This window comes from Gelidibacter algens (assembly GCF_001678675.1).
Taxonomy (GTDB): domain Bacteria; phylum Bacteroidota; class Bacteroidia; order Flavobacteriales; family Flavobacteriaceae; genus Gelidibacter; species Gelidibacter algens.
In genome coordinates, this window is the sequence record NZ_LZRN01000036.1 from 1 (window position 1) to 44,170 (window position 44,170).

Genomic DNA, 44,170 nt, shown 5'->3' on the forward strand with positions numbered 1-44,170 from the left:
AAATCATTAATGTCCGATAAAAATTAAACCGGCTTGATTTTATTTTTTATCTATATGATTTTCAGTGCTTTGATTTATATCTTTCGTTTTTTTTGAAAAACAGGTCACAGATTAAATACTAGTTGTTCTGATTCAGCTTTGTCAATTATCCAATCCTTTTCGGGGTTTTCCAGAAATCTCATCAAATTGATGTAATTGAAAAGGTGGATTTTGCAGAAGCTGACCAAATTTGAAAATGCCCAACTGCGCTTCAATCTCTTTTTAACCACTGCCAATAGCAGATTGACTATCAGAACACAATAAATTTGTATTTTAATTGCATTTTCATTATCTCCCAAGAAATATTTCAATGGAAAATTCTGTTTCAGCTGTTTAAACAGTATTTCTATTTGCCATCTTATTTTGTACAGGGCAGCAATTAAATCGGCGCGCAAGTCAAACAAATTAGTTAAAAATTCAAATTCTCGTTTGTTTACGCGGTCATAAAACGTCACTTTCCTCAATCTTAATTTCGATATTTCCTTGCCTTTTTTTACATCAACTTCAATAATTTCATCTTCTAAAACTCCGTTATGGATCCGTTCCCCAATATCTAATTTTTCGATACTTAGATACGATGCGTTGTCTTTTATGCGAGTTACAAATCCTGTTTTATGGGCTGTAAAATGCTCAAAAGCCTTGTAATCATTATATGCCTTATCAAAAACATAAATGGTGTTCTCATCGCATTTTAGCTTTTCTAAAAATTTATGATCGTGTGTTTTGGCTTCACTGAACCAGACCAAGCTCGGTACGATTTCATCTGCGTTGATAACAGAATGTACTTTTATTCCCCCTTTTCTTTTTCCGCTTTTTGGATTTCTGCCAACGCAACCCATAATGTCCCTAAAAAGGCTAATTGTTGAACTGTCGAAAATTTTGACCTGCTTTATTATGACATCTTTAATGCGGCTGTCCGATAAGAAACCACCATACTGTTTGAGCAATTGATGATAGATATTTTCAAAGACCAAAACATCCCTTTTCTTGTTTGCATCAGATAAAGTACTCCTTTTGGGAATATGGTTTAGCTGAAAACTACTCGTTTTTCCCGATAGACCCAGCATTGCTCCAGATATTTCACGCAATGACGTGCACTTTGAGAACGAACAGAAAAGCATACTTATCAAATGGTCCTTTGTGGTAAATCGCTTGGTGTAACGGTCTGAATCACATTTCTTGACCTCTCTTCTTATCAAAGAATCATCTATTAAAGAAATCAGCTGTCCGAAAACAGATTTACTGGAAAAATAATTACTTTTACTCATCGTATTTTAGTTTTTTGCAACTCCAAATTACGATTTTTTAAGAAGCCATTCATTTGGCTTCTTTTTTTATCGGACAACAATGAAAATGAATGATTAATCAAATAATGACTAGTTATTCAGGTCTACCTCCATTTCATCGAAAATTGTGTTGACCCTTGTACGAATCATTTCTCTATCTTGTGGGTTTTCAACTTCTTTCAAAGCTTCTCGGAAATTTTCTAAAGCATCTTCAATATTTATTGCAACATCTCCGATTTCATCAGAAGCATCTTCCAAATCGTCTGAACGGTCTTCAAGAGTTTCTTCCAGATTGTCGAGTTTCGTTTCTTCCTTGCACGAGTATATACTCGTCGATAAAAGAATGGCAAATGCTAAACTTAAAATTGATTTTCTCATGATAGTGTTTGTTAAATTAAATTAGAATCTTAGTAATGTAATCACTTTTGGATTGTATATTCTTGATCTAAACAGAATTACTCTAATAATTTGTTCAGATTATTAGCGTATATATTTCACATTTCGTGACAGTTGTGGCCCTTCGTAGTAGATAGAATGACATCATAACAGCATTCATGACTACTATTGCTTTTTGGTGTCACTAAGCAACCGTTTCAATCTTATTCCTGAACATCGTTAGGAAGCATGGGATCATCCTTAATATTTTCTTCGGGAATCATATTCATAAATTCATGAATGGCGTTATCAGCATTGGCACCATAGTTTGCCAACATTGTTCCCTTACTGCCATCGACCGTTTCAATAACATACAATAATGACGTGTCTGAAGGGTTGCTCATCCCTTCGTAACGGTGTTCTTTTAAAATACTAACATCTTTGGGATGATATCTATTTTTTGTGTCGAGGTTTTCCAATTGATCCTTAACTATTCTATATTGATCGGTAAAACCAAGCGCTTCATAACGTCTAATATAGTTCAACTCGTGCTTAGCAAATTCATTGTCCATCATAACTTTATATTTTAACATTAATGTAGTGTACGCTAATATTTTAAGAATTACAAAGGTTTTACTAAAATATTGAGGAGATTGACTCAATCGGTATATTTTTTGACTAGATGTTCATCTCAGGGGTGTTAAAATTCAAGTAACTTATGGAATATAAAAAGAGGAACATCAGCCGATACAAAAATTTCTAATATTTTTGAAGAATATATTACACAAAGCAAAATCAATACAACACTCAAATATGAAATGATTTATGCGATGTGATCAGTCCAGAAGAGAAGTTTTGTAAATTGCAAAAAAAATAAAAGCCTACTATTTATGGAGAATGAAAAATTTATTTTCTGCCTCGAAGCTATTCCAGATATAGATAGTAGCAACACCACCGAAGTTGTTAAAGTTTTAGAGGATATGGCAGTGCGACAAGGTATTGCAAGTATCTACAAAGCATGCGACACTATTGAAAGTTTGGAGGAGAGCTTGAACATATTACTGTATGAAGATCATAACTTTAAGGATTATGAGATTATTTACCTCATTATGCCAGGAGAGGCAAACACTATCCTCCTAAACGACTATTATTATAGCATTGAGGAAATAGCAGAGCTTTTTGAGGGGAAGATGAAGGGAAAAGTGATACATTTTGGCAACAAAAAAATCTTGGACCTAACCGATGAAGAGTCGCAGTACTTTTTAGATGTTACAGGGGCGCGGGCCATTTCAGGTTACGGCTCTAAACTTAGCGAAATTTCGAGTACAAGTACTATTGACAGAATTTTTTTTAGTCTATACCAAGAAAATGATGATCTTACCGAAGTTGTTGAAATGATGTTTCAAAAACATTTTAGTCTCTGTAAATTACTTGACTTTAGATTGTATTATTAACATGCTTTTGCATTGTAATTTATCTAATAATTCAGCGGTGTATAAACCAAAAAAAAAGACTATCTTTTCAAATAGTCTCTAGATTTTCAATACAAATTTTACTAGTTAGACATTACAACCGTATCAATGGCGTGAATGACACCATTTGAAGCAGCAACATCAGCGATTACCACTGTAGATGTTCCTTTGTTTGCATCGGTTAAAATCACTTTTCCATCTTTCAGACTTAAATCAATTTTACCACCTTGAACTGTGTCTACTGTGAACTTTCCATCATGTTTTTCAATTGCATCCATTACGGCTGCTGCCTCAAATTTTCCAGCAACTACATGGTAGGTGAGTACCGCTGTTAATTTGTCTTTACTTTCAGGCTTCAATAAACTTTCTACAGTACCATTTGGCAATTTATCAAAAGCATCATTTGTAGGAGCAAATACTGTAAATGGTCCTTGGCCACTTAATGTGTCCACTAATCCTGCAGCTTTTACCGCCGCTACCAACGTTGTAAAAGCGTCGTTACCTGCAGCTACACCTACAATGTTTGGAGTGTCTTGTTCTGTTTTTGTTTGGTTTGTGTTTTCCATAATATTTTTTTTATAATTTATTTATATCCAAAGGTAACACAATACAAAGTTTGTTTAACTTATTTAACAAAACATTAAACAGAAAATAATATATACTTTGGTCTGGCCATAGTTACAACTCTAGTTGTATTTAAAGAGGATCTCATTATTAAGGATTCTGCTTATCTTTTCTGCTATTGCGTTTTGTTGTGTGCTACTACAAGGACGTGTTCAGCACAAGGTCATATGAACCACATATTCTTTGAGGCTGACAGATGCCAAGACGGAAAAGTCAATGATACTACGAAAGCATTGTCAGAATTTAAATGTAGCTTCTTGTATCACGCCTCAATTCTATGTTTCAATTTGTTTAGTCTTGACAGCTATAAAAATGAAATTCGTCATTCAACAATTATCTAAAATGTTGAACGGCATCATTTTAAAGCGCAATTGCAATGACGTTATATGAATATTGATTTGCGTTATAAAGATCAGCATTGATGGGATAGATTTAAGTCAATTACCTAACAATTTTAAATCAACATCAACGTAATGGTGATTATTATTTTCTTAATGGATGGAATAATAAAAAACCTATGAATAGCCAGACTATTGAGTGGCGCTTCATTTTTAATTATTCAAGATAATATAACCATCGACTTTCCAAAAGAGTTGTATTTTGAAGTTGTTAAAGAAGCTACAGTTGGAGAAAAGCCTGGGTGAAATTTAATGCTTTACATGCACAAATCCGGGATGTATAAGTCAATTAAGAATATAATGCCTTGAAAGAGAAGGGGTAAGGTCTTACAAGATTAACTCCTTTTTAGAACACCAACTGTGCATACTTTACAGGATCACAAATTTCAGCAACATTCCCCAAATACGCCTTACCTCTCAATTTTGAGACCGTGTGCGCTTCCAATTCCTCTTCCGGATATTCCTTAATCAGTGCCTCTATAAATTTTTGATCTTTATCGCCCTCTAATTTGGCCAGCCATTTATCGGCTAATTCTTCGTGCAGAATCACGGGCATTCGGGCCTCTTTAAGTTTCGGGTTATTATGGATTTTAGATAATAGCGCATTTCCTGTGGTGGTTACAATGGAAAACGTGAGTAATTTTCCGTGGGTTTCAGGATTGATCCATTCATTGAAAAGTCCAGCTAAAATAATCGGTGAGTGATCTTTTTTGTAAATGTAAAAGGGGTAGGTGTTTTTCTCAAAATGATGGTGTTCATAAAACCCATCAATATAAACCAGACATCTGCTTTCATTGGCCGCCTTTCTAAATGAATTTAATTTAAAGATGGTTTCACCTCGAGCATTTAAAGTGTTGTTCCAGCTTTTCTTAATATCAGCTTCATTCTTTACCCAATGCGGCACTAGGCCCCAAGTGGCAACTTCTGGGTAATCTGGGGAGCGATCAGTATAGATCAATACCTCAGGGTGTGAGAATCCCGAACTATGATGAAGTGGTAAATCGGTCAGCGGAATTAAGGCGTCCATGATGTCATCAACGGCTTGTGAGTCACCTTTTCTCTGAGCTCTTTTTAATTGCGTTTCTATAGTGGCCTTTATATCGTAACACATGCGTTTTTATTTTGAAGTTACCACTATTGCGCATTCTCTGCAACCATTTATATGAAGCGCCTCAGGACTTTGTTTACTGAAGAAAACAGTTAGCGATATCTAAATATGTATCTCGCTTACAATTAAAAGCATTCTGAAACCAATGTGTTCCAATGTTTTCTACTACGCTTGTTGGCGTAAGTTTCTAGAAACTAGTATTGGAATAGTAAAGTGCAACTTAGCGAATTTAAATTTAGGCTCAATCCTTATGGTTCACTTTGATACAAGAAAATTACTAGTGAACCTTCAGATATAGCTTTTAGGATTGTTGATGAGACCTATTATACAATTTGAGATTTGAATTTTTTAATATACTCGTTTGGTGAGGTTTCATATTTTTCCTTAAATATTTTGGAAAAATAACTTCTACTGGTGAGTCCAATAGAATATACAATTTGAGAAACATTCAATTCTGTATTTCTCATTAATTCCTCAGCCATCTGAAGTCGGAAGTCTTTAATAAATGATGTCACCGTATTGCCATAAAGTTCTCTCACACCTATTTGAAGTTTCCGGGGAGATAAAGCAACTGTTGTGCATAACATGTCAAGATCAAGTTGTTGTGCATAATTTTCTTTGATATAGTTGATGCACTCATGGATACGTTTAATCTCGTCATTTCTCAAATCGACTTGTTTCTTTGGTGCGTTGATATCATGTTCATACTCCAATAGTTTTGACCCAATAATAAGATTGGTGTAACCTAAGAGCAAGTGGGGGTTGCTTAATAGGGCACTCTCAATGCTCATAAGATCGTAAATAAAGTTGGACAGCTTTATGTTTGTATATCCCGTAAACCAGCAATGGCTGTTGTTTTGGGATTGAATATTCTCCAATGAAAAATCATTTTCAAAGCCTAAAGTTTCAAATTGAGCCACTGTAATAACACAAAGATGATAGCTGGCGTCTTCTGGAAATTCAAGGTCAATATATTCAGAGTCACTATTTGCAACCATGATACTCTGGAAACTTGCTAAATGAAATTCTGCTCCGTTTTCCATGGAAAGGCAATTGATCCCATCCTTAAAATTAAATACGAATAACATCCCCTTTTCAGGACACTTTAGTCGTTTTTGCTGTGGTGAAACGGTTTGAAATTTCAATTCAGAAATCATGATTGGTTGTTTTGCATCGTCAGGTGCGCCGGGATCTTGCATTAACGGTTCCATGGTATTCCATGTGCGTACTGACTGTGGCTTACTGTTGTTGTTATGATTGTTCAATTGAGATTTCTTAAACATATTTGGATGGATCTATAGTTTTACATGGTTGCTGCTCATGTTTCACACTTTTCAGATGTTTTGGAAGGCATTAATTTTTTTAATTGACCTTCATTTCCTTATGCAGGGGTGTCAATATTTGAAGCACTTTAACAAAGACCAAGGTATACCACATAGAGAATTATACCTTTATAAAGTAGATGGAAAAAGTTACATATTTCACAGTTTCAGGGGGTCGTTCAATCGGCTTTCTACACTTTCTAAACAGTCAGCCTCTAATTGCTCAATGAATGACTGTTTAAAAGTTTTGACTAAGCTGATCATTAAATCACACGTTCAATTATATCATCTTGCAACATAATTATATGTATTGCAGATTGTAATACTTCAGAAAAGCACGATAGTTACTACTGGATAGATACTAAAATGATCGATTGTGTAATTCCTGCATATTAAAAACGACTTACCTTTGCATTAAAAACTTAATTCATTAAATTAAATAAAATGGGAAAAGACCACTCCATAAGCAAAGTTCTAAAAAATCAATATGTCCCTACTGCCGAATTTTTCAGCCAGATAATAAATAGCTTACAGGATTATTCAATTTTTACCCTTGATGTAGATTTTAATATTAACAGTTGGAGCGCCGGCGCCGTCACAATATTTGGTTATGAAACTGAAGAAGTCATTGGGCAACCTTTTGATATAATTTTTACAGAAGAAGATAAAAATGAAGGCGTTCCTAAAAAAGAAATTGACACCGCAATAAAAGAGGGAAGAGCAGTAGATAACAGGTGGCACATTTGCAAAGATGGAAGCAAGTTCTTCGCTTACGGCTTGGTTTTTCCGCTTACCGGAGTAGATGGAACCCTGTTAGGCTATGTCAAAATCCTGCGGGACTTAACTGATAGGAGGAAGTCAGAAGAAGATATAAAGAACTATATAAGAGAGCTTGAAGAACTGAACACTCATAAAGAGAGCATCCTTGCCATACTTTCGCATGATTTAAGAAGCCCATTGGCAGCTATTATTCAGGCGGCAGAGTACCTGAAATCAAATATTGAGACCATACCACCTAATGAAGCAAAAGAATTGCTAGAACTTCTGCATAAAGAATCTACCGAAGAGCTAAATATGTTAGACTATTTGTTGGAATGGGCAAGAATCAAATACGCATCAGATACGTTTACCCCAACAAAAATTGAGCTTTCTGAATATGTCAACAAAGTCTTTGATACTTTACAGGAGACCGCTTCTATAAATACCATAAACCTTCATCAGGAAATTGAAGAAAACACCAATGTGTTTGCTGATGGAAAAATGGTAATCTCTGTACTCCAAAACATCGTGTCAAATGCCATAAAACATACCCACAAAGGCGGGAAGATTACGGTGACTGCGAAAAAAAGCGAGGATAAAATGATTGTGGAAATTAAGGACACCGGCGTTGGTATGTCCAAAGACATCCAGCACAAACTCTTTACCCCGCAAATGAATGCGCTTGCAACAGCAAGAAAAGAAAATAAAGGCGCAGGTATAGGATTGCTGTTAGTCAAGGGCTTTTTAGAAAAAAATGGCGGCGAAATATGGGTAGAAAGTATTGAGGGCGAGGGATCTTCATTTTATTTTACATTACCTCTTAAACAACCTACAGATAAAAAAGTAAGTGGAGACACGATAGTGTTTGATGAAAGTGCTTAGGCCCTGCTAAAAAAATTAGCATGCAAACAAGTTTTTCATTCTCGGAGAATGACAATGGACATCAAAAACAACCCTGCCAACAGCCGCTAAAACTCAGGGTTGGTTTTTTTGGTCATCGTTCGTTTATTTTTCAGAGTATCATTTCTCCTGGCCGTGAGAATTCGGCTTCGATCTACACCACGAAGTTCTAGTGGCAAAACGTTATGTGAAACTCTTTAGGATACTACAAACTTGAAATCTACTACAAAAGAAATCTTATATTTGTTCATTATATTTTAAGCAACATAAAATGAATAAGAACGGAGCAATTATTATCGTTGAAGATGACATTGATGACCAAGAGATGTTTACTGAAGTCTTTAAAGAACTCGATTATAAAAATAAAATACATTTTTTTTAATGACGGACAAGAAGCACTTGCCTATTTGACCGCAAAAACCAGTGAGCCTTTCATTGTTTTTTCTGACATCAATATGCCAAAGCTCAGTGGAGTAGAGCTAAGAAAGCAAATCCATGAAAATGAGGACATACGATTAAAAACTATTCCTTACTTATTCTTTACAACAAGCGCTGCACAAGACGCCGTCATTGACGCGTATTCAAAATCCATTCAAGGATTTTTTATCAAGCCTTCGAGTTTTCAAGATTTAAAAAGTACAATGAAGACCATAGTTGAGTATTGGCAAAAGTGTGAATCTCCTAACTATGTTCAATAAACGACTGCTGAACTAACCAATTACAATGCACAAGCTGCATATGTGAATCATGTAACTTTTTTAAAAAAAATGTAACAAATCTCATGCTTTAAATTTTAATTTAGCAACATACGTTTTAACTAAAAATTTATGGCACATAAAAAGAACGAACCGTCAGGCAATAAGATTTTGATGATTGTGGACGATGACATAGACGACCGTTTTTTTTCCGCAATGCCATTCGTAAATACAATCCATCTTATAAATGTGTCGAGGCAGAAAATGGTGATGATGCACTCAAAAGATTGCGAAAGGTAGAAGCGTTGCCCGATTTTATTTTTCTTGATCTCAACATGCCAAAGATGGATGGACGGGAATGTTTAATAGAATTGAAAAAAGATGAACTCTTAAAAAATATTCCGGTCATTATTTACAGCTCCTCAGAAAATATAATGGATAAAGAAATGACCAATGCACTTGGCGCCGATTATTTTCTTACCAAATTGTCCCATATTTATTCGTTGCCTGAAGAATTAATAAATGCCATGAACCAAGTAGGAGAAAAAACTAAATTTGCGTCACCTTAATACGTACTTGCCCTCCTAAAACGCTTAAGTTGTATCTTGATGCTGTTTTACGTTGGTCCATTACCCTTCGATTCAACTTTTATTTAAAGCCCAAGCACAAGCTGAAAGTGTAAATCATGTACTTATTTCCAAAAATGTAATACATCTCAAGCTTAAATGGCTAATTTTACAAAAAATCATATAAAACTAAATTCTTATGATACCTAAAAAGAACGAAACTGCTGAAAAAAAAATTTTAATGATTGTGGATGATGATAAAGACGACCGCTTTTTTTTCCGTAGTGCCATACGCAAATACAATCCATCTTTTGAATGTATAGAAGCAGAGAATGGTGATGATGCTCTTAAACAATTGCGAAAGTCAGAACAGTTGCCCGATTTTATTTTTCTTGATTTAAACATGCCAAAGATGGATGGACGGGAGTGTTTGGAAGAGTTGAAAAAAGATAACACCTTAAAAAATATCCCGGTCATTATTTACAGCACCTCAGAATATAAATTAGATAAAGAAGTTACCAAAGACCTTGGCGCTGACTATTTTTTGACCAAACTATCCGATATCTATCCGTTGCCCGAAGAATTAATAAAAGCTATGAATGAAGTAGCAGAAAAACCCTAAAGATGCGTCACCTTGTCGCGCACTTCCCAATCTTATCCATTTTCTGCAAGATCTAATAGACATAGTAAACAGTAAACACGTTGAAGCGGTTTTGGATATCCCTTACAAAAAAGAGAAGCGTCACTGTTATTGTTTTTGAATTTGGTCCCGATGTATCGGGATTTTGCTTTTGCCTCCCAAGCCCCTTCATATAGAGTGACACCGTAATTTGAGCACCAGAAAAAAGAAACTTCTATAATACTAATGGAACTGTCATTTTTAGTCTCGTTTTCGTATCTTCCGTCGACGAAATATAAAATTAAGGACTTACAAAATTTTAGTGCTAGTGCAGATGGATCAGAACACCTGCCTTATTTCAGCAATGGAAAAAGCAGAGGCAAAAAACATCGCCAATAATTAATCAAACATAAAATGAAAACGCCAAAATTTATTATCGTAGTAGGCACTTCGGCAGGCGGAATGAATGCACTTATTGAATTTGTTTCACAGTTGGAAGTAGAAATGGATGCCGCTGTTTTTATTGTGATGCACTTGTCAAAAACAAGCATCAGCGATTTTCTGGTTCATCGCCTTCAACCGCATACGGCCTTGCCATGTGAAGTAGCTAAAGAAAATACAGCAATACAAAAGGGTCACATTTACGTTGGTGCACCCAATGCGCATCTGCTGGTCAAAAAAGATAAAATAATTTTGGGTCATGGTCCTGAGGAAAACCGCTGGCGGCCTTCCATTGATGTCTTGTTCCGTTCAGCCGCCGCCGCTTACAGCACAAGGGTTGTTGGTGTGGTATTGACCGGCTCCCTTGATGATGGTACCACAGGCATGTTGGCCATTAAAAGAAGTGGCGGAACCTGCATCGTGCAAGACCCAAATGAAGCAGAATATCCTGACATGCCGCTATCTGTTCTCAATAACATGGAAGTGGATCACTGCGTGTCACTAAGCCAAATGGGAGACTTGATTTTTAAAGTGACACAATCCTCACCCGATGAAATACCTGCCCCGAAGGATATTTTAATTGAATCTGAAATTGCTGAAAGGGTAGTGGTGGATTACGAAAGTGTCAAACAAATTGCCGAGAAAGATATTTACGCCTGTCCTGATTGCGGTGGCGGATTGTGGAGCATTGCCGAGGAGAAAGGCATCACAAACCGTTACCGATGCCACATCGGGCATTCCTATTCCGAAAGTGATTTGGTGATCAAACAGGGTGAAATATTAGAGTCCACTTTGTGGGTAGCCTTGCGCATTATGGAAGAGCGTAGAAATCTTCTGAAAAAAATGGAAAGCGACAACACTAAAAAAGGATATTCGAAAATGGCGACGAGCTATGGTGAAAAAGCTGAAGACATACAGCAGCATGTTGACAAGATGAAAGAGGTGTTGTATGCATCGCAAAAAATAACTTATATCGCGCCGCTAGTATGATGATGGATAGTAAATATCAGGCGGCAGTCGGCAGTCGGCAGTCATCAGTCGGCAGTCGGCAGTCGGCAGTCTTCAGTCGGCAGTCGGCAGTCGGCAGTCATCAGTCGGCAGTCTTCAGTCGGCAGTCGGCAGTCATCGGTCATCCGTCATCCATCACCCGTCACCCGTCACCCGTCATATTAGCAAACCCACAAAAAACAATTTAAGAATCGTTTACATACATGGCAAAAGAGAAAAAAAATAAAACCCAGCCACCTGCCACCAAGCAGAATTTTCCCATCGTAGGCATTGGGGCGAGCGCAGGAGGGCTTGATGCATTCAAAAAATTGCTCCCAGCCATACCCGAAAGTTCAGGAATGGCCTATGTATTGGTACAGCATTTGGACCCATCGCACGAAAGTATGTTGCCGGAAATTTTACAAAGGGTAACAAAAGTTCCTGTGCATGAAATTACCGAAGATATCCATTTGGCACCCGACCATATTTACATCATTCCATCCAACAAAATTTTAACCTCAACTGATGGCGTGCTTCAGTTGGCCCCTCGCGACAAAAACAAAGTCAATCTCTCCATCGATATATTTTTTACCTCGCTTGCCGAAGTTCATAAAGAATGTGCCGTGGGTGTGGTACTTTCAGGCACAGGCAGTGACGGCACGCTCGGATTAAAAGCCATAAAGGAACATGGTGGTATCGGCATTGCCCAAGATCTAAAATCGGCAGCTTACATTAGTATGCCACAAAGTGCGGTGAAGGCAGGTGTTGTCGATTTTGTGTTAGCCCCCGAAGATATTCCAGCACAGCTGTTGCAAATCAACAGCTCATACAAAGCAAATAATGTCTTTGAAGACAGTGAACAAGTTATAGAAGACGACAACGAAGAAACCTTTGAAAAAATCCTTCTTTTGCTTCACCAACGCAGTGGTGTTGATTTCACGTTCTATAAGCGGCCCACGTTTCACAGGCGCATTGCACGGCGGATAGCAATTGTCGACAAAAATAATATTTCTGAATACTTAAGCTTTTTGCGTGCCAATGATGATGAACAAGACGCGCTCTTTCAGGATGTGCTCATTCCTGTCACTTCTTTTTTTCGCGACCCAAAAACGTTTAAAAATTTGAGGGATACCGTTTTTCCTGACTTGTTCCAAAATAAATCTACAGGTGATACCATTCGCGTTTGGAGTGCAGGATGCTCCACAGGTCAGGAAGCATTTTCTCTCGCTATTTGCATTGCAGAATTTTTGGGCGATAAATCAACGGAATTAAAAATCCAAATCTTTGCAAGTGATATTTCGGAAAAAGCAATCAAGAAAGCACGTTCAGCAATATACACCAAAGCCGAGGTAGAAAAACTTTCTGAATCCTATCTCAATAAATATTTCACTAAAAATAATGGTGGTTATGAAGTGAACAAACGTATTCGTCAAATGTGCGTGTTTGCGCCGCATAATTTCTTAAAAGATCCACCATTTGCAAAAATGGATCTGATAAGTTGTCGCAATGTGCTCATTTACATGGATGCATTTTTACAAAAAAAGGCCTTTACCACATTCCATTATGCACTTAAAGCAAATGGGGTGCTCCTGCTGGGGAAATCCGAAACGGTTGGTGCGTCTTCAGATTTGTTTTCACCCCTTGTGAAAAATGATAAGATTTACTCACGCAAGCCCGTGCCAGGCAGGTTCATGCATGTGGCCACGGAGCGCAGGGAAGAATCTATGGTGACAAAAGACAAGACCGCAACCAAAAAAGTAGCCAATCTAACCGATTTCAGAAAAAGTGCCGAGGCCATTATGATTTCCAATTCGCCTGCCAGTGTGGTAGTGAATGAGCAAATGGACATCGTTCACATTCACGGCGACATTACGCCTTTTCTTCAGTCACCTCAAGGCAAGCCCACTCATAATGTTTTACAGATGGCGCGCGAAGGGTTGGCGTTTGAATTGCGCAACGCCATTCACAAAGCAAAAACAAGCGAAGAAACGGTCATCAAAGAAAACATTCCCGTTAATACAAACGCCCGCCGGTCAGCAAGAGCCGGTACAGAGAGTAATAACGACGTCGGACAGGGAAAACAAGCGTTGGTGACTATTGAAATTACGCCGCTCACAAACACGGTGGATATTCATTATTTAATTCAGTTTCAGGAAAAAATAATTCCTAGTGTTCAGGACAACAAAAAATCGTCAACAGGAAAAGCTAGTGCGGCTCAAAAACAAAACGAGAATCTTGAAAAAGAGCTTTCCCAAACGCGAGAAGACATGCGTTCCATTACTGAAGATATGGAAGCCTACAATGAAGAACTGCAAAGCGCCAATGAAGAATTGCAAAGCAGCAATGAAGAGATGCAAAGTTTAAATGAAGAACTTGAAACCTCGCGAGAAGAACTACAATCAACCAATGAAGAATTGATCATCATCAATCAGGAGTTGGTTGACAAGCAGGACCAACTCCATGCAGCCCGTTTGTATTCCGATAGCATTGTGAGCACCATCCGCCATCCACTCATTGTTCTCGATAAAGACCTTTGCGTAAAAACCGCCAATGCTGCCTTTTACAAAAAATTTGATGTGGATGAAAAGAACACAGAAAAAAAATGGTTTTATGAGATACAGCATCATCAGTTTGATGATGCTAGACTTCGCTCGTTACTCGTCAAAGTGCTTTCTCAAAAGAACAGTATTGATGATTTTGAAATCAAACTTAAACTTCCCAAAGTCGGAGAGCGTAACCTGTTGATGAATGCGCGGCAGATTAAAAACGAACGGACACAAGAGCAATTAATTCTTTTGGCCATAGAAGATAAAACCGAAGAGGCAGCAGCCCAAAAAATTATTGATGACAATAAAAAGCGTGCAGAAAAAGAACGCAAATTATTGCACGATTTCTTTACACAAGCGCCTGCTGTGCTTGCCATTCTCAAAGGTCCTGAACATGTATTTGAATTTGCCAATGCTGCTTATATGGAGCTTGTTGGCCAACGGGATCTTAAAAATAAATCGGTACTTGAAGCACTCCCTGAAACAGAATCGCAGGGCTTTATTGAACTGCTTGACAAGGTTTATAAGACAGGCGAAACTTATATTGGGAAAGAATTGTCACTCAAGTTGGATAAGAAAAATGAAGAATCACAACTGTTATACATGAATTTCGTTTATCAGGCATTTAAAAATAACAACGGTGACACAGAAGGGATATTGGTGTATGCACATGATGTGACCGAACAGGTCATGTCGCGCAAACAAATTGAAGCAAGCGAAAAGCGTTTCAGTAATATCCTTGAACAATCCATTATGGCAATAGGGATTTTGAAAGGAACGGATATGGTCATAAGCTTTGCCAATGCACCACTTTTAGATACCTGGGGAAAAGGGGATGATGTCTTTGGCAAGCCGTTCTTTGAAGTGCTACCTGAAATAAAGGACCAGGGATTTCCAGAATTATTGCAACAGGTGTATACCACAGGTGTGCCTCATTATGGACACGAAACAAAAGTGACCCATTTCCGCTGGGAAAAAGAAGAAACCCGATATTACAATTTTGTATATCAACCCTATACTGAAGTTGATAATAGCATTACTGGCATTACGATACTTGCCACCGACGTAACCGATCAGGTTCTGGCAAAAAAGCAAATTGAAGAAAGTGAAAACGAGCAATTGATGCTGGCACGACTTTTAAAATTGGCAACGGATTCTGCTGCGGTTGGTATTTGGTCTTTAGATGTGGTGTCATCAAAGTTGAAATGGTCAAACCTTCATAAAAAATTATGGGGCTATGACGAGCATCGTGAAGATTTGACATACGAAGACTGGCATAACCTGATTGTGCCTGAGGATAAAAAAATGGCTTTGCAAAAAATAGAAGAATTCAAGGTGAATCATGGCATTTATGAAGTTGATTATCGCATAAAACGGGCAAATGATGGGGCGGTGATATGGATAAGGTCTACCGGGCAGTATCATTATGACGACATTGGCGAAGCGCATACGCTTTCAGGTATCAGCCTTGATATTACTGAACATAAAAGTTTTACTGAAGAACTGGAAATAAAGGTTAAAGAGCGAACCGCTGAACTCAAAAAATCAAACGAAGCACTAAAGAAGACCAACACGCAGCTAGACCAGTTTGCCCATATAGCCAGCCACGATTTACAAGAGCCATTGCGGAAAATTTTAACCTTTTCCATGCGCTTACAAGACAATCACAAAGCCGAGTTGAGCAACGAAGTACAATCGTATCTCGACAAAATTGAAGGAGCCTCTTCCCGCATGTCAACGCTTATCCGCGACTTGCTCAATTATTCGCGCTTGCTTGAGCACGAAAAATTAGTTGAGAAAACCAATTTGAATGACACCCTAAAAAATATATTAAATGATTTTGAATTACTGGTTGATGAAAAGAAAGCCGAAATAAAAAGCGATGAACTCCCTACCATTGAGGCCATCCCTTTGCAGATGAACCAGCTTTTTTACAACCTCATCAGCAACGCCCTTAAATTTTCGAGGGAAGAGGTGCCACCAGTGATCACCATCACATCGCGCACGCTTTCAGAAAAACAAATTAAAAAATATCCCATCTTAAATCCGTTACGATCATATGTTGAAATTATTTTTAAAGACAACGGCATCGGTTTTGAGCAACAATATTCTGAAAAAATATTCACCATCTTCCAGCGTCTGCACAACAGAGATACGTTTATTGGCACAGGCATTGGCTTAGCACTCACAAAAAAAATTACTGAAAATCACAATGGCCTAACGTTTGCAGATGGACAAGAAAATGTAGGGGCATCATTTCACGTTATACTTCCTTTTGAACAACCACGGTAACTCACCCAGCCACAGACTATGGAGACAACAAATTTTATGATTATAGACGATGATGCAGATGATAGATTCTTCTTCAAAGCTGCAGTAAGAAAAATGCAAAGTTCCGTAAAATTTATGGAGGCAAATGGCTGTGAAGAAGCAATTATACTTTTGAGAACGGCAGAACATTTGCCACATTTTATTTTTCTTGACATCAACATGCCCCGCATGGATGGCTCTGAATGTTTGAAGCAATTAAAAAGAGAGGCGAAACTCGAACATATTCCCGTCATTATGTATTCCACTTCTTTTTCTGAAGAAAGTATCAATGAATTTCATACACTCGGAGCCTCAACCTATCTCAAAAAACCAACGGACATGAATTTACTTCCCGAGCAAATTCTTGAAGTGATCAAAGACTTATAAAGACATTTTTATCAGGTATAGAAAGATTTATTTTAAATTTGCGAGTATTAAAGTAAAATATAGATAATGGCAAAAGAAAGTGGACAACAAGGTAATAAAGCCAAGCTAACCGCAAGCGCACATTATTTCCACATTGTATTAATAGGAGCCTCTGCAGGAGAATATATCAATGGAGGATCAGTGTAACCATTAACTTTTATATGTTACAAGTCAGCCCTCACAAATGAAAGAACTTTCAAAAAACACGTCCACTTTATTATTTATACTGCTTACAGGCGTATTGGTTGTGATTGCATTTACTTCTTATAACAAGATAAGGCAGTTTAATAAATCTGTTGATTTGGTGATGGACACCCAAATTGTCAAGGCTAATATTATTGAATTGCGTTCCATTGTAACAGATGCAGAGTCCGGGCAGCGTGGTTTTCTAATTACTAATGATTCTGTTTTTCTGCAGTCCGTTGTCGGTGCAGAACAACGCAGCAACCTTGTATTTTCTAAGCTTGAATCACTCATTAGCGACAATGTCGGGCAGAAAGAAAATTTAAAAAAGCTCAAAACACTTCTTGCTGAACGATATTTACTGCTGAACAAGACCTTGGAGTCTTTCAAAAATAGCCCATCCGCAAATTTGCCCACAGATAGCCTTTTGCTTGAAAGCAAAAATAAAATGGACGAAGTGAGTAATAAAATTGCGCTCATGTTGCAAACAGAAGATGTATTATTGGAGCAGCGCATACAGGTTAAAGACCGTAAAGCCACCCTCACACCCATCTTTTTATTGTTGCTTTCGTTATTTTCGATTGTTGCGCTTACGCTTTTCTTTTTCCGTTTACGAAAAGAAACAAACTCGCGTGTATCAGCAACAAAGTTAGTTGAAGTAGAAGCAGAGGCCCGCAAACAAATTGAAGCAAGCGAACTCTTTAACCGCACCGTTTTAGAAAGCAGCCCTGATTGTTTAAAAGTATTAGACAATGAAGGTCGCATACAGTATATGAACTTCAACGGGCTTTGCCAGATGGAAATAGATGATTTTTCAACATTTAAAAATAAAAATTGGTGGACCATCTGGGGCAGTGAAAACGAAGCATTGGTAAAAGCATCATTAGATAAAGCAATAACTGGAAAAATAGCACAGTTCATAGCGTATTGCCCTACTGCTAAAGGCACACCCAAATGGTGGGATGTATTGGTATCGCCTGTAGGTAAAGCCGGTGAACCCGTGCAACAAATCATTTCTGTTTCAAGAGATATTACCGAACAAAAAAAATCGGAAGAAGCTATTGAAAAAATAGCAGCGCATTTAACGCTTGCCACCGATTCCGCCAATGTAGGCACTTGGTCATTTAACGTACAAAAACAGGAATTAGAATGGAGTGCCGTACATAAAAAAATGTGGGGATATGATGCCCATCGTACAGACCTTACCTATGAAGACTGGCATAAACTTATTTTACCCGAGGATAAAGAAAAGACTTTTGAAAAAATTGATGAAGCAAAAAACATCCATAATTCTTACGATGTAGAATACTGCATTAACAGGGCAAATGATGACGCTGTCCGCTGTATTCGTTCCGTTGGAAAATATTATTATAATGAAAAGGGCGAAGCTGAAACACTCACAGGGATTAGCGTAGACATAACCCAGCAGAAAGAATCGGAATTAAAATTAAAAGCAAGCGAAGAAAAATACCGTGGCATTTTTGAAGCCATGGACCAAGGCTTTAGTATTATCGAAATGATTTTTGATAGCGATAACAAGCCAGTGGATTGTGTTTATATAGAAACTAATCCCGTATTTGAAAAGCAAACAGGTTTGAAAAATGTTACTGGTAAAACTGTAAGAGAGCTGATTCCCAATCTCGAAGAAGAGTGGTTTCAAATCTATGGTAAAGTGGCTTTAACCGGAGAACCAAACCGATTTATTGAAGGCAGTGAAGCATTGGGCCGCTGGTTTGAAACGTATGCTTTCAGGTTAGGCGATCAGGGCAGTAAAAAAGTAGCCGTTCTTTTTACAGATATTACGGAGCGAAAACAAAATGAAGAAACGCTTCAATATCGGAAAGCCTTGCTAGAGGCACACAATGAAGCCAATAGAGATGGTCTGTTGCTTGTAGATGCCAAAGGAAAGATTATTAGCTACAACCAGAGTTTTATTGATGTATGGCGTATGCCTAAAGAGATTGTCGATGCCAAAGACGATGAGCTTGCACTTGCTTTTGCTATGGCCCAATTGGTAAACCCACAACAGTTTATTGACAAAGTAAAATGGCTGTACGAGCATCCTTCTGAGACAAGTATTGACGAACTGGAATACCTTGATGGCAGAATCATAGAACGTCACGGCTATTCAGTAGTGGGAGAGGATGGAACCTACTATGCCTGGTCTTGGACGTTCAGAGACATTACGGAGCAAAAAGCAGCAGCAGAAGCAATAAAGGAAAGCGAAACGAGATTCCGAACCATGGCAGAGGCTACTGAAGTGTTGATCGGAGTCGCAGATGAAGCGAGCAATGTGACCTATTTTAATAAAGCTTGGGTGGATCTTACCGGAAGACCGATGGAGGATTTACTGAAGTTAGGATGGGCGGACTTATTACATCCGGAAGACAAGGATCGCGTTGTTGATACTTACCTTTCAGCTTTTGCAAATCAAGAAGGTTATGAGTTGGAGTTCAGGATTTTGAATAAAAATGGAGAATATAGTTGGTTATTGGCCAAAATACCAGCCAGATTTCACCCAGATGGGACTTTTGCAGGATATATCAGTGCTAGCATTGACATTACAGATCGTAAAGAAGCAGAAGAAAAAATTAAAGACGCCCGTGAACTTCTTGAAACCACTTTCCAGAATGTACCTTCGGCCATCTATAATTTTGATAAAACAGGGAAGATTCTTTACCTGAATGAAATTGGAGCAAATCAGATAGGATATGCAACGACAGAAGAGGTGCTTGCCGAAAAAGATGCATTACAGTTGAGAAAAAGGGCGTATGAAACTTTCACTGTATTGAATGAACAAGGCCAACCAATGCCTGTTGATCAACATTCAACAGCGCTTACTTTTAAAACCGGTAAGTCTTCAGAAGTTGTTTCCCAATTAATCAATAAAAAAACAGGCGCATCTTTATGGCTTTTATCCAGAGCTTCTCCAATTTATGATGCCAGTGACCAGCTGGTTAAAGTGCTTTCCACTTCTACAGATATTACCCTGCAAAAAGTAGCGGCAGAAGCAATAAAAGAAAGTGAAGTAAAATTTAGGGTGTTGTCAGAAAACGTTCCTCATATGATTTGGACAGCCACGGCTGATGGAAAAAGAAATTTTTTCAATAAACACACGCTTGATTATACCGGCCTAACCCACGCAGAGTTAGAAGACGATGGGTGGCAGCAACCTATTTTTCATGAAGATATAGAAAATGACGTCAGTAAATGGCATCATGCCGTTGCAACCGGAGAAGACTTAAGAGCTGAAAAACGCCTTAGGCGCCACGATGGATCTTTCCGCTGGCATTTGTGCCATAGCATAGCACAAAAAGGCAGCAATGGTAGTATAAAAGGATGGATAGGAACGTGTACTGATATTACAGAGCATAAAGCTTTTACAGAAGAATTGGAAATAAAGGTCAACCAGCGCACCACTGAACTCAAAAAAACAAATGAAGAACTGAAGCATACCAACACACAGCTAGGCCAGTTTGCACATATAACAAGCCACGATCTGCAAGAGCCATTGCGGAAAATTATAACCTTTTCCAAACGGTTACAGGACGAATATCAAGAGGAGTTGACCACAGGCGCAAAAACCTATCTCGATAAAATTGAAGCTGCATCTGACCGCATGAGAAACCTGATTCAAGACCTGCTCAATTATTCACGCCTGCTGGAGCACGAAAAATCAGTTGAGAACACCAATTTAAATGAGACCCTAAAAAATATATTAACTGATTTTGAACTACTGGTTGATGAAAAGAAAGCCGAAATAAAAAGCGATGCACTCCCTACCATTGAGGCCATCCCTTTGCAAATGAACCAGCTTTTTTACAACCTCATCGGCAACGCCCTTAAATTTTCGAGGGAAGAGGTGCCACCAGTGATTACCATCACATCACGCACACTTTCAGAAAAAGACGTTAAAAAATATCCCACTTTAAATCCGTCAAGTTCATATGTTGAAATTATTTTCAAAGACAACGGCATCGGTTTTGAGCAACAATATTCTGAAAAAATATTTACCATCTTTCAGCGTCTGCACAACAGAGATACGTTTGTTGGCACAGGCATTGGCTTAGCACTCACAAAAAAAATTACTGAAAACCACAATGGGCTCACGTTTGCAGCTGGACAAGAACATATAGGGGCATCGTTTCATGTCATACTTCCTTTTACACAACCACAATAACGGACCCAACCACAGACTATGGAGACAACAAATTTTATGATCATAGACGATGATGCAGATGATAGATTCTTCTTCAAAGCTGCAGTAAGAAAAATTCACAGTTCCGTTAAATTTATGGAGGCAAATGGCTGTGAAGCGGCCATTGCGCTATTGAGAACGGCAGAAGACTTACCACATTTTATTTTTCTTGACATCAACATGCCCCGCTTGGATGGGCGCGATTGTTTAAAGCAATTAAAAGCAGATGCGAAACTCCAACATATTCCTGTCATCATGTATTCCACTTCTTTTTCCGAAGAAAGTATCAATGAGTTTCACACACTCGGCGCTTCAACGTATCTCAATAAGCCAACCGATTTAAATGCACTACCTGAGCAAATTCTTGAAGCAATAAAAGACCTATAAACATTTTCAAAGATTTTATTGCTAAGTCTAACACGTTGTAAGCCAATTGTATAAAGCTTTTAAGCTCAGGCCGAATTGGTGTGTTTTGTTTTTCCGTACCGCATTCATTTATAAACTTAAATGTTTAATTACAATAACGACTGTAAATTATAATAACTATCTTACCGCGCAACATAATAAAATACTCAAGGATAATTTAAAGGATAATTTAAAAAACTTCATTAAATAAGTCGCACAGTTTCACAACGTAATTTAACATCATTAATCCATTGGAGACCCTGTCCAATTCTTAATCAAAAAGAATTAATCAACAAACAAAATGGATAACAAAGAAAAAACAATAGAACTCATCATTGCCAACAAAAAACTCGCTTTTCAAAACCAAGAAAAAGAGAAACGAGCACATGAACTCGTCAGTGCCAATAAAGAACTCGCATTTCAAAAGAAGGAAAAAGATAAACGCGCAGCTGAACTTCTCTTGGCCAACAAAGAACTTGCATATCAAAACGAACAAAAAGATAAACGCGCAGCTGAACTCGTTTTAGCCAACGAAGAACTCGCTTATCAAAACGAACAAAAAGATAAGCGCGCGGCAGAACTCATTCTAGCAAACGAAGAACTCGCTTATCAAAAAGAGCTAAAGAAAAAAAGAGCTTCTGAATTAAGCAATTCTAACAAAGAAGTTGACGATTTGGAAAAGCGGGTGAAAGAGCGCACCGAAGATTTAGAATCCTTTTCATATTCCGTATCACACGATTTGCGCACCCCGCTTCGTGCCATAAACGGATATGCAAAAATGCTGGAAGAAGATTATGGCACTGTGCTTGATGCGGAAGGTTTAAGATTTTTGGGTGAAGTGAGAAGCAACGCCAATAAAATGGGTGTGCTAATAGACGACCTTCTTACCTTTTCTAGATTGGGGAGAAAAGGCATTACAAAGTCAACTGTAGATATGAACATGTTACTTGAAACTGTTCTTTCAGCACTCAATCAAAGTATGACACATAATGCTGAAATAAAATTTAGTAATCTACTTCTTGCAGTTGCAGATTATAATTTATTGCAGCACGTTTTGACTAATCTTCTGTTAAATGCCATTAAATATTCTTCTAAAAAAGAAAAGCCGATGATAGAAATAAAGTCGGAACAAAAAAACGGGGAAATTATATATTCTATTAGCGACAATGGCGTAGGCTTTGATATGCAATATGGCAATAAATTATTTGGCGTGTTTCAACGGCTTCATGACGATGAAGAATTTTCGGGTAATGGTGTAGGGCTTGCGATTGTGAAGCGCATTATTGATAAGCACGACGGGAACGTATGGGCAGTAGGTAAAGAGGGACAAGGAGCAACCTTCTATTTTAGCTTACCTGATAATGATAAATAGTAGAAAACGAATAGTTTAAAGCAACTAAATTATGGAAAATAACAACGTCGAAATCCTGCTCATAGAAGATAATAAGAACGATGCAGAACTGGCCATTCGCGCATTTCGAAAAGCCAATCTCAACAACCATCTCATCCATCTTAAAAACGGGGTTGAAGCCCTTGAGTTTCTTTTTGGAACAGGGAAGTTTGACGTTAGGGATATTAGCAAAAAGCCAAAAGTAATTCTGCTCGATTTAAAAATGCCAAAGTTGAACGGGCTTGAAGTATTGGCGCAAATAAAGGCCAACGAACAGACAAAAGCAATCCCTGTGGTGGTACTTACATCTTCTAAAGAGCATCCGGATATTAAACGCGCCTACGCACTAGGTGCCAACAGCTACATTGTAAAGCCAGTTGAGTTTGATGACTTTTCGAAAGTAGTAACAGATCTTGGGTTTTATTGGCTGCTCAAAAATCAACCTCACGTTTAATCACATAAAAATTTCCCAGATTGAAAACAAAATTAAAAATACTCCACCTCGAAGACACGCCTACTGATGCTGAATTGGTAGAAAGAGAATTGAAAAAAGGAAACATTCAATTTGAGACCTTTGTAGTTGCCAATAAAACAGCTTTTGAAAAGGCACTCAAAGCATTTGCTCCTGACATCATCATTTCCGACCACACGCTGCCTTCCTTTGATTCATTAGAAGCCATAAAAATGATCAAACGTCAAGGATTGAAGATTCCTATCATACTGGTTACAGCTACTGTTTCTGATGAACATGCTGTAGAAATAATGAAGGCCGGCGCTGATGATTATATCCTGAAAGATCGCTTGCATCGCTTACCGCAAGCAGTACTGAATGCGATGGAGAAATTTAGCCTGGAACAAGAGCGTGAGCGCATCATTTATGACCATGCACATCTTGCTGCTATTGTAAATGCTTCTAATGATGGCATCATAAGCAAAACATTGGATGGCACAATTACCAGTTGGAATACTGGCGCTGAAGAGCTTTTGGGGTATTCAGCGGCAGAAACCATTGGCAAAAACATTGCTATAATTATTCCGCCGGACTGTTTGCAGGAAGAATTGGGATTTATGGAAAGCCTAAAAAGAGGAGAATCTGTACAGCATTTTGAAACCGTAAGGCTTACAAAAAATGGAAAAAGAGTGGACGTTTCGCTTACAATCTCTCCGATTAAAGACAGCAACGGAGAAGTAATTGGAGCAGCCAAGATAATCTATGATATAACCGATAGAAAAAAGGCAGAACAAAACTTACACGACAGCGAGGAGAAATACCATTCACTTTTTGAGAACAGTTTGGATGCCATACTTCTTACCGTAACTGATGGAAAAATACTCGCGGCAAATCCTGCTGCCTGTACTATGTTTGGCATGAGTGAGAAAGAAATTTGCGAAGCAGGTAGATTTGGTTTAGTGGATACCAAAGACCCTAGGTTGGCTGCCGCTCTTGAAGAACGCCAGCGTACAGGTAAGGTGAAAGCTGAGGTTACAACAATTCGTAAAAATGGGGAGACATTTCCAGGGGAGTTTACTTCTGTAGTTTATAAAAATGCTAATGGCGAAGAAAGGACTTCAATGATTGTTCGTGATTTAAGTGAAAGAAAACATGCAGAACACCTTATAAAAGAAAGTGAACAATTTAATAGAGGAATCCTTGCATCTCTCCAATCGCATATTGCGGTTATAGATCATACGGGAACTATTATAACAGTTAATAGGGCATGGGACGATTTTGCCAAAACCAACGGTGTTGACCCATTGAAAGGAGTTTCTACCGGAAGCAACTATATTGAAGTTTGCCAAAAATCAATGGCTGCGGGAGATAGTATCGCAGGGCAAACATTAAAGGGCATTCAATCGGTATTCAATAAGGAAGTAAAAACCTTTGAACTCGAATACCCATGCCATTCTGCAACTGAGCAACGATGGTTTAATCTCTCCATCATGAACTTTGGTGAAGATGATTCTAAAGTAGTGATCTCACACCAAAATATTACCAAAAGAAAGATTGCTGAAAACAACCTGAGTGATACTTCGGTCGAGTTGCAAAAAACACTTTCAGAACTTCATAAAATACTCGATTCTTCCTTAGATGTTATATGTACCATAAATGCTGATGGGGAGTTTGTAAATGTCAGCGCTGCATCACAACACGTTTGGGGTTATTCACCTGAAGCGCTTATTGGCAGTAAATTTATGAATCTTGTGTATGAAGAAGATGTTGATAGGACTTCCAAGGCCGCTGAAAAAATGTATAATGGTATCAAGGTTCCCTTATTTGAAAACAGGTACGTGCATAAAAGCGGAAGGGTTGTTCCATTATTATGGTCGGTTAATTGGGATGAAAAGCTCCAGTTAGTGTTTTGCATCGCCAAAGATGTCACCGAGAAAAAAATACTGGAAAAAGCAGTGGAAACTGAAAGAGATCAGTTTTTTGAAATGTTCTTAAAAGCACCATCGGCTATTGGGATGTTGAAAGGCCCCAATCATGTTTTTGAGATGGCCAATCCCCTCTATTTGCAATCGATAGGTAAAAAAGATATTGTCGGAAAAACCGTGGCAGAAGTGCTCCCGGAAGTTATTGAACAAGGGTTCGTAGGCATGTTAGATCATGTGTACCAGACCGGCGAATCGTATACTGGCAATGAGATGTTGGTCAAGGTTGATACAGAAGGAAACGGTGTAATGACAGATTTCTATATCGACTTCGTCTACCAGGCCTATAAAAATGGCAAGGGAGACATAGAAGGCGTTTTCTTTTTTATCAATGACATCACTGAACAAATACTATCCCGTAAAGAAATAGAAAAAAGCGAGAAACAATACCGGCAGATTGTTGAAACCGCACAGGAAGGCATTTGGCTGATTGATGAACACAGCAGGACAACGTTTGTGAATAAAAAGATGTGCGAGATCCTTGAATACACTGAGGAGGAATTGATAGGCAAAGAGCATTCCTTTTATATGGATGCCGATGGAAAGGACAAAGCGGTGGTTGCTTTGGAGCGAAGAAAAAGGGGAATATCAGAAAATCTAGAATTCAACTTTATTTCTAAACATGGCAAACACGTGCTCACAAAGGTATCAGCCAATCCTATTTTTGATGATCTGGGGAATTTTAAAGGGTCATTGGGAATGGTTTCAGATATTACCGAGAAGAAACATTTAGAAGACCTTTTAGAAAAATCGAATAGGCTTGCGGCAGTTGGCAGCTGGGAAATTGATGTTGTAACGGAAACTGTTTATTGGTCAGACATTACTAAGGAAATACGTGAAGTAGATAAAGATTATGTGCCGCTCTTAGGTGAGGGCATCAGTTATTTTAAGGAAGGTATTCATAGAGCTACCATTGAGCAAAAAGTAAAGGACTGTATAAAACATGGCACGCCATGGGATGAAGAGTTACAGATCATTACTTTTAAAGGAAACGAGAAATGGGTACGTACAATTGGCCATGGAGATTTTTTAGATGGGAAATGCATTAAGATACATGGTAGTTTTCAGGACATTACGGAACGTAAAAATGCCGGGTTAAAAGTTAGAGAAAGCGAGTTCAGGTACCGTCAGATTGTAGAAACCGCGCAGGAGGGCATATGGATGTTAGATGAACACAGTGAAACCACTTTTGTGAATCAGAAAATGTGTGAGATTATTGGCTATCCATGTGATGAAATGTTGGGCAAAACAAATTTCTTTTTTAAAGACGAAGCTGATTTACAGACCGCCAACGTTGCTCTTAAAAGAAGAAAACAAGGCATTAGTGAAACCTATAAAGCATCATTTTTAACAAAAGATGGCAGGCTTATCTGGACCCAAATATCCTCCAATCCTATTTTTGATGATGCCAATATTTACAAGGGCTCGTTATGGATGGTCTCAGATATTACAGAGAAACTGATGGCTGATAAGATGCTTATGGAAAGTGAGCAGAAGCACCGTAAACTTGCTTCTGAATTAGAGATAGAACGCATACGTCTGGTTACAGCACAGTCAGTAGCTAAAGTAGGTAGTTGGGAAACAAACTTGCAGACCTTTCAAGTAAATTGGTCCAATGAAACGCATCGGATCTTTGGATCCAATCCTGAAAAGTTTGAAGCGTCCCATTCAGCTTTCCTCAATTTTATTCATCCTGAAGACAGGGAGAAAGTAGATGCAGCCTTTGCTGATTCACTCCACAAAAGCGGGTCTAGTACAATAGAACATCGGATTATTACCTTGAAAGGCAAAGAAAAATGGGTGGAAGAAATTTGGTCTGTTTCCAGAGACGAAAAGGGCTCTCCTAAGATTGCAACTGGTACGTGCCAAGATATCACGGCAAGTAAAAAAGCTGCAGATAAAGTCATAAGGAGCGAAGCGAAATTGAATGTAGCGCAGTATATTGCCCATGTGGGTAGTTATGAAGTAGATATGGTAACCAATGAACAAAGTTGGTCTGATGAATTTTATAGGATTTTAGGGATAAACTCAGGAGTAATGCCCTCTCGTGAAGCCTTCCTGTCATTTGTCCACCCCGATGACAGGCCCAAGGTTGTTAGCAGTATGGATGAGGCTTACTCTTTGTACGAAGATTCATTGATTCAGTTTAGATTTATAAGAAAAAATGGTGCCAAAGGATACGCATCATCCGAATGGAAGTTTGAGTTTGACGATCAGGGCAATCCGCTTTACTTATACGGTATCTTAAGAGATTTGACGAAAGAAAAGAAAGCAGAGCGCGAACGCGTTAAAATGATTTCTGATATTGTTCAGCGCAATAGTGATCTGGAGCAGTTTTCTTATATGGTATCACACAACCTTCGTGCCCCAACGGCCAACATTATAGGTTTCGCAGAAATTTTACAGGATGACATGCTCACGCCACAAGAGCAAAAAGAACTTCTCCAAGGACTTTCAGCATCCGTTGCAGGCCTCGATACCATCATTAAGGATATCAATGTCATCTTGCAAATTGAACGCGAAGTCCACGAGAAAAAAGAAGTTATCGTCTTTTCAAAACTTGTAAATGATATCATGCTAAGTGTAGGCAATCTCATACACAAACATCGTGTGTTTATCAAACGCGACTTTTCAGCAGTGGATGAAATCTATTCACTAAAAGTTTACATCTACAGTATCTTCTATAACCTTATAAGCAATAGTATTAAATACAGCAAACCAAACGAGCAACCACGCATAGAAATAAAAAGTAAAAAGGAAAACGGAAAAATAATCCTTATATTTAAAGACAACGGTTTGGGTATTGACATGAAAACCAAAGGCGATAAAATTTTCGGGTTGTACAATCGCTTCCATTCTCATGTTGAAGGCAAGGGCATGGGACTGTTCATGGTAAAAACGCAAGTAGAATCACTAGGAGGAAAAATAACTGTTGCCAGCAAACCCAATAAAGGAACAGAATTTACAATTGAGTTCGAAATTTAATTCTGAAAAGAAATGACAAAACTAACAAAACGGTTCCTCCTCATTGACGATGACCCACTAAACAATACGCTTACAAAAATGATTCTGAAAAAATCATTTGAGGTTGTGCACGTTAACGCTTTCACTGTTCCAGAAGATGGGTTGGAATTTATAAAATCTGAGCCCAACCATAACCCTCCAGATGGGAAAACAACACTTTTTCTTGACATTAACATGCCTACACTATCAGGATGGGAGTTCCTCGAGGCGTTTGAACTTTTTGATGCCTCAATAAAAGAGCACTACACTATTTATATTCTGTCATCTTCTGTGAATCTCAACGACATCAACCTGGCAAAGGCAAATCCACTTGTTATTGGGTTTATAGAAAAGCCACTCAACAAAGCCAAGCTTGCTAATATATTTAGTTGATGGAAAGACGCCATTACAGCCACACGACAGGGCAGGAGGGCACTGTAAATGAGTGCCAGTAGTGCAACCAATGGAGAGTGTATTGGACAAAGTTTTGATGTATTGGGACAGTTGTGCAGTTGGGGTAGGTTTGGTTTTTCAAATAATGGTCCCCGAACCAGCATGATTTATATCCATGTTAGCAAGAGTTTACACTACTTAAAATAAAAATACACAAATTACTCCAAATTGCTTTTTCTTTTTTTGCCGATTTTTTTATAGAATGAAGGAGATTGGCCGGTTACTTTTTTGAATTGGTTGGATAAATGGGCCACACTGCTATAATGCAACCTATGGGAGATTTCAGTAAGATTCATTTCATCATACAGTAGAAGTTCTTTAACCCTTTCTATTTTATGATTGATGATAAAATGTTGAATGGTAATACCATTGACTTCAGAAAACAAATTTGATAAATAGGTATAATCATAATCCAGCGTTTCACTGATGTAGTCCGAATAATTGACTTTAAGTACTTCATCTGAATAATGGATCATTTCTATAATGACGTTTTTTATCTTATTTACAAGAATACTTTTTTCGTCGTCCAATAATTCCAGACCAATTACCCCTAAATTCAATTTCAGTTGTTGCTTTAATTCATCAGTGATGCCTTTTTTGAGATCAACAATTCCAAGTTCAACAGTTGTATAGGCTAAATCCAATTTTTCCAACTCGTACTTTACCATAAGCTTGCACCTCAAGCTTACCATGTATTTAATGTATAACTTCATTTTGAGGGAATTGGTTATTAGTCTTAATATTTTAATCGTGTATCAAAATGTCAATTAATTATGGAAGATATGAATTTATCTGCGATCACTTCTATAAAGGTGTCAAATAAATGCCATTGGTACCATAAACGTCTATCTTAAATCAAATCAGGATCCCATCACATGACATGTGGTTTTAATTGATGATTATGGATAACACTTGATTGGAAACGTATGCAATGAACTAAAGGTGAATAGGAATTTGTAATTTCTTATTAGTTTAGAGTTTCAGAATACTAATTGTTTGTTTTCTTTGAGATTAAAATGTATGTGAATTGCAGTAAGGTTCCAAACAAAAAAAGCAGACTCAAAAGTCTGCTTTTTACTACTAAATAAATCAGGGATTCATTTGGTATTTACTAACTAACTAACTAATTCCCAACAACAAAGATCCGCAATTATTGGTAAGTTTAGTTATAGAACTTTATAGTATAGTTGCATATATCACAGATGTTGGATTATGGTAAAAAAAAAAGCAGACCTAGCAGTCTGCTTTTTAATAACCTATAAAAGTCAGTTTATATTCCCCAATAGTAAACTGATTAATAGCACAGCAAAGATGAATAACTAATTACTGGCTGAGTTATATAATTTAAAATCAAACTTACATAAATCACAGATTTAGATGTCAAAAAAAGAGTAGTTTGCAGTACTGCTCGCTTAGATTAGGATTTATTTAAACCAATAAAACTAATGAGAAACATCTTTATAATTGTTTGTTAGAATATCTATCACTTCATCTTGGCTTTTACCCAATCTGGACTCTAATCTTTTAAGTAGTTCTTTTTCTTTACCAGTTTCAAATGTTACATCATCACTGGTAAGTAATGGGTATTTGGTTCTCAACGCACTGGCTTGTTTGTTCCAATCGCCATTCATTTTGAAATCTCTGGTTGTTTTTACCGCTCCTTGGTTGTTATTGTCTTGGTCTTCCATGATATTATGTTTTGGTCATTAATTAATTGTTGTGTTACGAAGTTAGTTGTTACTATAGCAGTGTGTGTTACAGAACCAAAGCTGAAGCTTACATATATTACTGATTTTTAGATAGCTTATTTTTACACTGTTTGTTCGCCATTGGTGGTGTTTTCCACCAACAATGGAAAAGCCAAAACTTCAGCAAAAAAAAAACAAGTGACATAATTTGACTAGAGTGACAAATACCAACTTTGGCACTTGGCTCTACCCAAACTCATATCTACCTTTTTAATCCATTGTAAGAGTTTCTGACATTTTGAACACGGGTAAATTAAAATATCTTTTCTCTATTAGGGTCAACAATCGAGCGATTGAGAGTAATCGTTACAGACATAACTGGCTACATTTGAGGATATTAATTTTAAATAAAACTATAATGAAACATGCAATCACAGTATTTGTAATTTGTTGCTTTGTGGGAATTGGGTCTATGAATTCTCAAGAGACAAAGAAAAAAAACGATACGTCAAAAGATGCTATGTCAAAAGACATGGAACACTCTAAAGACCATATGTCTGCCAATAAAAAAGGGATGTATTCAGACTATATTAAAGATTGGCCAAAAAATACACAAAAAGCAGTGGAGTCAACCGTCAAATCCTATGGCGAGCCATCCAGTAGTTCAGCCAATGAAATCGTATGGAGAAATGTAGGAACTTGGGAAATTATAAGAATCTCAAAAGAAGAAACCCCACATAACTTCCCTATCGACCATACCGATTATATGCAGCAGACCATTTACCACAATGTGCCAGAGGATAAAATGAGTGAATTGGGTGCTTTTGATGGCAGCGTGACCTTTGATCGTACACAAGGGTATTTAAGCGCAAGATGCGATTTGGAAGCGAACAATTTTTTGGCTTTAAACTTAGCGCATAACATCATAACTGGAAAAAAAACAGTTGAAGAAGCGCGGACTGCCTATGCTGATATCATAAAGGAAAAAATGAGTGGTAAAGACCCGGACTATATGAAAAAGCTTCAATTTAATGTTGAAACTAAAGCCGTTGCAGATCCTGGTGTGAATACTACAGGATTGACCAAAGACGAAGTTATGGCGGCAATCAAGAAAAATTCCAAAATGTAATCTGAATTTTTAACCTACTTAACCTACTTATGTTTTATATATTGGGATCTGAGCTGCTATCAGCATAAAAAAAATTCGTGATGATTCTTTTCGTTTTGAATTGTTGAGGTATGGCTTTAGCCTTTAAAGGCTATTACTTTTTGTAAAGAATGTCCAAATCTATAGGAACCCTCCTTCTTTTTTGTTCCGATAGCAATCTCTACCTAATTTTGAAGGATAAGCTCCTTTGTCAAGGACGAAAAAAATGAATTTTAGGCCCTTGCAGAATGCCATTTGCGCCACTAAAGCTAAAAAAACCGATGTCATATAGCACACGACGTATTTGGACGACTGACGAGAAGGTGCTATGTTAAATCCTTCCAAAGAGTAAGTTACGAAACAACAGAAAGACGATCTAGAATTGCTAAACGATGCAATTAAAAATTAAGAAAAATACCTTTAAACAAGAAAACAAATTAAACGTCATGAAAGAAAAAGAGAATCAAGAGAACCTTTCTAAAAGAGAGGCAGATAAAAAATCCAAAAAAAACTTTCCTGGATATCCACATTATCCGGCAAGTGAGGATATTTACAATAAGGAGAAAGAAGTAACAGACATCAATCCTGCAGACATCACCAAGACAAAAACTACCAACGAAAAAAGGGGACACCAAAAATAAAAAGGATTTTGAAAATAATAAGTCTGGTTGTAATTTGAATGTTCAGGGCTTTGGATGATCAGCAAAAACGTGCGGATAGTGAAAATGAATAAAACAATTGATCCAGTATAGATGGTGATGGGCACAACAAATTGTATGAAGATAACGGGTAGTATATCAATTACACTAAGACTTTGGCTTTCTGCTCAAGTGACCATGGTTTTATTAAAGGCTATGGCTTAGGTTATATTGCAATAACATGATAGGGCGTCTGGAGATTTTAAATAACAAAAAAGCAGACCATAAGTCTGCTTTCTAATGCCAAATGATAAGTGTCAATTTGGACTTCTCTAACCAACCAATGCAAAGATGTGTTTTTAATAACGAGTATGTTTATATAAATTTTTATTTTAATTACATATATCACAGATTCAATTATCTATTTAAAATTACAGTTCAAAACCTGTTAAAAAGTACAGTTCAAAAATTAGACTGCGCTCTTAATTTAAATTTCATTTTTTAGGGTCTTTTATCATCAATCTTTGAAACTAGTGTTTTATCCAATACAACCAACAATACACGTGATTTATGTAACTTTTGATCCAGTTTGTATAACATTACTCTTCCATAAACGCCTCATCTTTGAATTATTCCATTTTTTAAGCCACATTGTGCAACATCAAACAATTATTTAATATTAAAACACGTTAAATAATCGCTGGAAGCATACGGTCATTTTGATACACATACTTTGACTACGTGCGACGTAACTATAAAATAGACGGTATTACTTTCAAAACAAATTTCAAAAAAATTACTATGAACAGCAAAAAGTCTTCAAGTGTCAGATCAACAATTGAAGGCCATGCAACCATTATTGCAGATAGGAATGCTATGACAAGACATGATCATACTGCACAGGTTGATACTGCATTACAATTTGATAAAGAACGGGAGTCAGTTATCCTACAGAGTATCGGTGATGCCGTAATTGCTACAGATTTGGATGGAAACGTTATATTAATGAACCCGGTTGCCGAAAAACTTACGGGATGGAAAGCAGACGAAGCTGAAAACAAACCAATACCTGAAGTTTTTCATATTATCAATCAAATAACAAGAGAAAAAACTGATAATCCGGTTGAAGCAGTTCTTAAAACAGGAAAGGCATTTAAATTAAAGCCAGATACTGTATTGATTTCCCGCAATCGAAAAAGGGAATATGCCATTAACGATAGTTGTACACCTATTCTCAACTCAAAAGGAAACATGATGGGAGCTGTACTTGTTTTTAGGGATGTCTCAAAACAAAGGCAAGAGGAAGCGCTTAAAGAAAAAATTATAGCCGATTTAGTTCAGCGTAATAAAGATCACGAGCATTTCTCCAACATAATTTCCCATGACCTTAAATCACCTGTCTCAAATATTATTAGTCTGACGGCATTGATAAATGATAAAGACACCGATGAAGCCGAAAAAGAAATTATGATGAATGCCCTGTCTACCTCCGCGGAACGATTGGATGAGGTAATTATTGATTTGAATGCGATTTTAAGTCTTGGAAGAAAATTAGGAGAACACAAAGAGCAGATCCAATTTTCAAAATTTGTTAGTGATATAAAAGAAAGCATCGGAAACATTCTAGAGAAAGAACAGGCGCACTTTAATATAGATTTCAGCGCTGTGGACGAAATGTTCACGATTAAAACTTACATGTATAGCGTTTTTTCTAACCTGATTTCTAACAGCATAAAATACAGGAGGCCTGATGTGCCATTAGAAATTACGGTTAAAAGTGACTTGGTAGATGATAAAATTGTTCTCACATTTAAAGATAATGGGCTGGGATTTGACCTTAAGAAAGCTGGGGATGATCTGTTCGGGTTATACAAACGCTTTCATACCGATAAAGCCGAAGGAAAAGGAATGGGACTTTATATGGTAAAAGCACAGGTGGAAAAATTAGGGGGCACCATAAGCGTGAAGAGTGAAGTCAACCAAGGAACAGAGTTTACAATTGTTTTGGCTCCATAGTGGGCTTATAGAGCGCAACATAATTGGTTTGCGCTGAAACTCTCCTTTGCCTACGCGACTATCAAACATATTTTTTATTTATACTTATTTAAAAGCCCAAAATCGAATGGAGTCCATAAACACGATTTCAATCCACTTTCTTTAAATCCTTTATTTACCCAACTGTTACAAGTCTTAAAACAAGAATAACTTCCTTTAGATTTATAAAAATCATCTATCGAAGAGTAACCTTTGTTTTCGAGTATAATTTTCATGCCGCTTTCATTAGTGTCAAAAGTATTTTGTAAATAAGCATTCAATTTTTGCAATTCAGACTCATTTACTTTTATTTCAATCCAATCTGTTCGTTTCTGTTTGTATCGAGTTACGTGCATTAATGTTGCGCTTTTCAAAAACATTGCTTTGAATGCGTTGCTAAAAGTCAAATCTCCCCAAGTTGGAGTATTGAGATAAAAATTTTCATCTCCCCAACGAGGACAAATAATTTTCACTTCCGTTATGTTTTATTCCAGATAATACTAAACTATCTACATCTTTTATTGGTATAACAATATATAAATGAACTCCGTTTGTACTTAAATAAATTGATTTATTAAAATTTTCATTGTTCGCTTTTCGGTCAACTGTTATTGCACTCAGAATTAAGGAAACAATTATATATGTTATTGGTATTAGCAAAAAATATAAAATCCATTTAAATATTTTCTTGGCTATTTTCATATAATTTGGTTCATGTTCTGACTAACGTCAAAATTATTATAAATTTTCCTACACAAAAATTTACTCGTTATCTCAAGAAATTAACAGGTTTTTCAGTGTGGGGAATGTGCTACAACGTTGATGTGTATTAGCCGTTGCGTGTCTCAAACACAAACCACTAAAAGTACAAAACTCCGCTGGAAAATTCCCAAGCCCCGAGGCTTCGGGGTCCAGATGGGCACAGACCCAGCAATGGCTTATAGCATCCATGAAAAAGCAGAAAGTCCAGTAACTTTAAATTTCACCAAAATAATAAGATATAAAAACTGATCAGACTGCTCACCGAAAGTTATACATTGGCATCGACATCCACAAGCGCAGCTGGAAAATTCACTGTGCAACCGATCTGTTCTCAGGGAGATAATCTACCATGCCCCCGAGACCGGAAGTACTGGAAACGTGTGTCAAAAAACATTTTCCAGTCCAAGAAGTTTCTACGGCCTACGAGGCGGGCTGTTGCGATTATTATGCGCACCTTAGCTTTTGAGGGCTATGGACGGCATTCATTGGTCGTCAATCCGGCCGATATCCATCGCAAGGGTAAAGGAGCCCACAACTTTATGACTTGATCCGATATTTACCCATTTATGGTAGTAAGTAGAAAATAAAAAGCCAATAAACATGGCGTTTATCGGCTTTTGGTGGAATTCAGTAAATTCCTTGCGGAGAAAGAGGAACTATCCAAATTCTCATTTTTTGAGGGTTTACAGGCCTTAAAACAACCCTGAAAATTTAGTGACACCGAATTAGCCCCTTTTTAACAAAGGTTTAAGAGTTCTAAGATGTTTCGGGTTCAAATTGAGGTAAATGAATTTAAACTATATTTTTAAGAAGAGATTATAGTAAACTTTCGAGTAAAGTACCGTATTTTTAGTGTTTTTATCGAAAGTTTACTAAAGTTGAATCATACAGCTCTCGTTACGTGAAGCTTAGTATAGTAATTCTACGAACAATATATTTAGTGTTATAATGGTAAATATCAATTATAATACCTATATTTAACCATTATATTGGTATAATATGTTGGAGATTACTACAATAAAAGATGTGAAAGTCAAGATTGGAGAAGCTTGTAAGGCACTTCGTAAATCAAATGATCTATCTCGAGAAGATTTAGCAGAGGTGCTAGATGTCTCAAGCACAACCATTCAAAACATAGAGAATGGTAAAAATGCGACACTCGATAATATTTTAAAAGTAGCCAATCATTTTGGATTATTACAATCTATAACCAAAGAAATAGATAAAGTTATTATTGATCAAAACGACATTTCACTTTATTAATAGATGGCTAGAGATAAAATAATAGATATTATTGCTTTTGGCCAGGAGATTGGCAAATTAGGCTATGATATAGATCAAGGCAAATCATTTTTTCAATATAATCCTGAATTCTTAGCGTCGGGCAAATACTCAAAACTCTTTCCCTTTATTTTTAAACGCACCAAACCAGTGCAGGTATTTACGGAATACCAACAAGATACGTTTCAAGGTTTACCACCAATGATAGCCGATTCCTTACCCGATACCTTTGGTAATATCATTTTTCAAGAATGGTTAACGGCAAGAGGCATCCAAAAAGTGACACCATTGGAACAATTGGCTTATGTAGCAGATCGTGGGATGGGTGCGCTTGAATACAAACCAATTAAAGAGTTACCTAATTCACCAAAAGTCAATATTGATGAAGTCATAAATATCTTAGAAAAGGTGCTCAAGCTCAAAGATGATACCACAGGTAAAGACCTAAGTGAACTATCACTTTTAAATGTTTTTAAGATAGGGACTTCGGCAGGAGGTGCAAGACCAAAAATTCTAATTTCAGAACATAAAGAAACAGGAGAAATCATAGCTGGTGATAGAGAAACAAGTGATGACTACAATCACTATTTAGTTAAACTACACCTTGATGACAGTGATGGTTACAATAAAGAAAAAGTAGAGTACGCGTATTACTTATTAGCTCAAGAAGCAAATATAGATATGATGTCTTCTAAGCTGATTGAAAACAAACACTTTGCAACATTACGCTACGACAGACAACACGGAGAAAAGCAACACGTATTAACCGTAACCGGTTTAACTGGTTGGGATTTTAAAAGTCAACCAGAAAACTCTACCTATGAGAATGTTTTCAAGGTAGCAATAGGACTAGAAGTACCACATAAAGATTTACAACAACTTTTCAAACGTATGGTGTTCAATCTTGTTTTCAGAAATGTAGACGACCATTTAAAAAACCATAGTTTTATCTATAACAAAGAAAGTAATAGTTGGAATTTAGGACCTGCATATGATTTAACGTATGCACTTAATCCGCTATTTACATTCAAAACAACATCTAGGGCTTTATCCATTAATGGTAAGCGTACTTCATTAACAATTAAAGATGTCCTTACTATTGCTGAAGAATTTTCTATAAAGAACCCTAAAGGAATTATTGAAGATGTCCAAGCCTTAATTTCTCGATGGTCAGTGCTTGCTACTGAATTAGAAATACCTGAGAATATTATTAAAGCAATTCAAAAAGAAATAAAGGAAATAGAATAATGGCAAATAGCACACACGCACATTTGAGATACAATATTCTAGACCACGGCTTCCGCAATAGATCTTATAGTTTTGAAGAGTTATTAAATGCAGTAAATGAGGGAATTGAGGAGTTATATCCTGGAGAAAAAATTTCAGAAAGAACATTACGGGAAGACATTAAAGTTTTCAAAGATAAGAAAGGCGGATTTGGCACACCACTAAAAGAAGGAATGAGAACTTATAAGTACTCAGTCAGAATGACAGGGAAATACAAGTCATTCGGTGCGTAAATTAAAAACTCAAAAGTACGCATCGAATACCGCTCCTTTTATTTGATATTATATGATTTTAAATAATTTCAAGGAAAATGCAAAAAGCCGATAAACATAGTGTTTATAGGCTTTTGATGAGATTTGGTAATCTCTCAGCGGAGTCAAAGAGGATCTATTTTACTTTAATTATATACCTGATAATCAGATGGTTATAATTGAAAAATTGTTAAATACGCACCGAATCACGCACCTTGATTTAAGTCTCTTAAAATCAGTATTTTAAGATTTAATTTTTGAGTCAAGTATTTTATTTGTCCGAAAACTCAATCTAGAAAATCGCTAAAAATTGATGAATATAAATAATTTTTTATTTTCAAAAAATTATAAAAATTGCTCATTAACTTCTTTATTCGAAATGATAATCATGTAATTATAAATAAAATTAGTTATAATTGGTAGATTTATAGAAAATTGATTTCAATGGAAGAAAAGTTCGGAAAATGGGTTGCTGAAAAAGAAAATAAAGCTGCAGGTACAGTTTATAATTATACAAAAGACTTTAAAAAGAATATCCGATCATTATACGCAGTTTACCGGAGAACGCATCTACATTTTTGATATTGATAATGCGACCGAAATATCTCAGATGATCGACTTATACGATTTCAATGGAAAATACAGTGAATTTGGAAATTATGGAAATAGAACCAATATCAATGGACTAAAAACCTATGAGCGTTTTTTATTGGATAAGCCAAAGGTACGTGGCAATTCTTCGTATCAAGATAAACGAAATCCAACTTTACGACCTGAATCTAGACATACGTTATTAGATTATTTTGATCAAGAGTTAAAGACCGAAGCATATGAAATGCGCAACTGTTATGAGTTGTTTTATTGTTTAGAGCGCTCAATTAGAGAATTAGTAAAATCAACCATGCGTGATTTTTATGGATCCGACTGGTGGACAAAAGTAGAGTATCGTGTGAAAGAAAATGTCAAAAACAATCTGGACTATGAATTAGATACCACGCATACCAAAAGATCCGATAACGAAATTGATTATACAACATTTGGGGATTTGCGAAAAATTATTAATTCAAACTGGACTATTTTCGAAGAGAAATTTGAAAGGAATTTAAGTTCTGTAAACGAAGTCATGATAGATCTCAACCGAATAAGAGTATCTATAGCACATTGTACACCTTTAGCTCAGAAAGAAATTAAACGCTTAGAAATCCGTATTGATGATTGGTTTGGATTATTGAAATAAATTATCCAAAAAATCACTCTCATAGGAATAGCAATGATAAATATCTTTAATGGTATTCTTATCCATATCAAAATACAGAGCAAAATGTTTTCCAGATGTATTGCCTATAAACTTGGAGATGGGCTGATCGCAGTTACAGCCTTTGCAGGAATCTAGATCCAATTCTAATTCCGTATCACCTAGAGATCTATGATAGTCAAAATGCGCTCTTAATTTGTCAATAAATAGCTCTTTACCGATATCTTCGTAATCAATACTCTCATCCAATAAAAGCTCTAACAATACGGGCTCCATTTTCATAATGGCTAACCAAACCGCATTTATAGTGCTTAAATCGTAAAGATCTCCTAGTTCAGCAAGTTTAAAAGTGGTGTTGTGTCTCATTATCTAATTAATTTCAGCAAATATTCTGAGTTATTACGCAATACATCTGCATGTTGACGATTATTATCAAAAAGCTCTTAGAAAAGTCCGTTTAAAATTTTAAAAGTCCTTATTTTTAAACCCCTAACAGTATTGAAAACTTTATTTTTAATTTGAACCAACTTCATGGCAACCAACAAACATGCCCAAATTCGTTATACCATTTTAGATCGCTGTTTCAGTAATTTTAATCGATTGTACACTTATGACTATCTATTGGAAGAAGTGAACGACCATTTATACGAACTTGGGACAGAAGGGATAAGATTGCGTCAATTACAGTATGATATCGATCATATGAAATCTGATGCTGGATGGGCTATAGAATTGGATGAATCGTTAAAGAAAGAACGTAAAAAGGCATTCCGCTATCAAGACAAGAGTTTTTCAATAGCCAATCATCCTTTAAATGTCGATGATTTAGAACAATTGGAAACCACCATTACCATTCTATCTCGTTATAAGCATCGTGCGGAATTTTCTTGGTTGGAGGAACTGATTCCACGTATGGAACAAGCTTTTAACTTAGTCGCTGATGGCGATAACGGCATTGTTGGCTATCAAGAAAACATCGATCTAAAAGGTCGCCAACATATAACTACCTTATTTAATCTCATTGTAAAACGGAAACAAATCAAGATTATTTACGAGCCGTACGGGAAACCGCAATTTGATGTAGTTGTTTTTCCGTATCATGTGAAGCAATATAATAACCGTTGGTTTTTGTTTTGTTTTAATGCGCAGTATCAATCCATTTCCAATTACCCTTTAGATCGAATAATGTCCATTGAGGAGTTGGCGGAAGGTTTTGAACCCAGTGCTATCAATTGGTTGGATTATTTTGACGACATTATCGGTGTTACAAAACCAGAAGACGACAAATTAGAAAAGATTCATTTAAAATTTTCTGAACAGCGTGTTAATTATGTGTTGACCAAGCCTTTACATGGTTCTCAGAAGTTAGATAAATCGGATGAAGGCGGACAAATGGTAATTATAGAAGTGGTTCCGAATAATGAGTTGTATCAATTATTGTTGTCGTTTGGGGCAGATGTGGTGGTGATTTCACCTCCGAAAGTTAGGGATGAAATGGTTGAAAGAATTAAAAACTTGACCAATAACTATTAACATGCAGATGCACTGCATAAATCAGTTTTTAATTTGCATCAGAATATTAAATCTTAGTTAATGGATAGTTTTGAGAATAAATTTTGGAATACTTTAAATAGTATTCGTGGGTATAGAGATATAGGAGACCTTAAAGAGCTTTTTATTTCTTTTAGTTTTTTTAAAGTTTGCTAATGACAAATTTATTCAATTTTCGTTTAATCAAATTGAGGTACCTAATAATGCCAAATGGGATTTTCTATATTCCAAATTAAATAATTATGATTTTGTAAAAATGCTTTTGGATGCTTTCTATACTTTAGAAAATGAAAATGAAAGGTTGAATAAATCGTTTAGTGCTTTTAAATTTGAATATGATTATAACAAAAAAGAGGATTCTGAATTTATTATCCAATTGTTCGGTGCTGTATCTGAATTCAACTTTATTGAAAATGAACCGAAATTTTCAGATGTAATTGAAAATTTAATAACCCACTTCGTTAGATATGAAGGTAGAAAAGGTGTGGATACTACAACGCCTCAATCTATATCACAGTTAATGATTGAATTGTTAAACCCTCAAAAAGGTTCTATCTTAGATTCTACTTGTGGAACTGGAGGTTTTTTCCAACAAATTAGTGTTAATTACCCAAATCGGAATCTTTATTTTTATGGTCAGGAGTATAATGCGTCAACTTTGGCGATTGCTAAGTTAAGGTTTGCGTTTAATGAAGAGGATTCTATTCAATTTGGTGAAGCGAGCAATACACTGAGAGATGATCAGTTTGGAGATTTAAAAGCCGATTATGTTCTAATGCATCCTCCTTTCAACCTGAAATTGTTGAGCAATGATCTCAGGTCATATGATCCACGATTTGAGTTTGGTTTGCCACCAACAAGAAATGCAAACTTTGCTTGGATTCAACATGCCATATATCATCTCAATAGGACGGGTAAAGCAGTTCTATTGCTAAGTAATAGTTCATTGAGTGCAGGGGGTAGTGAAGGACAAATAAGAAAGAATATTATTGAGGCTGACTTAGTAGAAGCGATAATAGCACTGCCGTCTCAATTACTGGACAATACGAGTATTCCTGCAAGTATATGGGTGTTAAATAAAAATAAGCCACAAAAAGAGAAGGTATTATTTATTGACGCTTCAACTTTGGGACATATGGTTAATAAAGTTCAGCGTGCTTTAAGTAATGAAAATATTCTTGAAATTGCGTCTAATTTTTGGGCTATTCAACAAATGGATTCTAGTTTTATCCATAAAGTTGGTTTTTCTAAATTAACAAGTATATCTGAAATTGCTGATAGGGGATTTTTATTAACTCCAGGGAGGTATATTGATGTTGAAGGATTATTAGATATTGATTTAAGTAATACACAAGAGCTAGGGAGTCTATTAAAAGATGTAAAACCGTCACGCATTGCTCCGGATAAGGAGTATTTGAAGTTGATGATCAAAGATTTATCATCAAATCCTGATAGCTATCAATTAAATACCGAAAATTTATCTATAGGAGAACTAAACTCGAATTTTAGGGCATTAGAAAATGATGTACTTCTGTTAGCTCGAGCAGGAACTAATCTAAAACCTACATTTTACGCTTCCAGTACTAAGGAGATTGCCTACGCTAACATGTATGAGTTCAAGGTAGATCAATCTAAAGTGTCGATAGAGTATTTGGTTGCGGAATTATATAAAGATTATATTAAATCTCAGATTGAGAGTTTTAATATGGGGGCTGCTATGCCTAGAATTAGACGTGAAGATTTACTAAAAATACGAATTTTAGTTCCGTCTACTATAAAGGAGCAAACTGAAATTGCAAATAAAGAACGTGAAATACGGTTTCAATCTCTAGCAAAAGATTTAGGTTTTGAGAAGGAGATTGCTAAGCTCAAATCGGCTCAAATGAAAGATCTGGGCTCTAAAAAGCATAATATTATGCAACATCTTAATAACGTTAAAGCTTCAGCTGATGTCTTATCAAAAATGATGAAACTTAATAATGGTATTTTGAGATCTGATGAGATAATAGATCCGAAAAGAGGCGTTACTGTAGAGAAACGGTTACTTCGTTTACAAGAAAGTTTAGAGACAGTAATATATTATGTGCATAATATTACTAATGAACTAAAATATGATGATGCTGAAATATTAAATATTATTACCCTTTTAAAAGAATGTAAAGAGAGAGGGATTCAAGGGGAACAATTTTCAGTTGAGATAATTGTTGAAAATCAATCATTCCAAGGAAGTGAGCCACTAGTAAATATTTCTAAAAATGATTTTGAAGAAATTTATATTAACATTTTAGAAAATGCTATTAATCACGGTTTTGTTGATGAAAATAAGTCTTATATTTTTCGTATTTCAATAGCTTTTATTGATGGTTATTTAGAAATTAATTTTGAAAATAACGGGAAACCTTTTCCTAAAGGTATTGCTGAAAGATATTATGTAAAAGGTGAAAAAGGAGGTACAACAGCTGGAACAGGAATTGGGCTATGGAAAGTTTCTGAAATTGCCAATCATTTTGATTGTAAGTTAGAAGTTTTTGATGAACCTACAAGTGAGTTTCCTGTGGGGTTTAAATTTAAATTTAATCTTAAAGCACGTTAATTGATGAATAAGTACGAAGTATTATGGATAGATGATGATGCTGAAAAACAAGATGCATTTTTAGAATCCGCATATTTAGAAGGGTTAAATATTAATTACTACAAAACTTCTAAACTTGGTATGGAAGAGTTGACTTCTAAAATTGAACATTATGATGCAGTGATTTTGGATGCCATGGTATATAATGATTCTGAGGATGAAAAGCCAGGGTTGATGGGTTTGCTAAGATCTATTAAAAAGATTAATAGTTTGGCAGATCGAAAAAGGATCCCCTATTTTATTTTTTCTGGTTATATAGATAAAGATGAACATTCAAGTGCAAGAGAAATGCTAGCCGATGAAACTATTTTTATTAAAAGTAAGGATAATCAGGCACTCTTTGACGCAATTAAAAAAGCTGCAGATCAACAAGCGGATACACAGATAAGACACAAATACCAAAGAGTTTTTGATGTATGTACAGAAAAGTACATAGGGGAAAATGCGGGCGAAGATTTGCTTACAATATTGATGAATATAGATAATATATCAGCCGATACTCAATTTAACGTATTGAGAAAAATTGTAGAAGATATTTTTATAGCATTTAATAAATTCCAATTATTACCTAAAGATTTTATTACACCATCGGTAGCCCTCAATGAAAGCAGTAAGTTTTTGGCTGGTAAAAATCATAAAGGAGAATTGTTTTCAGAGAAGGGATATCAGCATTTAGAAGGAACTCATATTCCATCTCAAATTTCAT

The 44,170-nt window shown here is 36.5% G+C and carries 34 protein-coding genes; 24 read left to right on the plus strand and 10 right to left on the minus strand.

The window, feature by feature from the left end; genetic code table 11:
- Window positions 1–104: 104 nt before the first annotated feature.
- From A9996_RS14675 to A9996_RS14685, 3 genes are all read right to left on the minus strand, one after another.
- Window positions 105–1,307, minus strand: coding sequence for an IS4 family transposase (locus tag A9996_RS14675; RefSeq protein ID WP_066429769.1), 1,203 nt, complete (start codon window positions 1,305–1,307; stop codon window positions 105–107).
- 108 nt (window positions 1,308–1,415) lie between these two features.
- A complete protein-coding gene (locus A9996_RS14680) occupies window positions 1,416–1,703 on the minus strand; it encodes a hypothetical protein (protein ID WP_066436677.1) in 288 nt (95 codons plus the stop codon).
- A gap of 221 nt (window positions 1,704–1,924) precedes the next feature.
- A complete protein-coding gene (locus tag A9996_RS14685; RefSeq protein ID WP_146608974.1) occupies window positions 1,925–2,275 on the minus strand; it encodes a hypothetical protein in 351 nt (116 codons plus the stop codon).
- Window positions 2,276–2,590: 315 nt separating this feature from the next.
- On the opposite strand from A9996_RS14685, the gene A9996_RS14690 reads away from it, so the two are divergent.
- Window positions 2,591–3,154 carry a DUF6642 family protein gene (locus tag A9996_RS14690; protein ID WP_066436680.1) on the plus strand — a complete coding sequence of 188 codons (564 nt, stop codon included), beginning with the start codon at window positions 2,591–2,593 and terminating at the stop codon, window positions 3,152–3,154.
- A 101-nt stretch (window positions 3,155–3,255) separates the two neighbouring features.
- Here the strand turns inward: A9996_RS14690 and A9996_RS14695 are convergent, their stop codons facing one another.
- The 3 genes from A9996_RS14695 to A9996_RS14705 all read right to left on the minus strand — a co-directional run bounded on the left by A9996_RS14695 (window position 3,256) and on the right by A9996_RS14705 (window position 6,585).
- The gene (locus tag A9996_RS14695) at window positions 3,256–3,738 is read right to left on the minus strand and encodes a fasciclin domain-containing protein (RefSeq protein ID WP_066436682.1); all 483 of its coding nucleotides are present in this window, start codon (window positions 3,736–3,738) and stop codon (window positions 3,256–3,258) included.
- An 802-nt stretch (window positions 3,739–4,540) separates the two neighbouring features.
- Window positions 4,541–5,305 (minus strand): SOS response-associated peptidase, encoded by a 765-nt coding sequence (locus A9996_RS14700; RefSeq protein WP_066436684.1) that lies wholly within the window; start codon window positions 5,303–5,305, stop codon window positions 4,541–4,543.
- A gap of 320 nt (window positions 5,306–5,625) precedes the next feature.
- A complete protein-coding gene (locus A9996_RS14705) occupies window positions 5,626–6,585 on the minus strand; it encodes a helix-turn-helix domain-containing protein (protein ID WP_066436686.1) in 960 nt (319 codons plus the stop codon).
- 483 nt (window positions 6,586–7,068) lie between these two features.
- Here A9996_RS14705 and A9996_RS14710 point away from each other — a divergent pair, with 483 nt between their 5' ends.
- The 13 genes from A9996_RS14710 to A9996_RS14770 all read left to right on the plus strand — a co-directional run bounded on the left by A9996_RS14710 (window position 7,069) and on the right by A9996_RS14770 (window position 28,878).
- Window positions 7,069–8,265 carry a PAS domain-containing sensor histidine kinase gene (locus tag A9996_RS14710; protein ID WP_066436689.1) on the plus strand — a complete coding sequence of 399 codons (1,197 nt, stop codon included), beginning with the start codon at window positions 7,069–7,071 and terminating at the stop codon, window positions 8,263–8,265.
- Between the two features lie 425 nt (window positions 8,266–8,690).
- Window positions 8,691–8,981: a response regulator gene (locus A9996_RS14715; protein WP_211272661.1), complete on the plus strand. Its 291-nt coding sequence runs from the start codon at window positions 8,691–8,693 to the stop codon at window positions 8,979–8,981.
- 218 nt (window positions 8,982–9,199) lie between these two features.
- Complete coding sequence (locus A9996_RS14720) at window positions 9,200–9,547, plus strand: response regulator (RefSeq protein ID WP_157487227.1); 348 nt, start codon at window positions 9,200–9,202, stop codon at window positions 9,545–9,547.
- A gap of 196 nt (window positions 9,548–9,743) precedes the next feature.
- Window positions 9,744–10,166 carry a response regulator gene (locus tag A9996_RS14725; protein ID WP_066436691.1) on the plus strand — a complete coding sequence of 141 codons (423 nt, stop codon included), beginning with the start codon at window positions 9,744–9,746 and terminating at the stop codon, window positions 10,164–10,166.
- Between the two features lie 411 nt (window positions 10,167–10,577).
- The gene (locus A9996_RS14730) at window positions 10,578–11,594 is read left to right on the plus strand and encodes a chemotaxis protein CheB (RefSeq protein ID WP_066436693.1); all 1,017 of its coding nucleotides are present in this window, start codon (window positions 10,578–10,580) and stop codon (window positions 11,592–11,594) included.
- A gap of 221 nt (window positions 11,595–11,815) precedes the next feature.
- The gene (locus tag A9996_RS14735; protein WP_066436696.1) at window positions 11,816–16,429 is read left to right on the plus strand and encodes a CheR family methyltransferase; all 4,614 of its coding nucleotides are present in this window, start codon (window positions 11,816–11,818) and stop codon (window positions 16,427–16,429) included.
- Window positions 16,430–16,447: 18 nt separating this feature from the next.
- The gene (locus tag A9996_RS14740; RefSeq protein ID WP_066436700.1) at window positions 16,448–16,834 is read left to right on the plus strand and encodes a response regulator; all 387 of its coding nucleotides are present in this window, start codon (window positions 16,448–16,450) and stop codon (window positions 16,832–16,834) included.
- A 223-nt stretch (window positions 16,835–17,057) separates the two neighbouring features.
- Window positions 17,058–21,236 (plus strand): PAS domain S-box protein, encoded by a 4,179-nt coding sequence (locus A9996_RS14745; RefSeq protein WP_066436703.1) that lies wholly within the window; start codon window positions 17,058–17,060, stop codon window positions 21,234–21,236.
- Between the two features lie 18 nt (window positions 21,237–21,254).
- On the plus strand, window positions 21,255–21,641 hold the full coding sequence (locus tag A9996_RS14750) for a response regulator (protein WP_066436709.1): 387 nt from the start codon (window positions 21,255–21,257) through the stop codon (window positions 21,639–21,641).
- Window positions 21,642–21,960: 319 nt separating this feature from the next.
- A complete protein-coding gene (locus tag A9996_RS14755; RefSeq protein ID WP_066436711.1) occupies window positions 21,961–23,031 on the plus strand; it encodes an ATP-binding protein in 1,071 nt (356 codons plus the stop codon).
- Between the two features lie 31 nt (window positions 23,032–23,062).
- Window positions 23,063–23,503, plus strand: a complete 441-nt coding sequence (locus A9996_RS14760) for a response regulator (protein ID WP_066436713.1) — start codon at window positions 23,063–23,065, stop codon at window positions 23,501–23,503.
- 20 nt (window positions 23,504–23,523) lie between these two features.
- The gene (locus A9996_RS14765; protein WP_066436720.1) at window positions 23,524–28,467 is read left to right on the plus strand and encodes a PAS domain S-box protein; all 4,944 of its coding nucleotides are present in this window, start codon (window positions 23,524–23,526) and stop codon (window positions 28,465–28,467) included.
- A gap of 12 nt (window positions 28,468–28,479) precedes the next feature.
- Complete coding sequence (locus tag A9996_RS14770; protein WP_066436722.1) at window positions 28,480–28,878, plus strand: response regulator; 399 nt, start codon at window positions 28,480–28,482, stop codon at window positions 28,876–28,878.
- Window positions 28,879–29,096: 218 nt separating this feature from the next.
- On the opposite strand, the gene A9996_RS14775 is transcribed toward A9996_RS14770, so the two are convergent.
- Window positions 29,097–29,651, minus strand: a complete 555-nt coding sequence (locus A9996_RS14775) for a helix-turn-helix domain-containing protein (protein WP_066436725.1) — start codon at window positions 29,649–29,651, stop codon at window positions 29,097–29,099.
- Between the two features lie 729 nt (window positions 29,652–30,380).
- Window positions 30,381–30,626 carry a hypothetical protein gene (locus tag A9996_RS14780; protein ID WP_066436728.1) on the minus strand — a complete coding sequence of 82 codons (246 nt, stop codon included), beginning with the start codon at window positions 30,624–30,626 and terminating at the stop codon, window positions 30,381–30,383.
- A 418-nt stretch (window positions 30,627–31,044) separates the two neighbouring features.
- On the opposite strand from A9996_RS14780, the gene A9996_RS14785 reads away from it, so the two are divergent.
- From A9996_RS14785 to A9996_RS14795, 3 genes are all read left to right on the plus strand, one after another.
- Window positions 31,045–31,755 carry a hypothetical protein gene (locus tag A9996_RS14785; RefSeq protein ID WP_146608975.1) on the plus strand — a complete coding sequence of 237 codons (711 nt, stop codon included), beginning with the start codon at window positions 31,045–31,047 and terminating at the stop codon, window positions 31,753–31,755.
- Window positions 31,756–32,165: 410 nt separating this feature from the next.
- A complete protein-coding gene (locus A9996_RS14790; protein ID WP_066436730.1) occupies window positions 32,166–32,414 on the plus strand; it encodes a hypothetical protein in 249 nt (82 codons plus the stop codon).
- A 798-nt stretch (window positions 32,415–33,212) separates the two neighbouring features.
- Complete coding sequence (locus A9996_RS14795; protein ID WP_066436733.1) at window positions 33,213–34,427, plus strand: sensor histidine kinase; 1,215 nt, start codon at window positions 33,213–33,215, stop codon at window positions 34,425–34,427.
- 74 nt (window positions 34,428–34,501) lie between these two features.
- Here the strand turns inward: A9996_RS14795 and A9996_RS20260 are convergent, their stop codons facing one another.
- Window positions 34,502–34,918 carry a DUF2459 domain-containing protein gene (locus A9996_RS20260; protein WP_211272662.1) on the minus strand — a complete coding sequence of 139 codons (417 nt, stop codon included), beginning with the start codon at window positions 34,916–34,918 and terminating at the stop codon, window positions 34,502–34,504.
- A 1,288-nt stretch (window positions 34,919–36,206) separates the two neighbouring features.
- On the opposite strand from A9996_RS20260, the gene A9996_RS14810 reads away from it, so the two are divergent.
- From A9996_RS14810 to A9996_RS14825, 4 genes are all read left to right on the plus strand, one after another.
- On the plus strand, window positions 36,207–36,470 hold the full coding sequence (locus tag A9996_RS14810; protein ID WP_066436738.1) for a helix-turn-helix domain-containing protein: 264 nt from the start codon (window positions 36,207–36,209) through the stop codon (window positions 36,468–36,470).
- 3 nt (window positions 36,471–36,473) lie between these two features.
- Window positions 36,474–37,736, plus strand: coding sequence for a type II toxin-antitoxin system HipA family toxin (locus A9996_RS14815; protein ID WP_066436739.1), 1,263 nt, complete (start codon window positions 36,474–36,476; stop codon window positions 37,734–37,736).
- Complete coding sequence (locus A9996_RS14820; RefSeq protein WP_066436742.1) at window positions 37,736–38,008, plus strand: hypothetical protein; 273 nt, start codon at window positions 37,736–37,738, stop codon at window positions 38,006–38,008. Before A9996_RS14815 ends, A9996_RS14820 begins: the two co-directional genes overlap by 1 nt.
- 628 nt (window positions 38,009–38,636) lie before the next feature.
- Window positions 38,637–39,263, plus strand: a complete 627-nt coding sequence (locus tag A9996_RS14825) for a Swt1 family HEPN domain-containing protein (protein WP_066436747.1) — start codon at window positions 38,637–38,639, stop codon at window positions 39,261–39,263.
- Here the strand turns inward: A9996_RS14825 and A9996_RS14830 are convergent.
- Window positions 39,252–39,647, minus strand: a complete 396-nt coding sequence (locus tag A9996_RS14830) for a hypothetical protein (protein WP_066436751.1) — start codon at window positions 39,645–39,647, stop codon at window positions 39,252–39,254. The genes A9996_RS14825 and A9996_RS14830 overlap by 12 nt on opposite strands.
- Window positions 39,648–39,812: 165 nt before the next feature.
- Between A9996_RS14830 and A9996_RS14835 the strand changes: the two genes are divergently transcribed.
- The 3 genes from A9996_RS14835 to A9996_RS14845 all read left to right on the plus strand — a co-directional run.
- Entirely contained in the window at window positions 39,813–40,814 is a 1,002-nt protein-coding gene (locus tag A9996_RS14835) for a helix-turn-helix transcriptional regulator (protein ID WP_066436753.1), read from the plus strand.
- A gap of 274 nt (window positions 40,815–41,088) precedes the next feature.
- The gene (locus tag A9996_RS14840; protein ID WP_066436756.1) at window positions 41,089–43,425 is read left to right on the plus strand and encodes an N-6 DNA methylase; all 2,337 of its coding nucleotides are present in this window, start codon (window positions 41,089–41,091) and stop codon (window positions 43,423–43,425) included.
- A gap of 3 nt (window positions 43,426–43,428) precedes the next feature.
- Window positions 43,429–44,170 (plus strand): DNA-binding transcriptional response regulator (locus A9996_RS14845; protein ID WP_157487228.1); only part of this gene is annotated, 742 nt, incomplete at its 3' end.

Coding starts and splice junctions, on each gene's coding strand:
- A9996_RS14700 (WP_066436684.1), bottom strand. CDS start 5,305: ATGTGTTACGATATAAAGGCCACTATAGAAACGCAATTAAAAAGAGCT.
- A9996_RS14760 (WP_066436713.1), top strand. CDS start 23,063: ATGGAAAATAACAACGTCGAAATCCTGCTCATAGAAGATAATAAGAAC.
- A9996_RS14730 (WP_066436693.1), top strand. CDS start 10,578: ATGAAAACGCCAAAATTTATTATCGTAGTAGGCACTTCGGCAGGCGGA.
- A9996_RS14785 (WP_146608975.1), top strand. CDS start 31,045: ATGAAACATGCAATCACAGTATTTGTAATTTGTTGCTTTGTGGGAATT.
- A9996_RS14770 (WP_066436722.1), top strand. CDS start 28,480: ATGACAAAACTAACAAAACGGTTCCTCCTCATTGACGATGACCCACTA.
- A9996_RS14775 (WP_066436725.1), bottom strand. CDS start 29,651: ATGAAGTTATACATTAAATACATGGTAAGCTTGAGGTGCAAGCTTATG.
- A9996_RS14710 (WP_066436689.1), top strand. CDS start 7,069: ATGGGAAAAGACCACTCCATAAGCAAAGTTCTAAAAAATCAATATGTC.
- A9996_RS14825 (WP_066436747.1), top strand. CDS start 38,637: ATGATCGACTTATACGATTTCAATGGAAAATACAGTGAATTTGGAAAT.
- A9996_RS14745 (WP_066436703.1), top strand. CDS start 17,058: ATGAAAGAACTTTCAAAAAACACGTCCACTTTATTATTTATACTGCTT.
- A9996_RS14840 (WP_066436756.1), top strand. CDS start 41,089: ATGCTTTTGGATGCTTTCTATACTTTAGAAAATGAAAATGAAAGGTTG.
- A9996_RS14675 (WP_066429769.1), bottom strand. CDS start 1,307: ATGAGTAAAAGTAATTATTTTTCCAGTAAATCTGTTTTCGGACAGCTG.
- A9996_RS14830 (WP_066436751.1), bottom strand. CDS start 39,647: ATGAGACACAACACCACTTTTAAACTTGCTGAACTAGGAGATCTTTAC.
- A9996_RS14690 (WP_066436680.1), top strand. CDS start 2,591: ATGGAGAATGAAAAATTTATTTTCTGCCTCGAAGCTATTCCAGATATA.
- A9996_RS14795 (WP_066436733.1), top strand. CDS start 33,213: ATGAACAGCAAAAAGTCTTCAAGTGTCAGATCAACAATTGAAGGCCAT.
- A9996_RS14740 (WP_066436700.1), top strand. CDS start 16,448: ATGGAGACAACAAATTTTATGATTATAGACGATGATGCAGATGATAGA.
- A9996_RS14680 (WP_066436677.1), bottom strand. CDS start 1,703: ATGAGAAAATCAATTTTAAGTTTAGCATTTGCCATTCTTTTATCGACG.
- A9996_RS14755 (WP_066436711.1), top strand. CDS start 21,961: ATGGATAACAAAGAAAAAACAATAGAACTCATCATTGCCAACAAAAAA.
- A9996_RS14685 (WP_146608974.1), bottom strand. CDS start 2,275: ATGATGGACAATGAATTTGCTAAGCACGAGTTGAACTATATTAGACGT.
- A9996_RS14705 (WP_066436686.1), bottom strand. CDS start 6,585: ATGTTTAAGAAATCTCAATTGAACAATCATAACAACAACAGTAAGCCA.
- A9996_RS14815 (WP_066436739.1), top strand. CDS start 36,474: ATGGCTAGAGATAAAATAATAGATATTATTGCTTTTGGCCAGGAGATT.
- A9996_RS14735 (WP_066436696.1), top strand. CDS start 11,816: ATGGCAAAAGAGAAAAAAAATAAAACCCAGCCACCTGCCACCAAGCAG.
- A9996_RS14695 (WP_066436682.1), bottom strand. CDS start 3,738: ATGGAAAACACAAACCAAACAAAAACAGAACAAGACACTCCAAACATT.
- A9996_RS14750 (WP_066436709.1), top strand. CDS start 21,255: ATGGAGACAACAAATTTTATGATCATAGACGATGATGCAGATGATAGA.
- A9996_RS14810 (WP_066436738.1), top strand. CDS start 36,207: ATGTTGGAGATTACTACAATAAAAGATGTGAAAGTCAAGATTGGAGAA.
- A9996_RS14780 (WP_066436728.1), bottom strand. CDS start 30,626: ATGGAAGACCAAGACAATAACAACCAAGGAGCGGTAAAAACAACCAGA.
- A9996_RS14820 (WP_066436742.1), top strand. CDS start 37,736: ATGGCAAATAGCACACACGCACATTTGAGATACAATATTCTAGACCAC.
- A9996_RS14790 (WP_066436730.1), top strand. CDS start 32,166: ATGCAATTAAAAATTAAGAAAAATACCTTTAAACAAGAAAACAAATTA.
- A9996_RS14835 (WP_066436753.1), top strand. CDS start 39,813: ATGGCAACCAACAAACATGCCCAAATTCGTTATACCATTTTAGATCGC.
- A9996_RS14725 (WP_066436691.1), top strand. CDS start 9,744: ATGATACCTAAAAAGAACGAAACTGCTGAAAAAAAAATTTTAATGATT.